This window comes from Terrisporobacter petrolearius, assembly GCF_020748185.1.
Classification (GTDB): Bacteria; Bacillota; Clostridia; order Peptostreptococcales; family Peptostreptococcaceae; genus Terrisporobacter; species Terrisporobacter petrolearius.
In genome coordinates, this window is record NZ_JAHZMO010000014.1 from 1 (window position 1) to 57,671 (window position 57,671).

Sequence of the window (57,671 nt, forward strand, 5' to 3'; positions counted from 1 at the left end):
CATAATAATTGTGAAAAGAATGCTAGTATTAGTATTTCTTAGAAATAAAAAAATATTACTGGAATTTTGAATTTCCAGTAATATAAATTACAAAACAAAATTATTACACAAATCTATAGACATTCTCTAAACCAAAAGTTATATTTAAACTATTTATATATTGAATAATTTATACTATCTAACCAAGCTGTCTAAAATCTCTTTTGCTACTAGTTTATCGTCAAATTCTACTATTTCATCTTTAATTATTTGGTAGTTTTCATGACCTTTACCTGCAATAAGTACTACATCTCCTTCTTTAGCCATGTTAATCGCTTCTTTAATAGCATCTTTTCTATCTAGTATAACAACATAATTTTCTTTTTCCCTATCTATACCTATTAATATATCTTTTATTATTTCATTTGGTTCTTCATATCTTGGATTATCTGAAGTTATTATAGCAATATCTGAATACTCTTGTGCAATTTTTCCCATAAGAGGTCTTTTTTCTTTTTCTCTATTACCTCCGCATCCAAAAACTGTGATTATTCTTTTTTTTGCAAAATCCTTTATACTATTTAATACATTATCTAAGGCATCAGGCGTGTGTGCATAATCTACAAATACGTGAATATCTTTGTTATTTTCCACTTTTTCAAATCTTCCATTTACACCTTTTAGTATACTTATTCTATTTACTATTTCATCTACATCCATATTTAATATATAACAAGCACAAATAACAGCAAGACAGTTGTAAACTGTAAATTGTCCCACCATATTTAAAGATACTTCTCTTTGAAAATCATTGGGACCATGTAAAGTAAATACTGTCTTATCTTCATAAAGTTTTACATCCTTAGCTCTAAAAGTAGCACCATAGTTTATACCATAGGTATAATAAGGTACTCCCAAAGTTTTAATATTATCCAATATTATTCTTCCATTAATATCATCTATATTAATAATATTTGCGCTTGTAGTCATATAAAATAAGGATTCCTTAGCTTTTCTATAATTCTCAAATGTTTTATGAAAATCTAGATGATCTTCTGTCAAGTTTGTAAATATGCCTATTTTGTATTTCATATTTTCTACTCTTTTCAAAGCCAAGGCATGAGAAGAAACTTCCATAGTACAATATTTACAATCATTATTTATCATATTATTCAAACTCTTTTGTATTTCAATATTATTAGGTGTTGTGTTTTTATTTAAATAATTATTTTTTCCATCAAATATGCCTATAGTTCCAATAAATCCGCATTTTTCATCTTGACTAAGTATGTCTTTCAAAAATGATGACACACTTGTCTTTCCATTAGTGCCTGTTACACCTATTAATTGAATTTTTTCACTTGGATTTTTGTAGAAATTTCTCCCTAAAGTAGATATAACTTCATTTGTACTTCTTACTTTTATATAAGTTAAATTATCATCTTTTTGTACATCTTCTTCAATTACAAAGGCTACTGCTCCCTTTGCCTTTGCACTTTCAATGAATTTATGACCATTAACATTAGCTCCATTAATACAAACTAATAAATCCCCTTCTTTTACGTTTCGTGAATCATATTCTAGCCCTTTTATTTCCACATCTTTGGGGCCTGATAACAAAATTATTTCTATATCTTTTAAAAGATCTTCTAATTTCATGATATCACCCTTCAATTTTTATTTTCTTCTTGATACAATTTAAGTTTACTTAAAACATCTTCATTACTTCTAAAAAAGTTTATTAGCTCTTCAATTTTCATCAATGTTTCAACATTTATTGTATGTTCTATGGTTTCTGTTTCTTCATGAATAGATTCGTTTATACCAAGAATAGTTAAAAATTCTTTTATGGTATTATGCCTACTTAGTAGTTTTGCTCCTACGCTTTCTCCCAAAGAAGTTAGTTCAATACTATCATATTTTTTATAAATCAACATGTTCTTGTCATTTAATTTTTTTATCATTTTTGTTACAGAGGGTGGTTTAATATTGAGTTTTTTAGAGATATCTTTAACTTGCACCTTATCATTTTCAAGATTTAATCTATAAATCATCTCAATATAATCCTCTTCACTAGGTGTCAATTTATTGTTTTTCATATATTCATTAAAAGTGTAATAATCCTCTCTTCTACTCACAAAAACCCCTCCTATAATTGTATATTTCTAATATGTTTTAAATATTACTATATTTTTTGAACACTTTTTGAACAAGGTGCATAATTTAAATTAAGAATGTTAGCTTAAGCTAAAACTTAGTGTAACAACACTTATTTTCTTGCTTATTGGCCAGGCCAGTTGTCATCGCTACCTTTGTGGCGAAAAATTGTTATGTTTTAGAATCATCTTAGGTAATGACTTTTCAAAATTATAAATAATGGAGGTGCAATATGAAAACACTTACAGACATTCAAATTAAAAACACTGTTAAAGTGGAGGGGTTACTTTCTACAGGAAATTTAAAAGAAAGAATGCTAGCTTTAGGTTTAACTGAAGGAGCTGAAATAGATGTTCTTAGAAAGGGTCCTAAAAATAATTTAACAGTTTATAACATCCGTGGCAGTAAGATTGCTTTGCGTAAAGAAGAGAGTAATTTAATTTTAGTATCTTATATTTAACAATTAATTATTTTAGGGGGATAGCATTATGGGTTTGACACAACAATCTACTAAAATAAAATCTTTAGAAGATATTTTTCATATAGAAAAAAAAGATAATGAAATTATGATTGCCCTAGCAGGCAATCCAAATACAGGCAAAAGTACTGTTTTTAATTATTTAACTGGATTAAAACAACATACAGGCAATTGGCCTGGTAAAACTGTTTGTACTGCCAGGGGGGATTTTTCTTATAAGGATGTTAACTACTCTCTTATAGATTTGCCTGGTACTTATTCCTTGTTTCCTCTATCACAAGAGGAAATAGTAGCCCGTGATTTTATTTGCTTTGGAAATCCTGACGCTGTTATTGTTGTTTGTGATAGTACTTGTATTGAAAGGAATCTAAATCTTGTTTTTCAAGTAATGGAACTTACAGACAATGTAATTTTATGTTTGAATTTATTAGATGAAGCAAAGAAAAAAGGTATCAAGATTGACAAAGACAAATTGGAAGATAAGCTTGGTATTCCTGTAGTTTTAACAGCAGCTAGAAGTGGCCTAGGTATGGATGACCTTAAGGAAACTCTCAATTCAGTGGTAAAAGGAGAATACAAATTTAAAAATAAACCAGTATATTATGATGAAGAAATCGAAAAAATAATAAGCTCTATAAAGGAAGATTTGTATAGTATTATTCCATCCATTAATCCTAGATGGTTGGGCCTTAGGTTAATTGATGGAGACCAAAGTCTTTTAACTTCTTTAAATGATTACACTGAAAATAATATTCTAGACGATTTAAATAATGTTAAAAGTAAAATTCCTGATATTTTTGATAAAAGTAAAATAAGAAGTCACTTTACAAAGACTACTTATGACTATGCAAAAGTTATAAGCGATGACGTTGTAACAATTACAGATAAAAACGCTATGGACAGAGATGAAAAAATAGATAAGATTGTATCCTCTAAGGTCTTTGGCATTCCTCTTATGTTACTTCTACTTTGTGGAGTACTTTGGATTACCATAGAAGGTTCCAATGTACCTTCCTCCATGCTTTCTGATGTCTTATTTTCCATAGAACCAAAAATTTATAATTTTTTTAATAGTATCGGTTTGCCCCTATTGTTAAACGAAATGTTGACTTATGGAATGTATAGAACCTTAGCTTGGGTTGTATCAGTAATGCTACCTCCTATGGCTATATTTTTCCCTTTGTTTACATTACTAGAAGATTTAGGGTATCTTCCTAGAGTAGCTTTTAACCTTGATCATTTATTTAAAAAAGCTTGTTGTCATGGAAAGCAATGTTTAACTATGTGTATGGGGTTTGGTTGCAATGCTGCTGGCGTTATTGGTTGTAGAATAATTGACTCTCCAAGAGAGAGGTTAATTGCTATAATTACTAATAACTTTGTTCCTTGTAATGGAAGATTTCCTACTTTAATAGCCATATCAACCATTTTCTTTAGCTCAGTTATTAGTAGCAATTTTATATCGAGTAGCATTACTGCTATATCTATTACATTGCTAATAATTGTAGGTGTTCTCACTACTTTACTTGTTTCATTTATATTGTCTAAAACTTTGTTAAAAGGAGTTCCATCAACTTTCACTCTGGAGTTACCACCTTACAGACCACCACAAATTGGAAGAGTAATTTACACTTCTATTATAGATAGAACTTTATTTGTACTAAGAAGGGCTATAGTAGTGGCAATTCCAGCAGGAATTATTACATGGATTTTTGCCAATATATATATTGGAGATATAAGTATATTATCTCATGTTGCTAATCTTTTAGATCCCCTTGGAAAACTAATAGGACTTGACGGCTTTATTTTATTGGCATTTATCTTAGGCTTTCCTGCCAACGAAATCGTGGTGCCTATTTTAATTATGAGTTATATGGCTACTGGTAAAATGATCGAGTTTGATCAACTATCAGCATTAGGTGAGTTACTAAAAAATAATGGTTGGACTTATTTAACAGCATTAAATATGATGTTGTTTAGTTTGCTCCACTGGCCATGTGCTACTACACTTCTAACTATAAAAAAAGAAACAAATAGCATTAAATGGACTGCTTTAGGATTTTTAATTCCTACAGCCATAGCTTTTATTGTATGTTTTATTACTACAACTATTTATAATATTATTGTTTAAAAAAAGGATAGATAAATTTACTCCTATACAAATTTATCTATCCTTCTTATTTAAAATTCATTAACTATACTTGAACAATTATTATAATATTTATTATTAACTTTTCTTTCTTCTGTTAAATATAGCAAATCCTAATATACAAACTGCTACAATAAAAATTCCGCTGTATAACCATATTGATGATTGATCTCCTGTTTTCACCGAAGAATTTGAATCATTATTATTGTTAGTATTTTGATTAGTATTATTATCTTGATTATCTAATTTATTGTCATCTTTATCATCACTTGGTTGATTATTGTTGTCATCTTTGTCATTATCACTTGATTGATTATTATTGTCATCTTTGTCATTGTTATCTGATGGATCATTATCATCTGTATTGTCATTGTCTAATTTTTCTTTTTCAAAGACTGCTATAAATTTTGTATCCTCACTTATATTTACAACATACTCTACATCTTCACTTAAAATAGTGTCTTCATCTCCTGATTTCACCCATTTTACAAACTTATATCCTTTATTTGTAGTGACTTTTAGTTTCCACTTAGATGTTAAGTCATCTTCGTTTTTACTCAATAGTTCAAAACTTACTTCTCCACCTTTTTCTTCATTTGTATCTACGCTTACTTGTGGGTATTCTCCTACATATTTGAATTTTGCTACATATTGTGTATCTTTATCTATTGTTACCTCATATGTTGCATTTGTTGACACTACCTCCTCTGAGCCTTTTACTATCCATCCTACAAATTCATAATGTGTATTAGCTTTTGCTGTTAAAATCCATGTTGCTGTTTCTTCTTTTTTATCACTTGATTTCATTTTAGCTTCTGCACTTCCACCTTTTTCATCATTAACTGATACTGTTGCTTCTGACATTTTTACATCTAAGTCTACAAATGTATAGTTGTATTTTTTCGCAAATTCTTCTGCATATGTTCCTTTGTATCCTTTTACTATTTTTAGTGCTTGGCAATATCTAAATACCATTTCAGGATATTCTATATTTGTCAAACTCTTTGGTAGTGTTATTTCTTTCAAGCTTACACAATTTGTAAATACTGAATCTTTTAATACTGCTATTCCTTCTGGTATTTCTATACTCTCTAATGACTTACAACCATTAAACAATGATTTTGGTATCATTTTTAATGATTTACTTGGTAGTTTTGCTGACTTCATTTTTTCGCAACCAGCAAACACTGATTGACCTATTACTTCTACTGTTTCTGGTATTTTTATACGCTCTAATAATATGCAAGTCATAAATGCTCTTGCTTTTATCTCCTTTAATCCTTCGGATAATTCTACTTTAGTTAGTTTTTGACAAGAATAAAATGCTCTATCTCCTATTTCTACTACTTTTCTTCCTTCTACTTCTTCTGGAATTATAACTTCTGTAACATTTTCATCAAGGGGCTCTTTTACTGATAATGTTCCATCTTCTAATACTGTGTATCTTAATGTTTTATCTTGTATATATGCTAACTTAAAGTTTGCCACATACTCTGTATTTTTATCTATTTCTACTTCGTACTGTGCATCTGTTGATACTATTTTATTTGACCCTTTAAGGCTCCATCCTTCAAATTCATAGTTTTCATTTGCTACTGCTGCTAATTTATATTTTGCTGTTTTCTTTTCTGCATCTTCACTTACCTTTTCTACAGTAGCTTTTCCACATTTTTCATCATTAACTGATGCTTTAACTCTTGGTATTGATGTATCTTTATCATCTACACTTATTTCTATATCAGGCATAATATTAAAATAAATATCATTATCTCCATATCCTGCATTAAAGTTTGGTGATAGACCCTCTTGTGGTATTTTGCAATGAGTATCTAGAGGACTTCCCATATGCTGTGCATGTACTTTTCCTTTAGATAATTTGTAAGTACCCTTTTTGTCTATTGTAAATGTTAATGGGCTATTTACAGAATATTGCTTATGAGGACCTTCTATAGTTTCTCCATTTAAGTCATACACTAAGAATGTTCTATCAGGGAAACCTGGATTATATATAGAAGCCATTTTATAAACTGGTAGCTCTAAATTTGTAAAGCTTACACTTGCTTTATTTCCTACTTTAAGCTCCTTACCTTTATTGCTATCATTAGATATGCTTATATCACTTTCCATAGCATCTAATACATAATATAATACATTATCACCAGATGTCATTCTTATTATATTTCTACCAGTCTTTACTTTAATAGTATAGGAACCATTTTTATCTGCTTCGTACTTTGTCCAATTATTGGCAAAATCACTATCTATATGTATTGGATCATGTGTTTCTACTGTAACACCTTTAGTTGGTGTAAAAGTATATTCTCCATATCCCTTACCTTTTACAACTGTTCCATCTGGATATGTTGTATCTCCAGTAAAATATACTGTATCGTATTTTGTCCATTTTCTATCTCTTACTTTAAAATTAGGATCTATATCTCCTCTGCTACCACCTACATTTACTATAACTATTCCTGTTTGTTCTTTATCTATTGCATTAAATCCATATATTCTTTTCTTGTCAAACCCAGGATCACTAGTTGCTTCTTGACCTTCAATTAAAGGATCGTATGTAATTTTAATAACTGCTATTCCTTCTTTTTTACCAGTCATATTTACATATTTTCTACCTTCCTTACCTTTTTCTTCTATAGATAGATTGTCTTTTCCATATATAACTTCATAATGTTTATCTGGTTCAACAAATTTATTTGAAACGGGACTTGTCATTCCCTGCCAAACACGAAATGTTTCTAACTTTTGGGTGTCTCCCACATTCATATTTACATGACTACCTTCATCAGTAATATTTGTATAGATATCATCCCACTTATTACGATAGTATGGATTTTCTTCATAGTCTTCTTTTTTTACTAAATCTAGGGTAATGGCTTCTTTTACTTTCTCTGTATCTAAATAAAAATATGGTTTAGTTGTCTTAACGTATTGCGTATCTCCTCCACCTGCTACTAACTTATAGTGATCTGAGGGCACTTGGAATTTATAACTATCGTATTCTTTGTTTGATGTATCTACAGACAGTGGCTTAACTTCAAAAAGCTCTCTGTATGCTTCTCCATATATATTGTATAGATGAAGACCGGCCCCTTTATTTACTCTATATTCTATTGGATCTTCAGATTTAGATTGTAAATATACTTTTATCGTTCTAGTACTTGTACAATTTGATCCATCAAGTTCAGCACTTACATATGTATATATTTGATCGTTTGAGTCACAATTTTGAGTAGTAAATTTGTAATTTACATTTTTATCTACTGGAGTAACTTTTATTTTATATTTCTTATCTTCTCCTTTAGCTTCTAACACATAATAATAACTCTGATTTATATTTTTCTCATTATCTGTGTATCCTGGCTTTATATCAAGTACATTTCCATCTGGATCTGTTATTTCTATATTTACTTCATTACTATCTTTTTTATTTAATTTATTCTCGTCTATATATATTTCAAACGGGAAAAAAGTTTTTGATTGTTCTTCCTTAGTTTTTTCTACTTGGAACGTTCCTTTTCTACCTATATTTTTTTCATATCCAAAGAAAGTGTATTTATATTCACCTGCTGTCAGATGGTAATATCCTTTCTCAAATTCTTTACCATCTTCTCCCCAATCTGTTTCTACAATTTTTTTTGGCTTTACTATTTCACCGTATCTATTGTATACCTCTAAGGAGGACATATTAGGCCAATCATGACCTTCAATACTATATGTATATGCCTTATCAAAAGTGGCCTTTATCTTCACATCTGAAGAAGGTATTTCAAATGTATATATATAATTAATACCATCAGATTTATCTTGATCTATTTGTCTTTTTATGTCATTTCCGTCTTTGTCTTTTATTTCCAATGTATCCATTGCAAAATTTTCATCTGGTTTTACAGTTAAAGTAACTTTTGTATTTAATTTACCTTCTTTTACATCTACTGATATTTGTCCATTTTCTGTGTCCAAAGTCTTTATTTCATAGGCTTTTTCATCACCTACTGATAAATTTAATGTATAAGGTTTTGATGTCTTTTTTCCATCATTTGCTATGAATTTTAGTTTATAATTCCCTGATTTTTCTGGTTTAAATGAATAATTTGAATCCGCATCTACTTCTTTCTTATTATCAACTGATACTGTATATGTTAATTTGTCATTTTCCTCATCCCTAAATATTTTAGATAAATCTAGGGAATAAGTTTCTCCTAGCTTAATACTAGCACTGTCACTTTCTTTGCTAGGTACTGGAGCCGTGTTTGATTTAATATTTGATTTTATTTTAAATGTATATGTACTAGATTCTATATTTTGGCCTGATCCTGGCCAAGACTTATCACCACATATAACCTTTATAGTTTCTCCATCTAATACTTTTATTTCTTCACTTCTTTTATATCCTTCTTTTGATGTATCTACATCTTCTCCTTTATATACTCTTACTTGGTAGTTTTTATTAGCAGCTGTTGGTTTTACAGTTATTTTATTAGTATCTCCAAGTTCTAGTGTATACTCTTTAGTTTCACTGCTAAATTTAGGTGATAAACTTCCTTTACTAAAATCAATAGCTTTTAATGATGTATCATTTTTACTATAATTCCCACCTATATCTGCTCCAAAATTAGTAGTATACATTACTCTAATTTCATCATTAGTCTTTACCTTAAATGCCCCAAATCCTAGATTAACAAACCAATCATTTTTAGTTCCCATCCATCCTGAACTAGATCCACCGTCAAATGCTTCCAGTCCATTGATTTCACTTATGTAATTATTTTCTGCACCTGTTTGTGTAGCTTTTACCTTATCTAGTGCTTTAACTATTGCATCCATCATAGTCATATTGTCTTCAATTTTTACCCAATCATCTACTAAAGTTCCATCCCATGCTGCTCCATCTTTTTTAGAGTACGTAGTATTTTCTACTATTACATGTACTTTTTGTGTTAATACTTCTTGTGCAAAAGATTTTATTGATGATACTGTAGATAAGGTAAACACCATAATAAATGCAAGAAAAGAGCTAATAATTTTTTGACTTAATCTCTTAGTGTTTTTATTCCTCATATCTTTCCCCCCAAATTAAAATATTATAAATCTATAAAAAATTCGCTTCGCTTTAAGCCACTGCGTGGGCGCTATGAAATTTTAGGCAACGACCTTGCTCAAAAATACATTTTTTACATTTCCTAAATGACTTGATATAACTTGATTCCAGAGTTTATCAACAGCGTAAACTTAACTATAATTTCCTTAAATGTAAAAGGGTGCTCTGAAAGCACCCCTTTTATAACAAATTACCAATTATGTAATAAATTTATCATTTTTCTTATTGTAATAATAAATATATTTATTAACACAAATGATTTAATTGTTTACTATTTAGTAGGTAACTCTGACAAGTTTTCTGGGAATTGTACGCTATAGCCTCCATATGCCCAAACAACAGTTTGTCCTAACTCCACATCAAATGTTTCTCCACCAACTTTTTCAGAAACATCTACCATTTTTTGTTCAGAAGTTGCATTTCCTTCGCAATCATATACTCTATACATCCAACCAAGTTCATTTTCCATATATGGATAATCTTTATTATTTATATTTACATTTTTTAAGAATTTACTTCCCCATTGTAAATCATCAACAAAATTATCAGCTACCACAGCTATTGCATCCATTGCAGATGGATAATTTATATTAGATGATACAGCACTTGTTGATACACTTTTTAAAAATTTAAAACTACCGCTTGAAGCATCGTATGCTCTTACATTTACACCAGAAACATCTTGTTGTACATCCCTTGGATTTAATACTACAGTAAAGTCCATGTATCCATTTGTTTTATTTGTTGCTTCTACAACTGCCACCCCTGCATTCTTTGACTTATCAATCTTAGCTTTTCCCTTAGCTGCAAATTGATTTCCTACTGATTCTGGGGCTTGTTTGCTAACACTTACAGCATCTGTACTTCCTTGTACAATATCCCAATTGATAGAATTTGCATCTGCTAAACTATTAAAAAGACTTGTACCATACCAATTGCTTTTTGCGCCTTGAACCATTAAAGGTTGATACGCAGTTACACTTCCTTTTTGAATAGTATAATTATAATCAGTATTATAATTAGTTAAATTAGGATACTCTGTAAAAAAATCAGTTGCAAATGATGTTGCCCCCATAAATAACATTATAGCTGTAGCCATTCCTGTAGTCGCAAATTTTCTAAATCTTTTGTTCATAAAAACATCCCCTTCTTTATTAAAAATATTATTTTTTATAAGGAGGATTAATTTCCATTTCATTATCAAAAATCACAGGAAAAATAAACCTCCGATTATGCCTTCGGACATCTTTCATCATAAGCATATATGCCTGTATTCTGACTAAAGCTCAAACCTACTCTTTACTCCTTCCCAGAGATAACTCCAGTGGTAATAGCAAATTTCGTAACTTATTACAGCAGGGATAATCTGTGGCGGAATCTCACCGCACTTCCAAAATAAAAAATATTTTTCATTTTTTACATATATTAATTATTTATATATTTACATTACTATTTTTTATTATCTATAATATTCAATAAGTTTACAAATTATTACCTCATATTTATTATACAGTATATTTATTCAGACTTTAGTATAGTCTTTTTTCTAACAAAAGTAGTACCATCATAGTACTACTTTTTACACCCTTCATAATATTGTACTTATGTTTTTAGGCAACGACCTTGCTCAAAAATATATTTTTTACACTTACTAAATGAGTTGGTATAACTTCATTACAGAGTTTATCAACAGCGTAAATTCAACTATAATTTTCTAATATGTAAAAAATGCCAGGTATGAAAATTCATACCTGGCATCAATAAATCTTTTTGATTAAAATTCTATACTTCTCTTGGAAGTATAATTTCAAATTCTGTTTTATAGTTTTTTCTAGCATCCACAATTTTTATACTTCCACCATGAGCTTTTACTATTTTTTTACTTATGGCAAGTCCCAGCCCTGAACCTTTTTTGGTACGAGATTTTTCCCCAACCACAAAAGGATTAAAAATATTTTTTCGCATTTCCTTTGAAATTCCATAGCCGTTATCTGCAATATTTATTTTCACCTTGTCAAAATATTCTTCAATTTCAAATAATATGGATAAATCTTTTTTATTATGTTTTAATGAGTTTGATATAATATTTTCAAAAACACGTTTTAACTGAATCCTATCTAACTTGCAATAAATAGGATCATCTGGAATATCAGCTTCCAACTCCACTCCATTTATATCTAGTTCTTCATATTTTCCTGCTAGATAAACTCTACCATATTCACATAAATCTATTTTTTCAAAAACAAATTTGTAATCTGGATGTTCTAATTTGCTATATTCATAAAAAGTATTAATCAATTCATCTAAGTGATCTGCTTTTTTATATATTGTCATAAGATATTGATCTTTTTCTTCTTCTGAAACTAGATTATCACAAACAGCTTTTGAATATCCTTTTATAACTGTTATTGGTGTTTTTAAATCGTGAGATATATCCGCAAGCATTTTTTGTTTTTCTTCTTCCAAGCTTTCACGCTTTTTCTCACTATCATACAACTGCCTTGACATATCATTAAAACTACTACAAATATCACAAAATTCCTGTGGTCCATCATAATCTAAATAATTTTCACGCTCACCGTTTTTAAACTTTACAATTGCTTCATTTAAAATATTAATAGGTCTTTTTACTTTATGATTTAGCCAAGTTATAAATATTATAATTAAGATAATATATATTAGTATAAATAATATAAATGCGCATATGCCAATAGTTAAAATCTTACTACATATTTCCTTAGTAAGAGAAGGCGTATTTATTAAAAGTGTTAACTTTTCATTGTCTTTATCTTTAAAAGAATATTTTCTAATATCATATCCTTTTAGATAAGTTCCTGTTAAATATTTAAACTCATTTTTAGTAAAAGACTTTCTAGTATCTCTCGTATTTGTATATATTAAATTTAATTTATCATCTACCACGTAAATTCTATTATGAATATTGTCATCTTCATCATAATAAGTTATGGATACTGATACATTTTCTTTATTTTTATCATTTTTATATTTTTGAATATCAATATATGGATCGTCATAATAATCATGTATACAGCTTAACTCTCCCTTTGTAAATTCTTTGTTGAATTTTCCAGGCACACTCTCATATATAACCTTATTATTTTCATCTAATAATTGAATGAAAGTATCTTTTCCGGCTAATTTTTTTATACGTGATTTATTAATTTCATTATTTCCATTTTCAGTAATTAAGCTTGCATAATCTACTAATTCATTAATTCTAGGTTCACTAGCAATATCTTTTATTTTATGATTTATACCATGTAATATACATATAATAGAAACTATAATAATTCCTGTAAAAACAATGTAATTTCCAACTAAAATGGTAAAAAATTTACTTTTCTTTTTTCGCAATTTTATATCCTATCCCTCTCACAGTTTTTATATACTTAGGATTTTTAGAATCATCTTCAACCTTTTCACGCAGTCGAGAAATATGAACCATCATAGTATTATTGTCACTTTCAATATACTCTCCATTAATTGCTTCGCATATTTGCAGCTTTGTATATACTTTTCCTGGTGTTTTCATAAGAAGAGCCAAAATTTTATATTCTGTAGGTGTTACTACAACTTCTTTTCCTTTTTTGTAAAGAGCTAACTTTTGTGTATCTAAAATTAAGTCACCTACTATTAATTGTACTTCTTCATCTTTTGGCGCTACTATTTTATTAAAATCATAAAATCTTCTTAAGTTAGAATTAATTCTTGCCACTATTTCCAATGGATTAAATGGCTTTGTCATATAATCATCTGCACCTAAATTCAATCCCATTATCTTATCACTATCTTCGTTTTTAGCAGATAAAATTATTATTGGAATAGTATATTTTGATCTTATTCTCATGGTTAATTCATAACCATCCATTTTTGGCATCATAATATCCATTACTACTAAATCAACTTTTATATTTTCTATTATCTGTAATGCATCTAATCCGTTTTGAGCAGAAATTACTCTATGCCCATCATTTTCAAGATAAATCTTTAGTAGCTTTATTATGTCTATATCGTCTTCTACAACAAGTATATTATATGTCAAAATTTTCACCTCTTCTTTTTCTAGTAACTTTAATGTAATGATTTCCTCTGATGTTTAAAAGATAAGTGGTAGCAAGAACAATGCCACTTAATAGTACTAATAAATAAAAACTTATTCCTCTACTTACAAGCATAGACGAGCTTAAAAGTTGAACTGGGAACAAAGTTTTGTAAATAAGCATAAATCCACTTTCACTAGCTCCTACAGCTCCAGGTAGTGGTAATGCAGATACACTAATGTATAAAACTGATTGTAACATAACTACTGTCACAAAAGAATATCCACTTAAACTAGATGCCTTGTATATCCAAAATGAAATACTATGAAGGGCTATTATTTGTATTGTTGTAGTTAATACAATTTTTAAAACTGTTAATTTATTTTCTTTGAAATATTTAGCGCTGTCTTTATATTCTTTCACTTGACATAATGCCATTTCTTTAAATTTATCTACTTTTTTATATTTGATTTTTACTAGAATAAAACAAATAAAATCAATAAACTTTCCTATAAATCTTCTTGAAAAAATTGCTGTTAATATAAATATCATTACTAATGTATTTAAAAAAATTCCTAGTGCAACAAAGTATTTAATATTACCCAAAGTATTAACTAATAATTCATGTTGGGCTATATAGCCTATTATGGCCATAGTAACTGTTACAAACTGAAAACTGGCAAGGTCCATAAGAAGAGCTAAAGATGAATGTGATACTTGAATTCCATCTTTGTGCATATAATAAACTTGCATTGGTTGACCTCCTGTTGCAGATGGTGTTACAGAACTAAAAAATAGGCCTACAATTGCATATTTTATTGAAGTTATAAAATTAATTTCATACTCCATAAGTTTTAGATTTCTACCTATATTTATGCCTTCACAAATAACAAAAGTAAAGCTACAAATTATGCTTATTATTATATAATTTATATTTAAAGTAGAAATTGCATTTATAATCTCTTCTATATTATTATTTTTAAAAATCATATAAAAAGTTAATAAAATTAACCCAATAAATAAACCACCGTTTTTTAATATACTCTTTGGAGAAACTTTTTTACTCATAATAATCCTCCATAGTCAAAAATTTATAGCCTTCTTTCTCCCATGCTGGAATTGCTTTTTCTAAGGCTTTTATTGTCCTCGATGGAGCTTCATCTTTTCCACGTCCATCATGCAAACAGATTATGCTTCCATTTTTACTTCTTCTTAATAATTTATCACATATAACTTGAGATGTTGTATTTTTTTCCCAATCTTGTGCCATTACATCCCATAGTACTTTTATTAAATTATGTTTCTTTGCTTCATGATTTGTGAATATATTGCAATGTCCCCAAGGCGGTCTATAAAATTTCACGTTAATATCTAGTTTTTCCATGGCTTTTACACTTTGTTCAAAATCATATGAAGTATAAGATTTACTCTGATATAAGGCATTTTTATGTTCATAAGAATGAAGACCTATGCAATGACCTTCCTCTTTCATCCTATTCACTATCATAGGATTTTCATCGGCAAAAGTTGCTACCATAAAGAAAGTAGCCTTTATATTATGTTTTTTTAACAAATCTAAAAGACAAGGCGTATACTTTTCATCTGGTCCATCATCAAAAGTTAAGTATAGCACTTTATCATTTGAATTGTTTTTCTTCGTTGGTTTATATTGAAGTTTATATAAATAAGTTGGCACAGTACTATAACACAACAATATTATAACCAAAATTATTATAATTTTTAATAACAAGCTGTTATACCTCCATGATAATAATTAAGTGGTGATGTACTTTGTAATTTTTCTTTTTCAATTACTATATTTTCTTCCATGCTTTTTAAAAGTAATTCATTATTTAGTAAAGATGTTACATCTTCATAAATATCCGTTCCATTTGTCCATATTACCTTACCAATACAACTGTCTTGTATATATAAGGCATTTCCTATTTCTTGATATAAAAATGGTCTAATAACATATAATGGTGTTCCACTAAAAATAGCTTCAAATAATGTTATTCCTCCAGATTTTGAAATTATTAAGTCTGCTTTTTTCATATATTTGTCAACTTTAACTGTATATCCAATTGATTCCACATTAGGATACTTTTCTCTTACACATTCTAGTAGTTTTTTATTTTTTCCTGCTATAAATGTTATTTTTATATTATCATCTTTTGAAAGTTTTTCTAAAAAGTCCATTGCACAAGGCATAAGACCTAATCCTCCACCCATTATTAATACTTCTTTTTTATCCTTTGACTTTTCTATTTTCTTTTCTTCCTTAAAATTTTGTTTAACAGGTATACCACTGATTACTATTTTATCACTATCTACATTTTTACTCAAAAGTGATTTTTTTGTTATGTCGCTGCCTACGAAATATAAATCAGTTTGTTCACTAATCCATTCCTCATTTACAGATATATCTGTAACATAAGTATAAAGAGGAATATTACAATTTCTCATTTTTTTATATGCTGAAAAATATTGAGAGCAAGCTGGAAAAGTAGAAATTACCAAATCAACATCACTATTTTTTAATAATAAATCTACTTTTTTTATAACTGATTTTTTTAGTGGTACACTAGTTCTTTTTGCTACAATTTTATTAAAAAAATTATAAATTAAAGAGAATTTATTAACCATAAAGTTGAAAACTAAATATATTAATTCACTAAGTTTTGGAAATATATACTCTATCATATCTATTATAATAACTGTTGCCTCTGGTTCTTCTCTTAATATTTCTTCTTTCACAGCCTCTGCTGCTGAATAATGGCCCATTCCAAATGCGCCTGTAAATATTACTGCTTTCATATTAATTACCTCACAATCTATTAACTAATTTAAAGTATACATTAATTATTTTCATATTGCCTTTACATTTTCGTAAGATTACGTAAGATTACTGGTATTTTGGCTTACATTTTTGTCACATTTGCTTTTTATTCATTTTTCTTATGATAATAAGCAATATTAATTCTTAAAATATATAAATTAAATAATTTAAATCAAACATATTTTTATGAAGATAAAATGGTTTTAACATTACCATACAATAGTGATATAAAAGAAGATAATTTTACTTTGGATAAATTAAAAAAATATAATTGGATTGGTAGAGAAAAGGGATCTGGTACAAGAGAATATTTAGATATGTTTTTGAATAATTCCAAAATCCAACCTAAAATATTATGGTGTTTGGAAGTACTTACGCTGTGAAAGAAGCTGTAAAAAATAATTCTGGTGTTACTATTATGTCTAGTTTAATAGCTTATCCAAATAACTTATTTATTAGAGAATTAAAAGACTTCGTTTTAACTTTGTAGATTAAATATAATTAAACGAATAATTTTTTTCATAGTATAAATATAATTTTTTACAAGCTTCTCATGTAGAATTTTATATTTTCTTGTTTTATTTTTAAATATATTATGTTTTTTTTTAATAATTGCAAAATTAATGTAGTTTTTTTTATAGTGAAAGTAAGGAATAAGTATAGTACAATTTTCTTAATAAAAGATTTCATGGGAGGTTTTATTATGAGTTCTACTGTTATTGTTATTTTTTCCTTACTATCCTTAAGTCTTGTTTATTTTTTATTAAAAGTTTGTATCCAATTTAATCGTATAAATAATTTAAATTTATTACTTGGCATGGATGTTACAAAACTTTATAATATTGATGATGATCATGAGGATGATTATTATTTCAATTACTTAATAAAAAAATCTGCTATGCAGCTATATATTTTATCAAATAAAAAGGTCTAACCTTTACTATATAATATGCGTATATTATTGTGAAAAGTAATTCTTTACATAAAAATAGGTGATTACAAATTTATAATCACCCATTTATCATTGATCAAATTTAATAGAAATTTTTTAGTTGCTTAAGTCTACTAGGATGTCTCAATTTCCTAATAGCCTTAGCTTCAATTTGTCTAATTCTTTCTCTTGTTACCCCAAATACTTTTCCTATTTCTTCAAGAGTTTTTGGATCATCATCATCTAATCCAAATCTCATTCTTAATACTCTTTGTTCTTGATCATTAAGTCCTGTAAGAAGTTCATCTATCTTTTCTCTAAGATTCTTTTGCTCCACTTCATGAATTACAACATCGTCTAAGTTTGCATCTGATGGTATAAATTCAACTAAAGAACTATCTTCATCCTCCTTAATAGGAGTATCTAAAGATACTACATTTTTATCTCTTTTTAATATCTCAAGAATTTTATCAGGTTCCATATCGCATGCTTCTGCTAGCTCATCTAATAACGGCTCTCTTTGTAACTCATTAGACAATTCTTGCTTTTTTCTTTTAATGTAGTTTATTCTTTGATGAAGATGTACTGGGATTCTTATAGTGTTTTCGCAATCATCAATATATCTAGTGATGCTTTGTTTTATCCACCAAGTAGCATAGGTACTAAACTTAAATCCTTTTTTGTAGTCATATTTTTCAACTGCTTTTATCAAGCCTATATTTCCAGCTTGAATTAAGTCTAGCATATCTACATTTTCTTTTCTGTATTTTTTTGCAATACTGACAACTAGTCTATAATTGGCATTTATAAATTTTTCTTTTGCATCAGGAATAGAATCATCTATATCTTTTGCCAATTCTATTTCTTCATTCGGTGTTAGCATTTTGTATTCTTCAATTTCTTTTAAATACATTTTCATAGCATTTGATGCAGATGATGAATCTGCAAAAACATAATTTTCGTAAGTATGCTCCTTGTTAGCCCCCATATAATCTAACCCCTTCTTTATACATATTGTTCATTAAAAAATTGGTAAAAACATATTTCGTCTATATCAACTATAGTATGTTTTACTCCATGAAAAAATGCATGTTCTTTGTATATTTTCTAATTCATTAAACATTCAACAAAATAACCTAAAAACCTTTATTTAAGTTATTACATTTTACAAATTATTAAAATATATCCTATTTTATAATTAATAAAAAATATTTACAAATCTATTTTTTATTACGAATAATTATATTATTATATCTAATTTTTTATTTATTTTGAACAACCACAATCATGGTCATCGTTACAACCACAATCATCTTTGCATCCACAATTATGTCCTTCTTCATTATGGTCATGACCACATCCGCATCCGTCATGGTGATGGTGTTCTAATTCTATGCTTTCTTCTGCTTCGAAGAACTCTTTTTCCATTTGTTCGTATGTAGGTAGAGATGCTTCTGTATCGTATTCTTCTCCTGTCCAATCTGCATACATCATTTGATCTCCATTTGTAAGTATCATTCTTCCAGCAGTTGTTATATTATCAACATACTCTAAAAACTCAATTTCCTTTTGTAGTACATCTCCTTCTAATTCTACATCATCGTCTGTGCATCTTACTATTAGTACTGGTGCAAAATATCCTTCTTTATCTTTTACATTTACAACTATGTCTAATGTACCCTCAGCGCCTTCTTCAAACTCACTTAATAATACATTTGTCTCTATCATATCTTGAGGCACTAATAAATCCTCTATTAGGTATTTTAATACTCTTTCTTTAACTAATTCTTGTGACATTACTATTCTCCTTTCAATGCTTAAGTTTGCATTGTAAAACATTATTATATTTTATTTCCTTTATATAGTATAATACATTTCATCATTTTTCAATCATCTTCCTACTTTAATAATGAACAAACGTATTATATTATATTTTATAAATACCCAATTTCTTCTTTCCTTGTCATAAATAAAAGTATTTCTTTGTCTTCATTTAAATTTTTAGCTTTGAACCATTAACAATAGTTTCTTCTTTTAACACATTTTTAAGGTATTTTATAAAAGGTTGTTCCACTGAAAATTTAACTTTCCAAACAATCCTCCCCCTAATAATATATTACTTCCTTATTTAATTTATAATTATTTTTCGCATTAAAAATATTATCTTACTAATATATTATTCTTAATGTAATTAAAACCCTTTTTTCCCATAATAAATAAATATTCTACATTTTTATTTATTTTCACCTCTTATGCAAATCTTACAATTTTCTTAAAATAGCCACAAATATTTTTTTTTATAATATAATTAATAGATATCTAATAATAATTAGTAAAGATTTAAGTATAAATTGTAATGACAGTTACAATGTTGTAATCGCATTAAGTTGATAAATATTATACTATATTCACAGGGTATTTTTACTCTATATTAAATCTTTACATAAAACTACTTAAAAAAGTAATATAATTATTTAGGTAGGAATTTTAGGAGGAAATATTATGAAATTTAAAAAGAAAGTTAGCTCTCTGTTAGTAGCAATGACAATAATAGCAAGTAGCATTGTGCCTTCTTTTGCTGATGGTACTAGAGTAGTGACTATAGGTGTTAACAATACAACTGAGCAAAGGCAAAAGATATTTAGTTATTTTGGTGTAAAAGAAAATGAAGTTCAAGTATTAGAGGTAAATAACAAAGAAGAAAGAGAATACTTAGGAGGAGTTGCCACAGAAGCACAACTTGGAACTAAAACATACTCTTGTTCTTATGTAGAACCAACTAATAGTGGTGGAATAAATGTAAAAACAGCAAATATAACTTGGGTTACTTCTTCAATGGTAGCATCTACCCTATCAACTTCCGGTATGACTAATGCCAACGCTGTAATAGCTGCAGTATTTCCTGTAAGTGGTACTGGTGCTTTGACAGGTGTTATGAAGGCTTTTGAAGATGCTTCTGGTAAAAAATTAGATGAAGATAAAAAAGAATTAGCTTCTGAAGAATTAATAACTACAGGAGATCTTGGTGATAAAATAGGTCAAGGTAAAATAGGTCAAGATAAAGCAACTGGTGTTGTTAATGATATAAAAAAAGAAGTTATTAAAAACGGTACAAGTGATGCTACTCAAATAGCTGATATAATTAATAATGTAACTAATAATTACAATGTTACATTAACAGATGCTCAAATTAAACAAATAACTGATTTAATGGAAAAAATAGCTGCTCAAAAATATGACTATAATTCAATGAAACAAACATTAAACAATGTTTCTGATGTTGTTCAAGACAACTTAAAAGAAGCTGGTGAAAAAGTTGGAGATTCTGGAATAATGGATTCTGTAGGAGGTTTATTCTCTTCAATAGGAGATTGGTTCTCTAACTTATTTGGTGGAAGCAAGGATTTAGGTATACTTGGTGAAACTAAAGATAATATGTTAGGAAGCAATGCAGTTATAAATGCTACAGACAAAGCTGCTGAAAACTTACCTTCTAGTGAAGAAGTTGAAGGTTTCTTCCAAAAGGTAATTAACTGGTTCTCAAATTTATTTAATAATGACTCTGATAAAAATAATAACAGTGAAGATGTAAATAAGGATAATACTCAAACACCATCAAAAAAAGAGTCTACTAATAACAATGTAGAAAATAATACAGATAGTGCTGATAATAAACAAGATAGCCAAAATACTGATGATAATTCTTTAAATGTTCAAACTGAAACTGAAGAACATTTTGATTCACAAAATACAAATCAATAAATTTCCATAAGAAAAACTCCCATTTTATAATGGGAGTTTTTTATATTATTTACTCATTTCTATACTTTTCTTAACACAAGAATCAATAGCTTTTAATACAGCACCTCTAAACTTTTCTTCTTCAAGTACTTTTACAGCCTCTATTGTTGTTCCTCCTGGCGAACAAACCATATCCTTCAATTCTCCAGGATGTTTGCCTGTATCTAAAACCATTTTTGCAGCTCCTAATACTCCTTGCGAAGCAAATGTATATGCCTTGTCTCTTGCCATACCAGCACGAACTGCACCATCAGCTATTGCCTCTATAAACATAAAAGCATAAGCCGTTGATGATCCACTAGCTCCTATTACTGCATGAATTAAATCTTCTTTTACTACTTCACTCTTTCCTAAAGAATCAAATATTGATTTTACAAAACTTAATTCTTCTTCACTTATATTTTTATTTGGAGATAAAGAAGTCATACCTTCTCCAACAAGGGAAGGAGTATTTGGCATTGTTCTTACTATTTTTTTATCATCTCCAATGATTTTTTCCATTGCTTCAATAGTCTTTCCTGCTGCTATTGTAATTATTATTTTATCATTTATCAAATCTTTTATTTCTTCTAATATTTCATCGTATATATCTGGCTTTACACCTATTACAATAAGATCTGAAAATTCTACCACTTCTTTAGAATCTTTAGTCACATTAACATTATAATCATTTTTTATTTTTTCAATAGTTCGATCACTTTTTGCAGAAGCAATAATATGATTGTTATCAATCATTTTAGAATTTAATATTCCTCCTAAAATTGCCCCTCCCATATTTCCTGCACCTATAAAGCCTATTTTTTTCATAATCTGTCCTCCTCTTTCATAATACTACTAAATTATATCATTGCTTTTTTATAACAGAAACATTTTTATTATTTTTAATGTAAAATCTCCATAGTTTGTCTTTATCTTCTTGTGCATAATCAATATTAATTCTTTTATCTTCCACAATTTCAAAATCATCGTCTGTATTATCTTCAATATAAAGTTCACTTCCAAATATATGTTTTCCACTTAGACTTCTGTCAATATTTAACCCCTTACAAAGTTTGCCTGGACCATTTGTCAAATTCTTTTTTTGATAATTAGTCAATTCACTATAAGGTTTCAAAAATCTATTATAAGATATTTCATCAAAATCACTTATAGGCTCTACTGCTCTAATCAAAACACATTCTGGTATGTGTTCTTTATTTGCTGAAAGGTTTAAGCAATTATACATACCATAAATTAAATAAACATAAATGTGACCTCCACTTAAGTATAGAGGATCAGTTCTAGTACTTTTTCTATTTTTGTAAGCATGGGCAGCTTTATCAATAGTTCCCATGTAAGCTTCGGTCTCCACTATTTTAGTCACAATTTTTTTATTATCATACTCTCTAATCAAAAATTTATTTAAAAGATTTTTAGCTAAAGTTATTCCATTTTCATTGTAAAATTTTTTATCCAAATTGTATCCTCCTTACTTAGAATTTTCTCTTTATTAATATTAGTATAACTCTATTTTTTTCAATTATTGATGAAGTAATTGTATTAAACTATAATTTATTTATAGACATATATAGGGGGGATTAAATTGAAAACTTTAGGAATAATTGATATTGGTTCTAATTCAATAAAATTAATAATTGTAGAGATAAATAATAATATACATAATGAAATCTTTCATAAGAAGTTCCAAACTAGATTATCTGATTTCGTAGGAAGAGAAAATAATGAATTATCCTCTGAAGGTATGAAGAACTTCTTTGGAATTATATTTACTTTTAAAAAATTCTGTGACGACTTTAATTGTGATGAAATAATTGCTGTGGCTACAGAATCCCTTAGACAAATTAAAAACTCTATAGAGATTATAAACAATATTTCTAATTCTTTAGACGTACGCATAAGAATATTATCTCCAAGCGAAGAATGTTACTATGGTTATGTTTCTTCTATTCCACAAGATTTAAATAATTATGTTCACTTGGATATAGGAGGAGGTAGCGTAGAGATAGGATTAGTAAAAGATAAAATTCTTATAAAAAGTATTAGTATACCTATGGGAGCTTTAATAATTACAAATAACTTTCATATTAAAGATGGTATTTCAAATGAAGAAATAAGCCATATTAAAGAGTACATTTTTAATAAACTAAGAAATATTTTATGGATTAATGAGTGTAAAAATTTGCCTACAGTTATAATTGGTGGGTCAATAAAAACCATCGGTAGAATTCATCAAAAAGAGTATAACGTTATGTCAAATATTCATGGTTACGAGTTAAATTATAATGATATAGAAATTCTTTTGGAAAAAATCAGCCCTATGTCTTTAGAAGAAATCGTCAGTACTACAGGCATATCCAAAAGTAGAGGAGATATTCTTTTAGGTGCCTTAATTATTTTAAGTAGCCTTACATCATATTTACAATCATCCAAAATAATTATTAGCAAGTTTACAATCAGAGAAGGTATTATTAATGACTATGTAAAAAATAATTATTTATTTTAAACTAAAAAAGAAGGATATTAATCCTTCCTTTTTGTTGAGATTCATATATTATAAATTAAAATGTTGGAACTATACTCCCTTTATATTTTTCATCTATAAACGACTTAACTTCATCACTTGTTAATGCTTTGGTTAATGCTTTTACTTTTTCACTATCTTTATTGTCTTCTCTACAAGCTAATATGTTAGCATATGGTGAATCATTAGATTCTATTGCTAAAGCATCTTTAGTTGGATTTAAGTTAACATTTATAGCAAAGTTAGTATTTATTACAGCAAAATCCACATCTTGTAGCGTTGATGGTACTTGAGCAGCCTCAACTTCTACTATTTTCACATTTTTAGGATTTTTAGTTATATCTTTTGCTGTTATTAACTCTTTATCAGCAACCTCAATAATACCGTTATCAGCTAATAATTGTAATGCTCTTGCTTCATTTGTTGCATCATTTGGTACAGATATTTTTGCCCCATTTTTTATGTTATCTAATTTATTGTGTTTCTTAGAATATATTCCCATTGGCTCTATATGAACCTTAGCTGTATAAGTTAATTTCAGATCTTTTTCTTTATTCATTTGTTCTAAATAAGGAACGTGTTGGAAGTAATTTGCATCTAGCTCGCCCTCTGATAAAGATGTATTTGGAAGCACATAATCATCAAACTCTACTACCTCTAGCTCATATCCTTTTTCTTTTAATAGTGGTTTTACAACCTCTAAAATTTCTGCATGTGGTGTTGGTGACGCTCCTACTTTTATAGTTTTATCTTCCTCTTTACTAGACTTTGAGCATCCTACAAATGACGATGCACATATAACTCCTACTAATGTTAATCCTAATAATTTTTTTAATTTCATTTTGAAATCCCCCTTGTATTTATTTTTTATGTTATAAATCTATAACTCATTGGCTTTATTTATAAATAAAATGTTGATACATTTCATTTCATTTTATTTTAGTTTTTTATATGCATAGTCTCCTGCGCTTTGTATTAGCTGTACCATTATAATAAGTGTAATTACAACATATACCATAACTGAAGTGTCAAATCTTTGATGCCCATATACTATTGCAACTTTTCCAAGTCCTCCTGCTCCTACAGTTCCTGCCATGGCTGTACATCCTAATATGGAAATTATTGATAAAGTAATTCCAGATACTATTGACGGCATTGCCTCTTTTATCATAACTTTGAATATTATTTGTAAACTTGTAGCTCCAAAAGATTTTGCAGCTTCTATTAATCCTTCATCTACCTCGTTTAATGCATTCTCAATTACTCTTGCAATAAATGGAGCGGCACCTATAGTAATAGGAACTATGGCTGCTGTTTCTCCAATAGACGTTCCCACAATAAATCTTGTGAAAGGAATTAATGCTATTAGTAAAATAATAAATGGAAAACTTCTAACCATGTTTACTATAAATCCGAGAATACTGTATACTACTTTATTTGGCTTAAGTCCTTTTGGCTTTGTAACCACTAATATTATTGCCATTATAAATCCTAAGATTGTAGCTACTACAGTAGGCACAATTATCATGTATAATGTTTGAAGCAAAGCATCTCCAAGTATTTCAGTTAAGTAAGTATATAAGCTAGTTTTATTCATTTATGATTTCCTCCCATCTAACTTTTTTCCAATTTAGATAATCTTTTATCTTTTCTCTATTATCATTATCCACATTTATAATTAATGACCCAAGTATATCTTCTCTGTATTTTTCTAACTTTCCACATATAATGGAGAAATTTATATCCAAATCTCTTGCCATGGAAGTTATTATGGAATCGTTGGAAATTTCTTTTGGGAATATTATTCTTATATTAGTTCCCTTTGGCAGTACAATATTGTCTTCTCCAACTAGTTTTTGTAAATTTTTAGAGTTTTGTAAAAATAATTCTTCTGTATCTCCTATTTCTAACACTTCTCCATTTTCCATAATAGCCACTCTAGAGCAAATTTGTTTTATTACTTCCATTTGGTGAGTAACCATAATTATTGTTATATTAAGTTTTTTGTTTATATCTTGTAATAAACTTAATATGGATTTTGTTGTGTTTGGATCTAGAGCTGAAGTGGCTTCGTCGCATAATAGTACTTTTGGGTTTAGTGCTAAAGCTCTTGCTATGGCAACTCTTTGCTTTTGACCTCCACTTAGGTTTCTAGGTTTCATATTTTTCTTATCCTGAATTCCTACCAATGACAAAAGTTCATCTACTCTTTTATTTATTTCATTTTTTGAATATTTAAAGCATTCTAGTGGTAGGGCCACGTTTTCAAATACTGTTTTTCTTTCCAATAATGAAAAGTGTTGAAATATCATTCCCAAATCTTTTCTTAAAAATCTAAGTTCTCTTTCGTCTAAATTTTTTACTTCTCTGTCTTGTACTGTTATACTTCCATCCTCATAAGTTTCTAGTCTATTTATGCATCTTAGTAATGTGGATTTTCCTGCTCCACTATGACCTATTATGCCAAATATCTCGCCTTCTTTTATATGCATATTAATATCATTTAAAACTTTTGTTTTTCCATAATATTTATTCACTTCACATATTTGTATCATATTATTCCCCCTTAAAAGCCTCTTAATTTTGTCTTAAAAATGGTATTAAAAAAAGCCTAAGTATAAACTTAGGCTAAATAACTAATTTATACTCATCTTTCAACTAAAAATAGTTGCAGGATTTAGCACCATGTACAAACGTACTGGTTGCCGGGTTTCATAGGGCCAGTCCCTCCACCTCTCTTGATAAGAGTCTTTTTAATTTTTATTATGTTATAAATATTAATCTTTTTCTTTTCAAATGTCAATCATTTTTTTATTTTCATTAATAATTTTTTATTATTTAGTATTTCTAGTTATTCCTAATTTTGTATCCATATCTTTTAACATTTTTACGAAATCATTAGTAACATTTTCTCCAGCTCTTACTGTATCATCAACTAATTTAATAAATTCATCTTGTGTTTTATTATAATCATCTTTAGATATTTTATCTAATTTTGCTATTTTTGCATCTATATCTTTTATTGACTTTTCACCCTCAGCAATTAAACTTTCATTCATTTTCTTTAATTCTGCATCTTCAGTTTTCCCATCATTTTTTAATCCATCTACAAATGCTTGAATTTTTTCTTTGCTATCTTTGTAAGCAGCTTTTACATCATTTAAATATTTTTCATTACCAGGGTATTCCTTTTCTTTATAAGTGTTAGTTACTGTATTAACATCTGTGTACATGTTATAGTCAGATAATGTTCCAAGATTTTTGTCATATAATCCTGTATAAGTATTTAAATATGTCTTGTCTGCTACCTCATCATTAGTTTCATTTTTAGTGTCAGTATTAGTCTTGTTACTACAAGCCACTGCAGAACAAAGTAGAAGTAAAGATAAAGCTACGGTTACAATTTTTTTCATTATTTATTACCCTCCATTTTGAATTATGTCTTTAATTATTATTATCTCAATTTTTATTTTTTTTATTTGCAAATAAGTATTTTCAAAAAATAACCACTAAAAAATTAGGTAGCATTTGTAATATTTATTTTTATCAAAAAGCTTTATAATTGTATTATTTTTTATAATTAAGGCTATTATTGCTTTTTCATCTAAATTTAATAGATGATTTTTGAAATAATTATGGCTTTTTATTTATTTTCATATTATACTTTTTGTATACTTGTTTTTAATCATTGTATTTAGAGATTTTCTTTAGATATAATTTAATAAAAATTTACTACCTACCAGAAAAGTATTTACTGATCTGTAAGGAAATTAGTTTATATCAATACATAACTTTATTTACAAAAATACTAACTTTTCTTTCATTAGTTTAATTACTTTTGAGAAAAGTTTTTTTATTTTAAAGTTGTATTTTCTTAAATTATAAGTGGACCTTATTAGATTAAAATTGACTTTATTTTGCTTAAAATAATAGTTAGTTACGTACTTTTGTTGTCTCTTTTTTAATTAGAAACTCAGCATTATTTGTTGAGTTCATATGAAAATATTAGGAGGAAAATATGGATATAATAAAGTTGATTGACAAACTATATAATGAAAATTCACTAAATAAAAGTGAGATCCTCTATATACTTGATAATATTAAGAGTGATGAAATTGATTATTTATGTAAAAAAGCCTTAGCCACTAGAAAAAAGTTTTATGATAATAAGGTATATATGAGGGGTTTAATCGAATTTACAAACTATTGTAAAAATGATTGCTACTACTGCGGTATCAGATGTTCAAACAAGAATATTTCTAGGTATCGACTAGATTTAAAGCAAATTATAGAATGCGCAGATTTAGGGTATAAATTAGGATATAGAACTTTTGTATTACAAGGCGGGGAAGATAATTATTTTACTGATGACAAAATTGTTGAAATTATAAAATTAATAAAAAATAAATATGATGATTGTGCTATAACCTTATCTATAGGTGAAAAATCATATGAGTCTTATAAAAAGTATTTTTTAGCTGGAGCTGATAGATATTTGTTACGACATGAAACTGCCACAGAAGAACATTACAAAAAGTTGCATCCAAAAAATTTAAAATTATCAAATAGAATTAATTGCCTAAGAAATTTAAAAAAAATTGGATATCAAGTTGGTGCAGGATTAATGGTTGATTCACCATACCAAACTAATGAAAATATAGCCGAAGATTTAATTTTTTTAAAAGATTTAAATCCAGAAATGGTTGGTATCGGACCTTTTATTCCTCATCACGATACTATTTTTAAAAATAAACCTACAGGCTCTCTTGAAAAATCTATTATTGTTTTAGCTCTTACAAGACTTTTGCTTCCATCTGTTCTTTTACCTGCAACTACAGCCCTTGGAACTATTAATCCAAAAGGACGTGAAGCAGGTTTAAATGCTGGATGTAATGTGGTCATGCCAAATCTTTCACCTACAGATGTTCGTTCAAAATATACTTTATATGATAATAAAATTTGCATAGGCGATGAGGCCGCTGAATGTAGAAATTGCATAGAGAAAAGAATAAATAGGGCTGGATTTGTATTAGACACATCTAGAGGAGATAATATAAACTGTATTAGTCCCTTATAAGTTTAAAATACTTTAAACTTTTTATTTTGAATAAATAAGAAAAAACAGTTGTTATACAAGTAACAACTGTTTTTTCTTTAGTTACATTTACTATAACCACATTGAAGGCATATTGTACAACCACCTGTTGGGATAATAGATTCATTTCCGCACTCTGGGCAAATAAATTTTTCATCATTCTCTTCAGTATGATGTTCATCAAGCTTTTCTATTTTTTCTTCTTTTTTCTTTTTATCCTTTTCAGCTTTTTTATCATTTAATAATACACCACTTCTTTCACAACCATCTCTGTATATTGTTATTCCTTTAAGCTTACTTTCCCAAGCATACATATAAATATTATAAACGTCTTCTACTGTAGCTTCATAAGGTAAATTTATAGTTGAGGATATGGATGCATCAATATGATTTTGCCAAACTCCTTGCATAGCTATTCTTTCTTCTGGCTTAAGACTCATAGCTGTTACAAATATATCTGGTAATTCACTTTCTTCAGTAATATCTTTTAAGTTCATATATTCTTTTACTATTGGAGTATATACTTTGTAATAAACATCTTGTGAATGAAGTGTTTCTGTTTTTCTTGTGTATGAAATATTAAACATAGGCTCTATTCCTCCACTTATACCAAGCATTGTAGATATGGATCCTGTTGGTGGTATTGTTAATATTTGTGAATTTCTAAGTCCATATTTCTTTACAAGTTCTTTAATATCTTCGTTTATGTTGTTTATAAAGAAAGGTGATTTAAACACTGCTTCTTCATTGTATTTTTCAAAAGGCCCTCTTTCTTTTGATAATAGAGCTGATTTTTTTACTGCACTATTTAACATATTTTTGGAAATTTCATTACATAAATTAATTGATTCTTGTGAACCATATCTAATATTTAATTTTATAAGCATATCAGCTATTCCCATAACACCAAGGCCTATTTGTCTATATTCAGAAACGCTCTTTTGTTGTTGTTTTAGAGGATGTAGAGAAAGCCCTTCTTCTAAAACCTCATTTAATCCTAGTATACAATCTTCTACACAGGCTTTAAATTTTTCCATATCAAATATAGCGTTATCTGTAAACGGCTCTACAACGAATTCCGATAAGTTTATGGAACCAAGTAGACAACTTCCTCCCGCAGGAAGAGGCTCTTCTGCACAAGGATTCACACCATCATGTTTAAATTCTTTATCTTCGCTTAATAAGTGGTATTTACTTATGTTGTCCCAAAATAACATTCCTGGTTCTGCATAGTCCCAATTATTTTTCACTAATTTCATAAATAAATCATAAGCATTAACTTCTTTTATTATTTCTTCTTTTGTTGATTTCACTATAAATTTACAAGTATATGTTTCTTTGTTTTTAACAGCTTCCATGAATTCATCGCTTATTCTTACGGATATATTAGCCTTAGTAACTTTTTGTAAATCAGTTTTCACATCTATAAACTCTTCAATATCAGGATGACTTATATCCATAGAAATCATAAGTGCTCCACGTCTCCCTTTTTGCCCAATAAGACCTGTTGTCATTGAGTACAAATCCATAAATGATACGGCACCTGATGTGGTTTTTGCTGCATTGTGAACTGCTGCCCCATTTGGTCTAAGGTTTGAAATATCTATTCCCACACCTCCACCATAAGAGAAAGTTCTTGCCAAATTTTTTGCTGTATCAAATATGCTTTCTATATTATCTTCTGGTGGTTGTAATACATAGCAGTTTGAATAAGTAACTTTTATATTATCTCTATACAGACCTCTATTGGCTAAAATTCTCCCTGCAAATAAAAATTTTCTTTCTCTTATTAATTTTGCAATTTTAGGATTTCCACCGCTAATTCTAGCTACCCATTCATTAAAACTTTCATCTTTATACTGATATTTATTTTTCCAAATGGATTTTTGTAACTCATCCATATTCCACTTTGAATTTCTAATTTCTGTTCTTCTATCTCTATAAATAATATATTTTTTTGCAATATCTTTTCTGTTTGACGACATTAGTAAGTCTTCTACTTCATCTTGTATATTTTCTACAGTTGCTTCTATTTCTTTATTTTGTATTTTTTCTTCTATCATCCTTGCTATATCATTAGCCAATTTTCTATCTGTTCCAAACTTACTATTAATTGATGATTTATATACAGCATTAAAAATTTTTCTTTTGTCAAATTTTTCTATTGTTCCATCTCTTTTAGATACTTTAATCATAATTTTGACTCCTAAATATTTTATTAAAATCCCTTTGCTATATTTAATTTTATTACATATATACTATGTACTTTATTATTAATTTCATATTAATATATTTTGTACTCATTGATTTATTATACAAAGAATTATTTATTTTTTTGTTCATTATAAAAACCCTTCTAAGATATAACTTAAAAGGGTAATTTATAATTATTCTTTTATTAAATTTTTTTCTACTAAATAATCATGAGCTACTTTTTCTGGAGTTTGTCCTTCTTCATCAACCTTATAGTTTAATTCAATCATTTCCTCTTCATTTATTACACCACTTAGTTTATTTAGAACTTCCTCTGTTTCAGGGTATTTCGCTATTAAATCATCCCTAACTAATGGTATAGCATAATAAGGCGGGAAAAAGTCCTTATCATCTTCTAATACTTTTAGGTTAAATTTCTTTAATAAACCATCAGTAGAAAATGCATCTACTACTTGAGCATCTCCTCTTTTTAAGGCTTGATATCTTAACCCTCCATCCATACTTTTAACTTCTTTAAATTTCATATTATAATATTTCTGTAATCCTGGTAACCCATCTTCTCTATTTTGGAATGCTAATGTTGGTGAAAATACAAGTTCTTGTGAATGTTTAACTAAATCAGAATAAGTTTCTATATTGTATTTTTTAGCAACTTTAGGTTCCATTGCTAAAGTATAAGTATTATTAAAACCAATAGGATCTAATACTTTAATATCATATTCTTTGTCAAGATGATCTTTTACACGATTATATACATCATCAGCATCACCTGTTGCTTCTTCTTTCATAATATTCATTAAAATAGTTCCTGTATAATCAGCACACATATCAATATCACCATTTGCTATGGAATTCCAAAGAACTGTTGTACCCATATTTAATTTTTTCTCAACATTGTAATCAGTATACTCTTCTAATAAATCAGCATACATATTCCCAAGTATAAGACCCTCCGTGTAGTCCTTTGAACCTACTACTATAGTATCTTTTTTCCCAAAACTAGACACTATGGATGTTATTAATATAACCGCTACAAGTATAGCCGTACATACTTTTAGGCCAGTATGAGTACTTTTTCTTTTTTCAGTAGATGATTTTTGACATGAATATTTGCTCATAACTACTTTTTCTACTCTTGAGAATATATAATCTACTAAAAGAGCTAAGATACAAGCGGGAATAGCACCTGCTAAAATCATTGTATTATTTACAGTTTGAACACCAGAAAATACTAAATAACCAAGCCCCCCTGCTCCTATAAATGCTGCTAAAGTCATAAGTCCAACAGCAGTTACTGCTGAAATTCTGATCCCTGCCATAATTATTGGAAGAGCTAATGGCAACTGTATTTTATATAAAATTTGCTTTGAAGTAAGACCAATTCCTGTAGCAGATTCAATTATATTTTTATCTATACCAAGAATTCCTGTGGTAGTATTTTTTACTATAGGTAACAAGGAATACAATACAACCATCATTATGGCAGGTTTACTTCCAATTCCCAGTACCGGAACTAATAATCCAAGTAGTGCCATAGATGGTATTGCTTGAAATATATTGATTATACCTATAATATACTTTCTAAGTTTTTCATTTTTAGAAACTAATATTCCAAGAGGTATACCAATAATTATAGCTGCAACAATTGCTACAACTGTTAATTGGATATGTTGCATTAATAAAGATATGATTTGACTTTTTTGTTGTACTAAATAATTTATAAAATTAGTCAAGTATACTCACCTCCATTTCAAGGAATTGCTCACTTAAAACAGAAAGTAAACTACTTCTTGTTATTAGACCTACCAATTTATTGTAACGCGTAACTACAGGTACATGACCAATTCCTTCTCTGTTCATAACTTCCAATATTTCAACTAAATTATTGTCATCATATACAAATACAGGGTGATTATTCATAATTTCACTTAAATAATGGTTTTGAATTCCATTTCTTCTAAGCTCTTTTATTGTTATAATACCTAGGAAATTTTCATCTTTATCAACTACTAATAAACTATCAACTTTGTTTGTTCTCATAATTTCCATACCTTGTATAACAGTTCTTGATTTTTTTACACTTATAGGCTCTTTAATCATTATGTCTTTAGCCTTTATATATTCTGGTACATTCCATAATCTGTCGCTACCTATAAAGTTTTTAACAAATTCATTAGCAGGATTTCTAAGTAGATTTTCTACTGTGTCATATTGCTGAACTTTCCCATCTTTCATGATACATATTTTATCTGCAAGTTTTAATGCCTCGTCCATATCATGAGTAACAAATATAATAGTTTTCTTTAACTCTTCTTGAAGTGAGTATAACCACTCTTGTAGTTGAGTTCTAGTTATTGGGTCTAGAGCACTAAAAGGTTCATCCATTAAGATAATTTCTGCATCAGTTGCAATAGCTCTTACAAGTCCTATCCTTTGTTGCTGACCGCCACTAAGTTCACTTGGATATTTATCCAAAAATTCTTTAGGATTAAGACCTACCATATTCATCAATTCTATTGTTTTTTCCTCAATTTCTTTTTCAGTTTTTTCCTTCTTTAACTTTGGTATTAGTTCTATATTTTCTCTTATTGTCATATGAGGAAATAATCCTACACTTTGTATAACATAGCCAATATTTCTTCTTAAGCTTATAGAACTTTCCTTAGATATGGGTTTATTGTTTATAAAAACTTCTCCCTTTGTTGGTTGGATTAACTTATTTATTAATTTTAAAGTAGTAGTTTTTCCACAACCACTAGGTCCTATTAAAACAACAAAACTACCATCTTCTATTTTTAAGGAAACATCATCTAGTATTGTCTTTTTTCCTACTATCTTAGAAATGTTTTTAACTTCTATCATAACTTCCCCCTTTGCTAACAACTTATATTTCTCTCAAAGTTGTTAGTTTATATTATAACACTCTTATTATATTCATTCAACACTTTATTAAATTTCTATTAATATGTTACTAAATGTATGAAAAAAAGACGAACTAATTAAAGTTCGTCTTTTACAAATTCTATTTATCAAATTTATTTATTTCTTCTAATAACTCTTCTACTAATGAATCACCTTTTATTTTTCTAACAATTTCACCTTTTTTAAATAAAAGACCTTCTCCTTTTCCACCAGCTATGCCTATATCAGCTTCTCTAGCTTCACCAGGACCATTGACAGCACATCCCATAATAGCTACTGTCATATTTTTATTTATATCTTTTATTTTTTCTTCTACTTCATTTGCCACACTTATTAAATCAATATTACATCTTCCACAAGTTGGACAAGATACTATTTTTATTTTATCATTTAATAAGTTTAAACTTCTAAGTATATCTTTACCTACATGAACTTCTTCTACAGGATCTCCTGTTAATGAAATTCTAATAGTATCACCAATTCCATTCATTAAAAGTGAACCAACACCTATAGATGACTTAATAGTTCCTTTTTTAATTCCACCAGCTTCAGTTATACCTAAGTGAAGAGGGTAATCGACTTTTTCGCTCATAAGGGTATAAGCTTCTACTGCAGTGTATATATCTGAAGATTTTAAAGATATTACTATGTTATAAAAATCTAAGTCTTCTAGAATTTTAATATGTGCTAAAGCACTTTCAACAAGAGCTTCTGGTGTGGCATGACCATATTTTTCTAATAAATGTTTTTCTAAAGAACCACCATTTACCCCAATTCTTATTTTCAAATTTTTCTCCCTACATTTTTCAACTACAGCTTTTACTCTATCAATACTTCCAATATTTCCTGGATTTATTCTAATACCGTCTACGCCTTCTTCTATAGCCTTTAAAGCCAACTTATAGTCAAAATGTATATCTGCAATTAAAGGTATATGTATTCCTGCTTTTATTTTACCTAAATTTTCAGCAGCTTCCATATCAGGAACAGCAACTCTTACTGCATCACATCCTGCTTCTTCTAATCTTTTTATTTGTTCTATTGTTTTCACAGCATCTCTAGTATCTGTTGTTGTCATAGACTGCACTGCAATTGGATTATCTCCTCCAATTTTTATATTACCTAAAGATACTTCTCTTGTTTTTTTTCTATTATAACTCAAAACTTCACCTTCTACTTATCTATTTAGAATTTAATTACGCCTTTAAATAATTTAGTTACATCATTATAAGTGATGAAAACCATAAATGCCATTAATGCACAAAAACCTATCATATTGATCATAGCTTCTTTGTCTGGATTTATTTTCTTTCCACCTCTTATCCATTCAATAAAAAGTAATAATAATCTTCCTCCATCTAGGGCAGGGAATGGTACTAAGTTTATTATTGCAAGGTTTAAACTTATTATTGAACCTAGATATAGTAAGTTCATTATACCTGTTTTAGCTGCTCCTGATACTATGCTAATTACTCCAACTGGTCCTGCAACAGAATTTGTAAACCCACCTGGCACAGTTCCTGTTATCATTTGCTTTAGGAAATTTATCATTTGTATTGTTATTTGTCCAGTCTGTATAAATGATTGTTTTATTGCACTGATTATACTTTTATCTTTTTTATAGGTTACACCTATTTTGTATGTTCCATCTTTATTTTTTTCTGGCATAACATTTACTTTTACTGTTTTATTATTTCTATCAACAGCTATGCTTAATTCTTCTCCCTTAGAAGAAGATATTATTTTAGTAAACTCATTCCATGAATTTATATCTTTTCCATTTACACTTTTTACTATATCTCCAGTTTGCAAATTGACCTTAGACGCTGGACTATTATCCAATATTTCTAAAGTAGTAGTTGGAGATCCCATGTAAATAAACACTGGAATTAAAAAAATTACAGCTAAAACTAAGTTGAAAAATGGCCCTGCAAATATAACACTGGCTCTTTGAAGTATGGATTTTGTTCCAAAAGAACCTGGTTTATTTGATTCTTCATCTTCGCCTTCCATAGATACATATCCACCTATTGGTAAAATTCTAATGGAATACATAGTTCCATTTTTTTCTTTTCCAAATAATTTTGGTCCCATACCTATTGAAAATTCATGAACTGTAATTCCATTTTTCTTTGCAAAAATAAAATGGCCAAATTCATGTATTAATATTATTACTCCAAAAAGTAATAAAGCTGCTATTATAGTCATACATTCACCTTCCTAATTCTAATACTATTATTTAAGTAAGTTAGATAAAAATTCTCTAGTTTCTTTGTCAACTTCTAAAATATCTTCTAAAGTTGGATTACTTCTATTATTATGCTGCTCTAAACCTCTTTCTATGTAATATGGTATGTCATAAAATCCAATTTTATCCTCTAAAAATTCATTTACTAAAACTTCATTGGCAGCATTTAATACTGTTGGGTATGTTCCACCTAATTTCAATACCCTAAATGCCAACTGTAAGCAAGGGAATGTTTCCATATCTGGCTTTTCAAAAGTTAAAGTAGCTATTTTAGCTAAATCCAATCTTTCAAAATCTGTTTCAGATCTTCCTGGATAAGTTAGAGCATATTCTATTGGCAACCTCATATCTGGGCATCCTAGTTGGGCCATTACTGAACTATCTTTAAAAGATACCATGGAATGAATTATGCTTTGGGGATGAACTACTATATCAATATTCTCCACATCCACATCAAATAACCATTTGGCTTCTATTACTTCTAAACCTTTATTCATAAGCGTTGACGAATCTATACTTATTTTTCTTCCCATATCCCAGTTTGGATGTTTAAGTGCTTGATTCTTTGTAACATTCATTAACTCTTCTTTACTTTTACCCCTAAAAGGACCTCCTGAAGCTGTTAATATTATCTTCTCTACATCTTTTTTTCTTTCACCATTTAAACATTGGAATATAGCGCTATGCTCACTATCAACTGGTAAAATATCTACATTATTTTTCTTCGCTTCTTCCATGACAATCTCACCAGCTGTAACTAATGTTTCTTTATTGGCAAGTGCTATTGTTTTTTTTGCTTTTATTGCAGCCATAGTTGGCACAAGTCCTATCATTCCAACAACGGCAGTTAATACAATGTCTACTTCTTTTAGTTGGCATATCTTAACTAATCCTTCCTTAGAGCTTAACACTTCTATATCTATATTATTGGGAATCATATTCTTTAATTTATTTGCACTTTCTTCATTATAAACTGCAACATATTTAGGATTAAATTCTAATATTTGTTCTAATAATAAATCTACACTGCTATTTGCAGAAATAGCAACTACTTCAAACTTATCTTTATTTTTTCTAACCACATCTAAAGTTTGAGTACCTATAGATCCTGTAGAACCTAGTATAGTAATTCTTTTCATAAAAAATTCCTTTCTCAGTGATATATTATAATTTGTCTTTACTTATGTATTATATCATTATTACTATTATTATTTGTAATATTCATCAAAATTTCAAATAAAAAATTGCTTCACTTGAGAGAAGTATAGGCGAAACACTTCATATAGTAGCCAGATCTCTTGGGTCAACGTATGAGTCAATCATTTTGCTATCACTTTAAGCTACTTGGTGGGCCTATGAAACTTCAGACAAAGACCATTATCAAAATTTATAAGTATTATTAAAAACAAAAAAGCTCCAGTCTAACTGAAGCTAAATCATTTTATAAATAAGGTTATTACACTATACACGAATGGTGCAACTAGTATCACACTATCAAATCTATCTAGTATTCCACCATGTCCTGGTATCAATTTCCCATAATCTTTAATTCCAACATATCTTTTTATTGATGATGCAAATAAATCCCCAAATTGAGCAACAATACTTCCAAAGAAACCTAAAAATACTATTACTTTTAAATCAATATTAAAGAAATACCCAAATGTTAAACATATTAATGTAGAGCCTAATATTCCTCCAACACTTCCTTCTACAGTCTTTTTGGGACTTACTTTAGGAATTAGTTTATGCTTTCCAAACAAATAACCTGCAAAGTAAGCAAATGTATCTGTCATAAATGCAATTATAAATATTAACCAAACATAAATATCTCCTTTTGAGAAATTATCCATAGTTAATACTATAAAGTCTATTAATACTGCCACATAAAAAACTCCAAAGAAAGTAACTACTATATCTATAATATTTCTTTTTACAGTTAATATTGGTATTATGGATATTAAGAATAATATAAATATTAATGTATAAGTATAAGATATTGGTAGTTGAAGATAGTTTTTAATTAGTAAATAAATAGAAAAAATATAACCTATATAATATAATGGCTTAATATCCTTTTGTTCAAATGCCTTATAAAATTCATTTAAGGCAATTGAGATTATTATAGCTTCTCCTATATATAAAGGTGTTCCTCCAAATATTATAAGGATAAATAATGGAACTAATAATAATCCTGCTATAACTCTTGTTCTCATAGGTATTCTCCTTATTTTATTCCACCAAATCGTCTATCTCGATTTTGATATGTAAAAATGGCTTTTTGAAGTTCTTTTTCATCAAAATCAGGCCAATGAACATTTGTGAAGTAAAACTCTGCGTATGCAACTTCCCATAATAAAAAATTGCTAAGTCTTTCTTCTCCACTAGTTCTTATTACTAAATCTGGATCTGGAATACTTTTTGTGCTTAAATGATTGCTTATAGTATTTTCGTCAATTTCATCTAAATTTATTTTACCAACTTTAACATCTTTTATAATATCAACTAGTGCATTTTTTATATCTAATCTTCCACCATAGTTTAAAGCTAAGTTTAAATTACACCCTGTATTATTTTTAGTTAATTCTATGGCCTTATTTAATTCTTTTACACATTGGCTTGGTAAATTATTTATGTCTCCTATGGCTGTTAACTTAACGTTTTCTTTATGTAATGTAGCTACTTCATTTTTTAAATAAGTAGACAATAAATTCATCAATGTATCCACTTCTAATTTAGGTCTTTTCCAGTTTTCTGTTGAAAATGCATATAAAGTAACATGCTTAACACTTAATTTTTTACATTCCCTAAGTACTGTTCTTATAGTTTCCACACCAGCTTTATGTCCTGCAGTTCTAGGTAAAAACTTACTTTTAGCCCATCTTCCGTTACCATCCATTATGATGGCAATGTGCTTAGGTACTCTGTTTAAATCTATATCATAAAACAAATTGTTTTTCATATTCATACTCCAAATATTATTTCTGACTCCTTATATTAAGGAGCCAGAAAAGTAAGTTACAAATAACTCTACGTTATTTTCTTTTTGTGTAATTTTGATTACTCTAGGATAAATTAACTTATCCTTATCTTTCTTACCTTGAAGAATTGTTGTAGTATATTTTATTTCTTTATTATCAAAATATTCTTTAACTTCATCTAAAGGAAGGCCTAATAGCTCATAGTACTTTTTCAAAGTTATTATACCGCCATTATATCTTTTTCTTTAGCATCTAATAATACATCTATTTCTTTAATATATTTATCAGTCATTTTTTGCACATTGTCTTGTGCTTTTTTTAATTCATCCTCAGTTATTTCGCCTTCTTTTTCTAACTTCTTAAGTTTGTCGTTAGCGTCTCTTCTTTCATTTCTTAATCTTACTTTAAATTCTTCCGAAGCTTTTTTAGCTTGCTTGCAAAGCTCTTTTCTTCTTTCTTCAGTTAATGCTGGAACGTTTATTCTTATAACTTCTCCATCATTAGTTGGATTTAAACCTAAATCTGAGTTTCTTATAGCTTTTTCTATTTCTTTCATTGCGCTTTTGTCCCAAGCACTTATCATTAAAGTTCTTGGTTCTGGTACTGAGATAGATCCAACTTGATTAATAGGAGTTGGAGTGCCATAATAATCTACTCTTATTTTGTCTAACATTTGTGCATTAGCTCTACCAGCTCTTATCGTTGAAAATTCAAATTTTAAAGCTTCAATTGTTTTATCCATTTGTTGTTGTAATTTGTTTTGTACTTCTTTCATTTTTACTCCTCCTTCGTTTAATTAGTTTTTTATTAATGTACAGTTGTTCCTATATTTTCTCCGTACACTGCTTTTAATATATTCTCTGTTGTTAACTCAAATACCTTTATTGGAATACTATTATCCATACATAAAGACGTTGCAGTTGAGTCCATAACTTTTAATTCTTTTTGTAGTACTTCTATATATGATAATTCATTAAACTTTTTAGCATCAGCATGTAAAACTGGATCTTTGTCATACACACCATCAACTTTTTTAGCTAATAATATTATTTCCGCTTCCATCTCCGCTGCTCTTAGGGCTGCAGCTGTATCAGTTGAAAAATATGGATTTCCAGTTCCCGAACCAAATATTACAACTCTTTCTTTTTCTAAGTGTCTTACAGCTTTTCTTCTTATATATGGTTCTGCAATTTCTTTCATTTCTATTGCAGTTTGTACTCTAGTTTGTACATCTATATTTTCTAAGGCATCTTGAAGAGCCATAGCATTCATAACTGTAGCAAGCATTCCTATGTAGTCAGCTGTTGTTCTATCCATACCTTCCGAAGTTCTTCCTCTCCAAAAGTTTCCTCCACCTACTACAACAGCAACTTCAACGCCAATTTCTTGTACTTCTTTAATAGCCACTGCTATTTCATTAACAACTTCATTGTTTATTCCAAATCCTTTGTTACCAGCTAGCGCTTCACCACTTAGCTTAAGTAATACTCTTTTGTACTTAGGTTCCATAGAAATCCTCCCGTCTGCATTTCATATATATTTTATATTATTTGTTTCATTTTCCAAAAAAGAGAACACATAAGTGTTCTCTTTTGGTTAACTATTACTTAAGTTGCTTAGCAACTTCTTCAGCAAAGTTTTCTTCTTTCTTTTCTATACCTTCACCAACTTCGAATCTTACAACTCTACCAACTTGTATGTCTGAACCAACTTCTTTAGCAGTGTTTGCTACTAATTTTTTTATAGTTAAATCAGAATCTTTTACGAATGTTTGTTCTAATAAACAAACTTCTTTTAATTCTTTTTCTAATCTACCTTTAACCATCTTCTCAACTATGTTAGCAGGTTTTCCTTCGTTTAACGCTTGAGCAGTTAAAACTTCTGTTTCATGAGCTATATAAGTTTGATCAACATCATCTCTTGAAACGTATTTTGGGTTCATAGCAGCAACTTGCATAGCTATATCTTTCCCCATAGCTAGTACTTTTTCATCTCTTGATTCAGTTAATAATTCAACTAAAACACCTATTTTACCAGCTCCATGTATGTATCCAGCTATTTGACCTTCAGTAGTTAATTTTTCGAATCTTCTGAAGTCTAATTTTTCACCTATTTTAGCTATTCTATCGTTTAATACGTCTTTTAACGCTTTTCCTTCTTTGTGGCTTTCAGCTAATAATGCTTCTATTTCAGTAGCTTCAGTAGCTAATGCCATTTCTGCAGCATCCTTAACGAATACTTTGAAATCTTCGTTTTTAGCAACGAAGTCAGTTTCTGAGTTTACTTCTACTATTGAAGCAACAGTATTTTCAGCATTTACTTCTATAGTTACTAAACCTTCAGCAGCAACTCTATCAGCTTTTTTAGCAGCTTTTGATAAACCTTTTTCTCTTAATAAATCTATTGCTTTTTCCATGTTAGCTTCAGCTTCTTGTAAAGCTTTTTTACAATCAAGCATTCCAGCTCCAGTAGTTTCTCTTAATTCTTTAACCATTTGTGCAGTTATGTTAGCCATTATTATTCCTCCTATATATTCTAAATGGTAAGGGAACCCCCCTTACCATTTATTTTTTTTATTGTTCTTGAGCTTCTTCCTCAACAACTTCTTCTTCAGCACCTTGTCTACCTTCTATTACAGCAGTAGCCATTGCACCAGTTATTAATTTAACAGCTCTTATAGCGTCATCATTTCCTGGTATTGGGAAATCTAATTCATCTGGATCACAGTTTGTATCAACTATACCAACTACTGGTATACCTAATCTATGAGCTTCTTGTATAGCTATATTTTCTTTTCTTGGGTCAACTACGAATATAGCTCCTGGTAATTCAGGCATGTCTTTTATTCCGCCTAAGTATTTTTCTAATTTTTCTTTTTCAGCGTTTAATTTTATAACTTCTTTTTTAGGAAGAACGTTGAATACACCTTCAGCTTCCATTTTTTCTAATTCTCTTAATTTTTTAATTCTTGTTTGAATTGTTTGGTGGTTAGTTAACATTCCACCTAACCATCTTTCGTTTACGAAGAACATTCCACATCTTTCAGCTTCTTCTTTTATAGCTTCTTGAGCTTGTTTCTTTGTTCCTACGAATAAGATTGGCTTTCCAGTTTCAGCTACTTCTTTAACGAATTTATAAGCTTCTTCAACTTTTTTAACTGTTTTTTGTAAATCTATTATATAGATTCCGTTTCTTTCTGTGAAGATGAATCTTGACATTTTAGGATTCCATCTTCTTGTTTGATGTCCGAAGTGAACACCAGCTTCTAATAATTGTTTCATTGATATTACTGACATTTTGTACCTCCTTGGTTTTGTACCTCCGGCATAATCAACTCCCTAAAAAACCATTTTTGGCACCTTTTAAGGATCCCATGGCCGTGTGTGATGTTTATATTTTATTTTTTCACCTCTGATAGTATACCATAGGAAAAAATAAATTTCAATATAATTTAACATAACCTTACATTATAATTATTAACCAATTTTTAGATATTAATCGGCAAACAAAATTTTCATTCTTGTTTTTAATGAAATATTAGATAAATCTTCTCTACTCACAATTTTACTAGCACCTAAAATTTCTCCATCATCATTATAGTACTTAATTACACCTAATACATCGCCTTTTTTAATAGGCAATTTAAGTTCTTTAAAAGTAAGTTGTGTGTTTATATTTTCATCGTTTTTTTTCACTATTATTAAATCTTCCTTACTTTCTAAAGTTATTTCTAGTTCTTCTAGACCCTTTAAATATTTTTTACCAATTAAATCTTCTTTACTCATAACTTTTTGTGTGGTGAAATTTTCCTTGCCATACTTAAGCATTGCAAGACACGCTTGAATTCTTTTATTTTTATGATTGGCTCCAAGAGATACTCCTATTAGTCTATTTTCTATATTTTTAGTATCTTCATTGATTTTCATTGAAAAAGCTAAACAATATCCTGCATTACCTGTATATCCTGTTTTTATTCCATCTACTTCAGGTATTATAGAAAGAAGTCCATTGGTGTTATTTTTGCAAAAACCTCTCTTTGAATAAGTGTAAGTTTGCATATCTGTTATGGCTGTTACTTCTTTTTCATAGTTATCCATCATAAATTTACCTAATTTAGCAATATCTCTTGCTGTAGAAATATTTTCTTTTGGTGGTTTTTTAGGATCTGACAAACTATATATGGGAAGACCATTACAATTTACAAATGAGGTATTTTCCATTCCTATTTCTTTTGCTCTTTTATTCATTCTCTCTACAAATTTTTCTTCACTTTTTCCAATGTGTTTTGATATTGCCACCGCTGCATCATTTCCTGATACTATCATTAAGCCCTTCATGAGTTCTATTAGTGGTACCTCTTCTCCTTCTTTTAATTTATAAGAAGAACCTCTTACCTTTGCTATATCTTTGTCTACTACAATAATATCTTGAGGATTTACCTCCTTATTATTAATTGCTTCAATAGCAATCAAAAATGTCATCATTTTACTAAGACTAGCTAAAGGTCTTTTTTCATCAGGATTTTTCCCATATAGCACTCTACCAGTGTCTTGATCAATTAGTATGGATGATTTGGAAAACTTGTCAACATTTTTATTCTCACCATAAGAAAAATTAGGAGTAACAATACTTATAATGATTAGAAAAACTAGTAATACTTGTAATCCCTTTTTCAAAATTCTCACCTTCTTGGTAACTTTAGTCTAAATTATTTTTCCCCTTTAATTGCGTAATAATCTTGAATTATTTTCTAAAATTATTTTATCATTCTTGAGAATAATACAGATGTCCATGTGGCATGTATTGTTATTCCTAAAAAAACTTCTATACATACTAAAATTTTACTTAATAAACCAAATGCAATAAAATCACCGTATCCTACAGTGCTAAATGTCATCATAGAAAAATACCAGGATTCCATATAAAAAGTAACAAGTTCATAAAGTGAGCATGTATTATTTAATAAATTTATCTTTATTAATCCCTGATAAAGACTGTTTATTCCTGTAAACAAATATATAAAAGCAAATAAGCTTATAATTAAAAAGCTTATTAATAGCAACCTTATAGGTTTTTCACCATATCCTATAAAATGTTTTGATAAAAAGTCAAAAAAGTCATTAACTAAATAATCCATGTATCCCTTGTATTTATTTACTTTCAAGAAATTGCTAGCATAATTTCTTTCATTATAATAATAATAGCCAATATTTTCGTTATCTTCTATTATTTTTGCTTGTATTCTAGCTATTTTATAATTATTTTTCCCACATAAGTAGTTTTTTTCATTATAATATGTATCTTTTAAAATAAATTTTGTATATGGTGAAAATACAATTCCATCTAAGCGAGGAAAATTAACACATCTTTTTACTATAAGTTTTTGGCCATTAAAATATGATTTTTCAAAGACTTCTTCATTTATGTATTTAGAATTAAAAATAGTTTTATTGAATATACAATTTCCTAAAAAAGCTGACTGATTAAAATTAACACAAGATTCAAATTTTACATTTGTAAAATCTACAGTACTATTAAATCTAAAACCACTAAAGTTGGCTTCTTCTTTAAATACAGCCTCACAAAATATTAATTTTTCGTAGTCAAAGTTTACTAATTTATTAATATCAAATTTATCTTCAAAGCAAAAACCTGTAAAATCGCTAACTTTACCTTTTTTTATATAGGCCTGAAATAAAGCTCTTTGTCTTTTATTTTTATTCTCCTTATGAAAAATACAATATCCAGATGAGTCCGCACCCCTGCAGCATTTTAAATTTCTATCTTCATTAGAAACCCACTTACAATTCATTTTTGCCTCCTGTCAATAAAGTCTGTTATTAGTTTTTATAAATTAGGTTTTTATATGCATTATTAATTATATCAATTATTGTATTTTGTTGTACTTAGATATATTTTTTAAATATTTAAAATTTCATAATTTTCTAACTTGTAATTAACTTTATCAACTTCCCCTCATACAATATATATTATAAGAATAGAAGGTGAATGAGAATTCAACTTATAAAAATTTAGCTTTAACTGAAAAGGGATATGAAGAGATGACTTACTCTTGTACAGATTCTAGTTTAGCAACGAGACTTCTTATACAGACTCTATCCTTAATTTTTTTTGAGTAAGTAGTGGAATTATATATACTAATTTAGATACTACTAATTTTTAAAATTATTAATTATGAAGTTCTCCAAAAGTAAATCTATCGCTAACTAGCCATAGGTTTATTTATGCGTATTTTATAAATCTTACATACACCATGCAAAGTATGATAGAATATAAGTATAGCGCAAAATTTTGATAAGTTAATCCCATTTATCAAAATGATTATTATAAGGGGTGATTCTTACATGTTTAGCAAAAATGATTATGTAATTTATGGTTCAATGAGTGTTTGTAAAATATTAGATATTGTAGAAGAAGAAAACATCTACATAGGCCGTAAATCCTATTATGTAATACAACCAGTTTATTCTGATAAAAATACTATCATCAAAGTTCCTACCGACAGTAAAAAATTACTTATGAGACACCTTCTATCAGAAAAAGAAGTCCTATCAATAATAAAAAGTATACCTTATTTAGATATACTTAAAATTGAAAACGATAGACAAAGAAGTGAGCACTTCAAATCATTAATAAAAAATAACGAATGCGAAGGATTGGCTCAGTTAGTAAAAAGTATTAACCTTATCGAACAAGAAAAATTATCTATTGGGAAAAAAATATCTAAAACAGATGAAGATTTTAAAAAGACTGCTGAAAAATTAATAGATGAGGAATTTGCCACAGTTCTAAATATACCTGTCCAAGACGTACCTTCATTTATCTTAAACAATATTCCACAGTAGAGTAGGATTTTTTAACCTTATCTTTTTTAAAATTACGGATTTTTACAAATAATTCCATTTACTTTTCTAAGTGGATAACTTATAATTATATTCATAAGTGGGAACTTATACATCTAGTATAAGTATGACGCTAGCCCAAATAAAAGAGCCGTATTTTATACGGCTTTTTTTCATATTTAAATCATATTAAAATAGTCAAATAAAGTAAATGAGTTTTCTGGAATAAAACTTTCCAACCTGTCTTTTGCCAGCTTAATATACCATGACTTGTCTAACTTGTGTGGTATTTCTTTATTAATCACCTGACTATTATCAATAAAAACTCTATCAGGAGTATAACTTATCTTTTCTAATTTTCCATCACTTTTCATTTTCATTATGGCCTTATCACTACTTAATTTACTTGCAAATACTCTAAGAACTTTAAGATTTATATTTTCTTTACCATAAACTGCATGGCTATACTTACCTGTAATTTTGATACATTTTTGAAAGTCTATTAGATTATTGCTATCATTAACCGTTTTTTCTATTTCTATATTATTAATCAACTTTTGTTTAATAGCTTTATTAACAATAGGTAAATCATTATCTATTAAACTTAGTTTTTTTACATAAGCCCCCTTACTTTTTATGCTATTGTCTTCTTTAACGTAAACATAATTATTTACATCTTTTTGAATTATTTTTTTTATAAAATCATGATCTAAGTTCATTTTTGTTCTTTTACTCCACTCTTTACATATCTCTAAATATTTATCTACATCTTCCTTAGAGTTAAATTTAAACATAACACCATCTGTGTTTCCTTGTATAAATTCTGCTCTATGACCAAAAGTTAATTCAACTTTTTCTATTAAATCAAGAAGTAATAATTGCCCATTGACACAAATAGCTATTCCCTGCCTTTGATCATATAAATCATTATTTATATCTAAACATGCGCCATACGTGGAGTTAAGTACAAGTTTAAGTGATTTTTCTATAGGATTTTTTTCTTTTTTAAATTTAAATCTTGTATCTCTTATTTCTTTAAATTTACTTGGATTTTGTACATTTCTACTAAGAAGACCATATTCTATCATAATAGATGGATAAAAGGAACTAACATCAGAGTTTACAATAAATTTTTCACCTTCATATTTTTTTCTTGCAGAATGAAGGCCTCCCCATCCAAAATCTGTGACAACTCCATATACATTTGTTCTTAGATATTTTTTGAAATCTCTATTATTATAATCTTCATACCATTGCTTTATATTATTATACTTACTAAGTTTTATAATATTAACTATTTCAAACTCTACTATATCTTCTCTAGGATAATTAGGCTTTTTAGCACCCAGAATATATGCACTTAACTGAGCCTCTGTTTTGTTTATCATACTTTCATCTAATTTAAAATATTCTATTAATCCCAGTTGTGCCTCGTACTTGTAATACACTTCTCGGAACACTTTAAAAGTCATTCTAACATCATGAAAACAATAAGTAGTAAGCTCTTCAATTTCTTCTTTTGTAGGATATCTATTTAAATCAAAAGGAACAGTACTTTCTCTTATATCTTCTCCCATAAATAATTCTAATTCTTTTAAACTTCTATAACTGTCATTTAATTCAAAAATGTTTATGGCAATTTTATTTAAACTTCTGTCTACTGCATAAGGAGAAATATTTTGTTCAATTATCTTTTCTGATATAATACAAGGATCTATTCCAGCAATTATTGCCTTCATTATCCATTGATCATACCCCTTTATATTATATCCAACCCAAATAGAATCTTTGTTTTTGTTAAAAACTCTAAGAAACTCTTCCCTATCATTAACAATAACATGCTCCTTTTCTGTTTTATAATCTTTCATGCAGCACATCCAAAATCCACCTTTGGACAATACTTCAAAATCAATAATTATACGTCTTCTCTCTTTTTTCATATGATTATTCCTTTATTTTTTATAATAATTTATATTATATATTTTACCTTATATACTTTTTTTAAAACTATTAGTTTTATACTAAAAATAAAAACCTTAGACTGAATTTCCTTCAATCTAAGGTTTCTTATTAACATTATTTATATTTTACCACTAAAAATTATTTTTTATTAATCATTATCTTTTTCAAATTCTGTTATTTTCCCAGTTATAGCGTTAACTGTTATTTCATATTCATAGTTACCTTTTCTTAATTTACCTTCATATTCTGGTGTTTTATCATTGTCTAACTCAAATTTAACTATTTTTGCTCCTGGAACTTTTTTTAACATTATCTCTTTTGCTTTAGTCTCTCCTATTAATTTTTTAGAAGATGTTTTTATTTTTTCTTTTTCAAATTCTGTTATTTTTCCAGTTTTAGCATTTACTGTTATTTCATATTCATAGTTACCTTTTCTTAATTCACCTTCATACTCAGCAGTATCATCTTTATCTAATTTGAATTTTACTATTTTTGCTCCTGGAACTTTCTTTAACATTATTTCTTTTGCTTTAGCTTCTCCTATGTATTTTGAAGAAGATGTTTTTATTTTTTCTTTTTCGTAATCTGTTATTTTTCCGCTCTTTGCATTTACATCTATTTCGTACTTATAACTTCCTTTTGTCAATTCTCCTTCGTACTCTGGAGTCTTATCATTATCTAGTCTAAATTTAACTATCTTCGCTCCCGGAACTTTCTTTAACATTATTTCCTTTGCTTTTGTACTTCCTATAAGTTTAGATGCTGCATCCGCCGCTCCTACTTGTGATAATGCTGTTGATGACGTAAGAATTACACCTAAAGCTACTGCTACCATTTTGTTTAATTTCATTGAAATCTCTCCTTTTTTATTTTTTACACTATATATACAAAGGTTAAGTTCTGTTTTGGGTACCTTTTTTATAAAAAAGTAAAAGTTTTTTTAAAAGTTTTTTAAAATTTCAATAAAACATTCAAAACTTAATATTTTAGCTTATTTTTTCTCCATCTGATTTATTTTTTTCATCTAAATAATCTAAGTACAATTTAGTTTCAGATATAATTATTGGCGATAAGGCAAGTAAAGCGATTAAATTTGGTAGTGCCATAAGACCATTTACAATATCAGCTATAATCCAAACCATTTCTAATTTTAAAAATGCTCCAAGTAGCACCATAAGTACAAATAAACCTCTAAACAAATTTATTTTTTTTACCCCAAATAGAAATTCAAAGCATCTTTCTCCATAATAGCTCCATCCAAGGATAGTTGTAAATGCAAATAAACTTAAACTTATTGTTAAAAATATTGGTCCTGAATTTGGAAGTATTGATGCAAAAGCTGATTGAGTCATCAGTGCTCCATTTAAATCACTTTGCCAAACACCTGAAATAATTAAAGATACTCCTGTTAAAGTACAAATTATTATACTATCTATAAATGTACCAGTCATTGATATTAGTCCTTGTTCTGCTGGCCACTTAGTTTTTGCTGCTGCAGCTGCAATAGGAGCACTACCAAGACCTGACTCATTTGAAAATACTCCACGAGCTATACCATTTCTAATAGCCATAGATACAGTTGCTCCAATAAAACCTCCCGTAGCCGCTTGACCAGTAAAGGCACTTTTAAATATTAATGTAAATGTTTCTGGTATTAATGTATAAAATTTCCCCAAAATAGTAAGACATATTAATATATATGCTACTGTCATAAAAGGAACTATTTTAGTTGCTACCTTTGATATACTTTGTAGCCCTCCAAATACAACTAACGCAACACAAATTGCTAATATAACTCCTGTTATTTTAGGGTCTATATTAAAAGACCCTTGTACTGCATCTGTGATTGAGTTTACTTGTGAAAATGTACCTATCCCTAAAAGGGCTACTAGTATACCACTTATAGCAAAAAATAGTGCTAAAGGTCTCCATTTTTCACCCATACCATTTACTATATAGTACATGGGACCACCAGATACCTGACCATTTTTGTCTTTAGTTCTAAATTTTATAGCAAGTAAACCTTCTGAATATTTGGTTGCCATTCCAAAGAATGCAGCAAGCCACATCCAAAATAATGCTCCTGGTCCACCAGCTTTGATTGCCGTAGCAACTCCAACTATATTACCTGTTCCTATTGTTGCTGCAAGAGCTGTGCATAAAGCTCCAAAACTTGAAATATCACCATTACCTTCATTCTCAGCTTTAAAAATTAATTTTAATGCTTTAGGTAATTTGATAATTTGTATTAGTCCCAATCTTACTGTAAGGTAAATACCCGTACCTACTAGTAACACTAATAATGGTGGCCCCCATATAAAACTGTCCACCTTATTTAATAAGTTAAGAAAATCCATAAAAAACACTCCTTTTGTAATTAAATAATTTAAGTACAAAATCATATAATCCTTTATGAATAAAGACAAGAATAAATTGCATCCTGCATACAATTACAATATGCACTTTGCTAAAAATATAATAATTTGGAATATGTATGAAATTTTAGGCAACTACCTTGCTTAAGATTCACTTTTTTACTCTCCTAGGAACGTATTGATAATACAAGAATATATAAAAAGTATTATAGTATCTTAGTAAGTAAAAAAATACTAAATCATAAAGATGATTTAGTATAGGATTTCATACATATTAAAGAAAAGCATAAATATGCTTTACGTATATTCTCTGTCCTTTTGCCTGAGAGATTGAGCAGTTAAGCCTTGCCCCTTCGGCTCCCTTTATGGGTATCTCCAGAGTTTCCTATTCTTTACAGTCCCACTTTTATAAAAAGTACCTGAGAGTATAACTCCTTCGGCGTGTTCTAAAACAACTCTTCTGTAAAGCTTCATCAGATTATTGACTTGTTAACTTGTAACAATAATAGTATATTATCTTCTAACACTTGTCAAATAGATTAATTTAAATTCCTATAGAAAATTATTTCATTAAAAAATATGGGTTAAAATAACCCATATTTCTTATTAGTATGTTTCTATTCTTTTTTCTTTATATTTTATTGATTGAACAAATGAATATACTATTAAACCTTGTGCTATCATTCCACTTACTACCCATACAAAACCGCCAACTATTGGTAAAAGACTTAGCAATCTTACAACTAATACACCAACCAAAATCTGTAAGTATGGATTTTTATTCTTAAGTATTAGTCTGCCAAGTACTATTCCCATAATCACCGGAGATAAATAAACTACTATAAAGTACATAATCAGTGAAATTACCCCCACAGGTAAGGCTATTATCGTTAGAAATAACAATAAACTAACTATAGGCGTTAATATAAATGATGCCATACCTCCTAAAACAACTGGAAGCGGTTCTTTCACTAATAAATCATCACTTTTGATAAAGAATTTTTTAAATATGGAGTATAAAAGAGCTCCGAATATTAAAGATCCTAAAATGGATAAAATAGTTCCAAAACCTAAAAAAGCTTTTATTTTACTCTCATCAGTAGAATTTTCCATCTTAGTGTATTGTATGTCGTTCATAGATACATTGGAGTTTACAATAGGCTCTTTAGGAGAGTATACCTTTATATTACCTGTGATTTCACCATTATCTGCAATAATTAACTCATGGCAGTTTACGTTAACATCTCCATTAATTTTACCATTAATTATTATTGTATCACCTGTAGCATAAAATCCTTCACAACTGCCTTTAAAGTTAATATTCTCACCTGTAAGGTAAATAGCTTTTGCAGTAGTTTTTTTTCCTATATTAATATTTTGGCCAAAAGAAGTTATATTTTTTACATTTTTGCTATTAATACTTAAAGTTTGTGCTCCACATCTTATATTACCCTTTACCTCATTACTTGTTATGTTGATGGTCTCACCAAGGCATATAACATCACCATTTACATTATCTTTTATGGTAATCTTTTTACCTGCAGAATAAATATCACCTAAAACTTCTTTTGAGATATTTATATCTTCATTTAATGCGAAATAATTAGATGCACTATCTACATTATCTGCAAATGCATTAACTGTTAATAAGAGCATCATCAACAGTGTTAGAATAAAAACCCCTTTTTTCTTCATAATAACATCTCCCCTTGATTATTTTATTGCTACATTCTATCCATATAATCCTTGGTCTCTGTTGGTAATTCTTTATTCTTAAGTTTATATTCAACATCTTCTTTTATAATTGAATAAACAACGGCAAATAAAGGTACACCTATTATCATTCCCACTATCCCTAAGAATTTACCTGCCACAAGTATGGCAAACAATATCCAAAATGCTGATATACCAATTGAATCTCCTAGTATTTTAGGTCCTATAATGTTTCCGTCAATTTGTTGTATTATAAATACTAGTAACAAGAATATTAAGGCTTTAGTTGGAGAAACAAATAAAATTATAATAAATGATGGTATCGCTCCAATAAATGGCCCAAAGAATGGAATTATATTAGTTACACCTATTATTACAGATATTAATAATGTATATGGCATCTTAAATACTGAGAATACCACAAAACTTAATACTCCTATAATAGCAGAGTCAATTATTTTACCACTTAGGAATTTACCAAAAGTTTCATTACTTCTGTAAGTTAATTCAAATATTCTATTTGAAGTTTTAGTTGAAAACAGTGCACATATAATTTTTCTATTTATAGCAAAGAAGTTTTCTTTATCTATTAATAAATATACAGAAATAATAATTCCAAGAACTATATTCCATATACTTGATGCAATTATTTTCAACATATTTCCTACAATAGGAATTATTTCCTTCGCAAAATCCATAACAAATTGTATGTATTTATCCATTTGTTCTTGTATTAGTGTGGCATATTCTGGGCTTACATTTGTTTCATTTATTAAATTATTAAATAATCTAGTAACATTATCTACATATTGAGGAACCTCATTGACAAATCCCATTATGCTCTCTATTAATTGAGGAACTATAAAGTGTATAAACAAATAGCATATACCTACAGCTGTTAAATATGTTAATAATAACCCTATACTTCTTTTATGTCCTCTTTTTAAATTACCGAACCACTGAGTTTTACCTAACATTTTCACTTCATAAAAGTCTAAAATAAAATTAAGCAAATACGCAATAGCAAATCCTATTATAAAGGGATATAATATCCCAATTGCAATACTTATTTTTTCACTAAAAGATCCTATTTGAGATGCTACAAAATAAAAAATTATACTACAGCAGATCACAATTAATGAATATACTGATATAGTGTTGTACTTTGAATTCCAATTTACTTTCATATTCTTTCTCCTGATAAATGATTATTTTCATGCTACTGAAACTGAATAATAACAGTGATTAAGATTGTTAGTGTTAAAACAAGCAACAATGCTTTTTGAAAAAACTTTCCTTGAAATTTCTTATGACCATTATCCTCTTCATATTTTTGCAAACTGCTTATATTATTTTCTTCAATATCAGCTTTAACATACATAAACTTGCTTAAATCAATTAATACTTCTTTCACATTAGTATATTTTTCAGTTCTTCTAATAAGTTTTTTAACCATATTTACTAAGGCAATATTTTCAGTATTAATAGCCACAGCATTCCAGTCAATTCCTCTATCAATTAATTTTAACATTTCCTCCTCATTTTTACCAATACCAAAGGGCATTTTTTTAAAAATTGCATCAAATAAAATTACACCTAAAGAAAAAAAATCACTCTCCATATCTGTATAATTAATATTAATTTGATGAGGACATAAAAATCCTATACTATTATCTTTTCTAATATTAACGCCTTTATTGGCTTGAGTTATACCAAAATCATATATTTTCACATTATAATTTTCATCTACAAAAATATTATCTTCTGTTAATGACCCATGATATAGTTTATTATTATAAGATGTGTCTAAGGCTCTTAGAATTTTTCTAGATATTTTAACTATACTATTTAAGTCCATATAATTACCTTTTATAACTTTTCTAAGCTCAATTCCAGCAAAAAATTCACTTACTATATAATAGCACCTTTCATTTTCAGTATAATGAGTACCTAAATCTAGTATTTTAGCAATATTAACAGAATTAATTTGTAACAAAGTCATCGACTCATCTATTAAATTAGGTAAAAATTTTTCATTAATATACTGGTCATCCCTTATAAATTGAATAAAAACTAAAATATCCTCTTGTAAATCTCTAGCCTTGTAAAATTCACCAAATTCAATTTCTTCATAATTATCCAATACCACATATCTATTCGAAATATACCTCAACATATCCCCCCCTTTGTTGCATGTCATATGTAAATTATACCAATATATTACATTTTTTTCTATGTTTACCAAATGCCTTTATAAAAAAGTTTAACAAAACAGTTGAAAGGTACAAATATAGTTTTTATATACAAAAGGTAGGTCCTAAAAATAATAAGATAATTTTACGAAAAAAAGATGAACTCTTCTAGAGTTCATCTTTTTTATTATTCTCTATACACACTTGTATAAATATATGATGTCTTACTTTTTCCATTTTCAGTTATAGTTCTATATGTTTTTGCAGCTGGTCTACCATTGTAAGTAAAGTTATCAACTTTTATATTTACACCAACTTTATCTTGCGATGCACCATATATTACTGCAGAAATACTACTTCCACTTCTATAACATTGAACATATACTGCATGATCGAAGTTATTAGTAAATCTCAAATCACTATCTCCATCGTTAACCATGGCATCTCTACCTCTAGGAACATATGGTGATGTTTTAGAATGATTTCTAACTTGATCTATATTTAATCCTGACAATAAGACTGCATTAAATAAAGTAGTAGATGTTTGACATACTCCTCCTCCTGGTGCATCTTCATACTGATCACCTATTATAACAGAAGCTTTTTTGTATCCATTACTAAGAACTCTCATTCCTGTATGTTCATTGTATGAAAATGTTTCTCCCGGTTTTAGTATAACATTATTACATCTTTGAGCTGATAGCCCTATATTGTACGATCTCTCTATTAATGCAGAATTAAAAGTAGTTGAAAATGAAGCTAGACATGTGTTTATGCTAGATACATCTTCAGTAGATATTTTCGGTTTTGTAACACTTACTTTTAAGTCTATAGTCTCATATTTCTTGTTATTTAAAGCTTCCTTAACTAATTCTTTATTCTCTTTTGTTTCAAATTTCAAACCAGTTTTTGAAGGATTAACACTTATACCACTACCTATATATACTGATGCATTTTTAAAGTCTTGATTAATTTCATTGGCAAACTTATTTAAGCACTCATCTAGTTTTTCTTCATCATAAGTAACTTTTATAGTATACTTTTCTCCTTCTGATTTCATACTCATGCTTATGTAAGAAGTAATGTCATTAAAGTAAGAACCTGTTCTTGTGGTATTGTAAGCTTTTTCTACTAATTCTTCACTATTATACTTTAAATCAATATCCTCAAAATCAATTTCATAATTATTATTATCATAACTTAAATTTAAATTTTGTGGCTTGTATTTTTTATTTATAGCTTCAATAGCCTCTTTCTTACTCATATTAGATACTTCTACCCCTTGTATAAAAATATTATCAGCTATTTTACCATTATATAAAGACTTTTTAGTAAAAGAATTTATTGAGATACAAATAATTACTATTATAATACCTACTGCTATTCCCAATCTTTTATACAATTTATTTTTATCTTTTTGGGCTGATTTTCTTTCTATATCGTCACCCATAACATCACCTCATCCCTACAAAGGATTATATTTTATAATTAACTTATAAACAACAAATTTTGTCAAGATGTAACTATATTGTTACACATTTTCCCACTAGTATATGATATTTTCCACATAAAAAACCTATACTTAGTATTTACCCAAGTATAGATTTATTTTAAATACTTTATATATAAATAATTTATTTTATTAATGCATTCTTTCTTTTTTTATTCCAGTAAATCTACCAGAATCAGCTACAAACACAAATCCCATTTTATTATAGATTTCATTTAATTGCATTAATGTAACTTCACCCTTTTTTATATTGTCTAAAGTTATATCTTCTATTCTTTTTTCATTAGTTATTAATGTTCCCATAATTTATCACTCCTAAAAATTAATAATTTTAATTCATTATATTAATATGCTTGTACTAATATGATAAGATTTAAAAATAATTCTATTCAAACGTCCGTTCCAAATGTTCGTTCTATGTAATAATTATATACGAACACTTATTCGTTATCAAGTATATTTTTGTTTTTTGTAGAAATTTTTACTTAATAGTAATAAAATACTACCTTTTGTAGATTTATCACTATTATACTGTTAAAATGAAATCGAAAGCTTTTTATTTTAATTTAATAAATACTTTTTAAAGGGGTGAATTCATATGAGTCGTGTAGCTGTAATAAGTGCTGTTTTAGATGAACCAGAAAAATGTCAACAAGAGTTTAACAAAATTTTAGGTGGATTTAAAGGAATTATTAAAGGAAGAATGGGTATTCCTTTTGATGATGAAGGAGTGTCCGTTATAGCTGTTACTGTTGTAGGTGATATGGATACAATTAATAATTTAACAGGTAAATTAGGAAAAATACCATCTGTATCTGTTAAAACAAGTGTTTCTAAAAAAGAAATAAGAGACTAATTTTTAGTTTAAAATCCTATAAAAAATCATTTACACAACATATGTCACTGTAATAAATATCCAAACATTTTTTCGTATTATTTTTTTATTATAGATATACTTTTTTTTACATAATAATTAGCCATGTTCCTTGTTTTTTTCAATTATCATATAGTATTATTATGTTAAAGGGAATATAAAAAGGGGGAGGGGCAATGAAACAAGCTAATGTGGATAATACAATAAAATTCATTGAAAAAAAGACTGAATATGAAGGCAAAAACAAGATCTCTAAACTGCATATTAGTAAGCTTAGTAAAAATCACAAAGTAATTGGATATCAAGAACACAAGAAATTGAAAGCCCTTGAATCTAAAAAGCGAAAAGTCTTTAATTCTAAAATATTTAAATTTAGAAAAAAATCCTTGGAATTTTCATAATAGCATCAAGTGTATTAGTTGGTATGTATTTATGGCAAAAATTCTATAATCCTTCCTATATTCAATCAGATGGTCATAATTTTAAGGTTGAAACTCAAAACTTATCAAATTCTGATGTATCAACATACTCTTCTATTGTAAAAGAGTCCATACAAAGCACTCTAGGAGTCAAATATAAGGTTAATGTTGATCAACTTCATAAAAATGGCAACTTAGTCTTTGCTAGAGGATATTTTAATGTTCCAGACAAAGGTGATATAAATTTCGATATGATACTAAAAAACTATTC

The 57,671-nt window shown here is 28.2% G+C and carries 51 protein-coding genes and 3 riboswitches (1 of these 54 running past the window's edge); of the genes, 11 read left to right on the forward strand and 40 right to left on the reverse strand.

Features of this window, described 5'->3' with window-relative positions:
• Positions 1-174 precede the first annotated feature (174 nt).
• Both K0040_RS10175 and K0040_RS10180 read right to left on the reverse strand, forming a co-directional pair.
• Positions 175-1,638, reverse strand: coding sequence for a UDP-N-acetylmuramoyl-L-alanyl-D-glutamate--2,6-diaminopimelate ligase (locus K0040_RS10175; protein ID WP_228108713.1), 1,464 nt, complete (start codon positions 1,636-1,638; stop codon positions 175-177).
• Between the two features lie 11 nt (positions 1,639-1,649).
• On the reverse strand, positions 1,650-2,117 hold the full coding sequence (locus K0040_RS10180) for a metal-dependent transcriptional regulator (RefSeq protein ID WP_228108714.1): 468 nt from the start codon (positions 2,115-2,117) through the stop codon (positions 1,650-1,652).
• A 251-nt stretch (positions 2,118-2,368) separates the two neighbouring features.
• Here K0040_RS10180 and K0040_RS10185 point away from each other — a divergent pair, with 251 nt between their 5' ends.
• Together K0040_RS10185 and feoB are read left to right on the forward strand one after the other, a co-directional pair.
• Entirely contained in the window at positions 2,369-2,596 is a 228-nt protein-coding gene (locus K0040_RS10185) for a FeoA family protein (RefSeq protein WP_228108715.1), read from the forward strand.
• Between the two features lie 28 nt (positions 2,597-2,624).
• The gene (gene feoB / locus K0040_RS10190; RefSeq protein ID WP_228108716.1) at positions 2,625-4,745 is read left to right on the forward strand and encodes a ferrous iron transport protein B; all 2,121 of its coding nucleotides are present in this window, start codon (positions 2,625-2,627) and stop codon (positions 4,743-4,745) included.
• 96 nt (positions 4,746-4,841) lie between these two features.
• Here feoB and K0040_RS10195 read toward each other — a convergent pair whose 3' ends face one another.
• From K0040_RS10195 to K0040_RS10225, 7 genes are all read right to left on the reverse strand, one after another.
• Positions 4,842-9,839 (reverse strand): leucine-rich repeat protein, encoded by a 4,998-nt coding sequence (locus K0040_RS10195; RefSeq protein ID WP_228108717.1) that lies wholly within the window; start codon positions 9,837-9,839, stop codon positions 4,842-4,844.
• A gap of 311 nt (positions 9,840-10,150) precedes the next feature.
• Complete coding sequence (locus K0040_RS10200) at positions 10,151-11,014, reverse strand: hypothetical protein (protein WP_228108718.1); 864 nt, start codon at positions 11,012-11,014, stop codon at positions 10,151-10,153.
• A gap of 113 nt (positions 11,015-11,127) precedes the next feature.
• A riboswitch (cobalamin riboswitch) is annotated at positions 11,128-11,318 on the reverse strand.
• 343 nt (positions 11,319-11,661) lie between these two features.
• Positions 11,662-13,254 (reverse strand): HAMP domain-containing sensor histidine kinase, encoded by a 1,593-nt coding sequence (locus K0040_RS10205; RefSeq protein WP_228108719.1) that lies wholly within the window; start codon positions 13,252-13,254, stop codon positions 11,662-11,664.
• Entirely contained in the window at positions 13,235-13,942 is a 708-nt protein-coding gene (locus K0040_RS10210) for a response regulator transcription factor (protein WP_228108720.1), read from the reverse strand. The genes K0040_RS10205 and K0040_RS10210 overlap by 20 nt, the downstream gene beginning before the upstream one ends.
• Positions 13,932-15,008: a lysylphosphatidylglycerol synthase transmembrane domain-containing protein gene (locus K0040_RS10215; RefSeq protein WP_228108721.1), complete on the reverse strand. Its 1,077-nt coding sequence runs from the start codon at positions 15,006-15,008 to the stop codon at positions 13,932-13,934. The genes K0040_RS10210 and K0040_RS10215 overlap by 11 nt, the downstream gene beginning before the upstream one ends.
• On the reverse strand, positions 15,001-15,690 hold the full coding sequence (locus K0040_RS10220; protein WP_228108722.1) for a polysaccharide deacetylase family protein: 690 nt from the start codon (positions 15,688-15,690) through the stop codon (positions 15,001-15,003). The genes K0040_RS10215 and K0040_RS10220 overlap by 8 nt, the downstream gene beginning before the upstream one ends.
• Positions 15,681-16,757 (reverse strand): MGDG synthase family glycosyltransferase, encoded by a 1,077-nt coding sequence (locus tag K0040_RS10225; protein ID WP_228108723.1) that lies wholly within the window; start codon positions 16,755-16,757, stop codon positions 15,681-15,683. Before K0040_RS10225 ends, K0040_RS10220 begins: the two co-directional genes overlap by 10 nt.
• A 219-nt stretch (positions 16,758-16,976) precedes the next feature.
• Between K0040_RS10225 and K0040_RS10230 the strand changes: the two genes are divergently transcribed.
• Both K0040_RS10230 and K0040_RS10235 read left to right on the forward strand, forming a co-directional pair.
• On the forward strand, positions 16,977-17,162 hold the full coding sequence (locus tag K0040_RS10230) for a type 2 periplasmic-binding domain-containing protein (protein WP_228108724.1): 186 nt from the start codon (positions 16,977-16,979) through the stop codon (positions 17,160-17,162).
• A gap of 320 nt (positions 17,163-17,482) precedes the next feature.
• Complete coding sequence (locus K0040_RS10235) at positions 17,483-17,713, forward strand: hypothetical protein (protein WP_206924799.1); 231 nt, start codon at positions 17,483-17,485, stop codon at positions 17,711-17,713.
• A 100-nt stretch (positions 17,714-17,813) separates the two neighbouring features.
• On the opposite strand, the gene K0040_RS10240 is transcribed toward K0040_RS10235, so the two are convergent.
• Together K0040_RS10240 and K0040_RS10245 are read right to left on the reverse strand one after the other, a co-directional pair.
• The gene (locus K0040_RS10240; protein WP_074918063.1) at positions 17,814-18,698 is read right to left on the reverse strand and encodes a sigma-70 family RNA polymerase sigma factor; all 885 of its coding nucleotides are present in this window, start codon (positions 18,696-18,698) and stop codon (positions 17,814-17,816) included.
• A 278-nt stretch (positions 18,699-18,976) separates the two neighbouring features.
• Positions 18,977-19,507, reverse strand: a complete 531-nt coding sequence (locus K0040_RS10245; protein WP_228108725.1) for a type I restriction enzyme HsdR N-terminal domain-containing protein — start codon at positions 19,505-19,507, stop codon at positions 18,977-18,979.
• Between the two features lie 705 nt (positions 19,508-20,212).
• Here K0040_RS10245 and K0040_RS10250 point away from each other — a divergent pair.
• Positions 20,213-21,472: a DUF1002 domain-containing protein gene (locus tag K0040_RS10250; protein ID WP_228108726.1), complete on the forward strand. Its 1,260-nt coding sequence runs from the start codon at positions 20,213-20,215 to the stop codon at positions 21,470-21,472.
• A gap of 45 nt (positions 21,473-21,517) precedes the next feature.
• Here K0040_RS10250 and proC read toward each other — a convergent pair whose 3' ends face one another.
• Together proC and K0040_RS10260 are read right to left on the reverse strand one after the other, a co-directional pair.
• A complete protein-coding gene (gene proC, locus K0040_RS10255; RefSeq protein WP_228108727.1) occupies positions 21,518-22,318 on the reverse strand; it encodes a pyrroline-5-carboxylate reductase in 801 nt (266 codons plus the stop codon).
• Between the two features lie 37 nt (positions 22,319-22,355).
• Positions 22,356-22,967 (reverse strand): DNA-3-methyladenine glycosylase, encoded by a 612-nt coding sequence (locus K0040_RS10260; RefSeq protein WP_228108728.1) that lies wholly within the window; start codon positions 22,965-22,967, stop codon positions 22,356-22,358.
• 126 nt (positions 22,968-23,093) lie between these two features.
• On the opposite strand from K0040_RS10260, the gene K0040_RS10265 reads away from it, so the two are divergent.
• The gene (locus K0040_RS10265) at positions 23,094-24,014 is read left to right on the forward strand and encodes a Ppx/GppA phosphatase family protein (protein ID WP_228108729.1); all 921 of its coding nucleotides are present in this window, start codon (positions 23,094-23,096) and stop codon (positions 24,012-24,014) included.
• A 55-nt stretch (positions 24,015-24,069) separates the two neighbouring features.
• Here the strand turns inward: K0040_RS10265 and K0040_RS10270 are convergent, their stop codons facing one another.
• The 4 genes from K0040_RS10270 to K0040_RS10285 all read right to left on the reverse strand — a co-directional run bounded on the left by K0040_RS10270 (position 24,070) and on the right by K0040_RS10285 (position 27,445).
• Complete coding sequence (locus K0040_RS10270; RefSeq protein WP_228108730.1) at positions 24,070-24,873, reverse strand: MetQ/NlpA family ABC transporter substrate-binding protein; 804 nt, start codon at positions 24,871-24,873, stop codon at positions 24,070-24,072.
• A 93-nt stretch (positions 24,874-24,966) separates the two neighbouring features.
• Positions 24,967-25,629, reverse strand: coding sequence for a methionine ABC transporter permease (locus tag K0040_RS10275; RefSeq protein WP_228108731.1), 663 nt, complete (start codon positions 25,627-25,629; stop codon positions 24,967-24,969).
• Positions 25,622-26,587: a methionine ABC transporter ATP-binding protein gene (locus K0040_RS10280; RefSeq protein WP_228108732.1), complete on the reverse strand. Its 966-nt coding sequence runs from the start codon at positions 26,585-26,587 to the stop codon at positions 25,622-25,624. The genes K0040_RS10275 and K0040_RS10280 overlap by 8 nt, the downstream gene beginning before the upstream one ends.
• A gap of 89 nt (positions 26,588-26,676) precedes the next feature.
• A riboswitch (SAM riboswitch) is annotated at positions 26,677-26,780 on the reverse strand.
• 86 nt (positions 26,781-26,866) lie between these two features.
• Positions 26,867-27,445: a hypothetical protein gene (locus tag K0040_RS10285; protein WP_228108733.1), complete on the reverse strand. Its 579-nt coding sequence runs from the start codon at positions 27,443-27,445 to the stop codon at positions 26,867-26,869.
• A 605-nt stretch (positions 27,446-28,050) separates the two neighbouring features.
• On the opposite strand from K0040_RS10285, the gene hydE reads away from it, so the two are divergent.
• Positions 28,051-29,109 carry a [FeFe] hydrogenase H-cluster radical SAM maturase HydE gene (gene hydE / locus K0040_RS10290; RefSeq protein ID WP_265588861.1) on the forward strand — a complete coding sequence of 353 codons (1,059 nt, stop codon included), beginning with the start codon at positions 28,051-28,053 and terminating at the stop codon, positions 29,107-29,109.
• A 77-nt stretch (positions 29,110-29,186) separates the two neighbouring features.
• Here hydE and K0040_RS10295 read toward each other — a convergent pair whose 3' ends face one another.
• The 15 genes from K0040_RS10295 to K0040_RS10365 all read right to left on the reverse strand — a co-directional run bounded on the left by K0040_RS10295 (position 29,187) and on the right by K0040_RS10365 (position 45,304).
• A complete protein-coding gene (locus K0040_RS10295) occupies positions 29,187-31,322 on the reverse strand; it encodes an adenosylcobalamin-dependent ribonucleoside-diphosphate reductase (protein WP_228108734.1) in 2,136 nt (711 codons plus the stop codon).
• Positions 31,323-31,514: 192 nt separating this feature from the next.
• On the reverse strand, positions 31,515-33,074 hold the full coding sequence (locus K0040_RS10300) for an ABC transporter permease/substrate-binding protein (RefSeq protein ID WP_228108735.1): 1,560 nt from the start codon (positions 33,072-33,074) through the stop codon (positions 31,515-31,517).
• Complete coding sequence (locus K0040_RS10305; RefSeq protein ID WP_331476294.1) at positions 33,067-34,224, reverse strand: ABC transporter ATP-binding protein; 1,158 nt, start codon at positions 34,222-34,224, stop codon at positions 33,067-33,069. The genes K0040_RS10300 and K0040_RS10305 overlap by 8 nt, the downstream gene beginning before the upstream one ends.
• A gap of 139 nt (positions 34,225-34,363) precedes the next feature.
• A complete protein-coding gene (gene ispG, locus K0040_RS10310) occupies positions 34,364-35,425 on the reverse strand; it encodes a flavodoxin-dependent (E)-4-hydroxy-3-methylbut-2-enyl-diphosphate synthase (RefSeq protein ID WP_228108737.1) in 1,062 nt (353 codons plus the stop codon).
• Positions 35,426-35,448: 23 nt separating this feature from the next.
• Complete coding sequence (rseP, locus tag K0040_RS10315) at positions 35,449-36,471, reverse strand: RIP metalloprotease RseP (protein WP_228108738.1); 1,023 nt, start codon at positions 36,469-36,471, stop codon at positions 35,449-35,451.
• A gap of 27 nt (positions 36,472-36,498) precedes the next feature.
• Positions 36,499-37,650: a 1-deoxy-D-xylulose-5-phosphate reductoisomerase gene (locus K0040_RS10320; protein WP_228108739.1), complete on the reverse strand. Its 1,152-nt coding sequence runs from the start codon at positions 37,648-37,650 to the stop codon at positions 36,499-36,501.
• A gap of 297 nt (positions 37,651-37,947) precedes the next feature.
• A complete protein-coding gene (locus K0040_RS10325; protein ID WP_228108740.1) occupies positions 37,948-38,727 on the reverse strand; it encodes a phosphatidate cytidylyltransferase in 780 nt (259 codons plus the stop codon).
• Between the two features lie 11 nt (positions 38,728-38,738).
• Positions 38,739-39,473 (reverse strand): undecaprenyl pyrophosphate synthase, encoded by a 735-nt coding sequence (gene uppS, locus K0040_RS10330; RefSeq protein ID WP_228108741.1) that lies wholly within the window; start codon positions 39,471-39,473, stop codon positions 38,739-38,741.
• Positions 39,474-39,503: 30 nt separating this feature from the next.
• A complete protein-coding gene (locus tag K0040_RS10335) occupies positions 39,504-39,707 on the reverse strand; it encodes a hypothetical protein (protein ID WP_228108742.1) in 204 nt (67 codons plus the stop codon).
• A 5-nt stretch (positions 39,708-39,712) separates the two neighbouring features.
• On the reverse strand, positions 39,713-40,267 hold the full coding sequence (frr, locus tag K0040_RS10340; protein ID WP_228108743.1) for a ribosome recycling factor: 555 nt from the start codon (positions 40,265-40,267) through the stop codon (positions 39,713-39,715).
• A 32-nt stretch (positions 40,268-40,299) separates the two neighbouring features.
• The gene (gene pyrH / locus K0040_RS10345) at positions 40,300-41,001 is read right to left on the reverse strand and encodes a UMP kinase (RefSeq protein WP_228108744.1); all 702 of its coding nucleotides are present in this window, start codon (positions 40,999-41,001) and stop codon (positions 40,300-40,302) included.
• A 94-nt stretch (positions 41,002-41,095) separates the two neighbouring features.
• Positions 41,096-42,007, reverse strand: coding sequence for a translation elongation factor Ts (gene tsf, locus K0040_RS10350; protein WP_228108745.1), 912 nt, complete (start codon positions 42,005-42,007; stop codon positions 41,096-41,098).
• Between the two features lie 58 nt (positions 42,008-42,065).
• Positions 42,066-42,788, reverse strand: a complete 723-nt coding sequence (gene rpsB, locus K0040_RS10355) for a 30S ribosomal protein S2 (protein ID WP_228108746.1) — start codon at positions 42,786-42,788, stop codon at positions 42,066-42,068.
• A 198-nt stretch (positions 42,789-42,986) separates the two neighbouring features.
• Complete coding sequence (locus K0040_RS10360; RefSeq protein WP_228108747.1) at positions 42,987-44,168, reverse strand: D-alanyl-D-alanine carboxypeptidase family protein; 1,182 nt, start codon at positions 44,166-44,168, stop codon at positions 42,987-42,989.
• An 80-nt stretch (positions 44,169-44,248) separates the two neighbouring features.
• A complete protein-coding gene (locus tag K0040_RS10365) occupies positions 44,249-45,304 on the reverse strand; it encodes a potassium channel family protein (RefSeq protein WP_228108748.1) in 1,056 nt (351 codons plus the stop codon).
• Between the two features lie 553 nt (positions 45,305-45,857).
• On the opposite strand from K0040_RS10365, the gene K0040_RS10370 reads away from it, so the two are divergent.
• Entirely contained in the window at positions 45,858-46,358 is a 501-nt protein-coding gene (locus K0040_RS10370) for a CarD family transcriptional regulator (protein ID WP_228108749.1), read from the forward strand.
• 176 nt (positions 46,359-46,534) lie between these two features.
• Here K0040_RS10370 and K0040_RS10375 read toward each other — a convergent pair whose 3' ends face one another.
• From K0040_RS10375 to K0040_RS10410, 8 genes are all read right to left on the reverse strand, one after another.
• The gene (locus tag K0040_RS10375; protein ID WP_228108750.1) at positions 46,535-48,295 is read right to left on the reverse strand and encodes a hypothetical protein; all 1,761 of its coding nucleotides are present in this window, start codon (positions 48,293-48,295) and stop codon (positions 46,535-46,537) included.
• A 170-nt stretch (positions 48,296-48,465) separates the two neighbouring features.
• The gene (locus tag K0040_RS10380; RefSeq protein ID WP_228108751.1) at positions 48,466-49,167 is read right to left on the reverse strand and encodes a PepSY domain-containing protein; all 702 of its coding nucleotides are present in this window, start codon (positions 49,165-49,167) and stop codon (positions 48,466-48,468) included.
• Positions 49,168-49,303: 136 nt separating this feature from the next.
• Entirely contained in the window at positions 49,304-50,674 is a 1,371-nt protein-coding gene (locus K0040_RS10385) for an alanine/glycine:cation symporter family protein (RefSeq protein ID WP_228108752.1), read from the reverse strand.
• A gap of 318 nt (positions 50,675-50,992) precedes the next feature.
• Positions 50,993-51,081: riboswitch (glycine riboswitch) on the reverse strand.
• Between the two features lie 217 nt (positions 51,082-51,298).
• The gene (locus K0040_RS10390; RefSeq protein WP_228108753.1) at positions 51,299-52,387 is read right to left on the reverse strand and encodes a DUF8173 domain-containing protein; all 1,089 of its coding nucleotides are present in this window, start codon (positions 52,385-52,387) and stop codon (positions 51,299-51,301) included.
• 29 nt (positions 52,388-52,416) lie between these two features.
• Positions 52,417-53,592: an AI-2E family transporter gene (locus K0040_RS10395; RefSeq protein ID WP_228108754.1), complete on the reverse strand. Its 1,176-nt coding sequence runs from the start codon at positions 53,590-53,592 to the stop codon at positions 52,417-52,419.
• Between the two features lie 32 nt (positions 53,593-53,624).
• Positions 53,625-54,581, reverse strand: a complete 957-nt coding sequence (locus K0040_RS10400; protein ID WP_228108755.1) for a protein kinase domain-containing protein — start codon at positions 54,579-54,581, stop codon at positions 53,625-53,627.
• 203 nt (positions 54,582-54,784) lie between these two features.
• Positions 54,785-56,047, reverse strand: a complete 1,263-nt coding sequence (locus K0040_RS10405; protein WP_228108756.1) for a VanW family protein — start codon at positions 56,045-56,047, stop codon at positions 54,785-54,787.
• 192 nt (positions 56,048-56,239) lie between these two features.
• Positions 56,240-56,410: a hypothetical protein gene (locus K0040_RS10410; RefSeq protein WP_228108757.1), complete on the reverse strand. Its 171-nt coding sequence runs from the start codon at positions 56,408-56,410 to the stop codon at positions 56,240-56,242.
• A 295-nt stretch (positions 56,411-56,705) separates the two neighbouring features.
• On the opposite strand from K0040_RS10410, the gene K0040_RS10415 reads away from it, so the two are divergent.
• The 3 genes from K0040_RS10415 to K0040_RS10425 all read left to right on the forward strand — a co-directional run.
• Positions 56,706-56,963 carry a TM1266 family iron-only hydrogenase system putative regulator gene (locus tag K0040_RS10415; RefSeq protein ID WP_018589437.1) on the forward strand — a complete coding sequence of 86 codons (258 nt, stop codon included), beginning with the start codon at positions 56,706-56,708 and terminating at the stop codon, positions 56,961-56,963.
• 194 nt (positions 56,964-57,157) lie between these two features.
• A complete protein-coding gene (locus K0040_RS10420; protein WP_228108758.1) occupies positions 57,158-57,382 on the forward strand; it encodes a hypothetical protein in 225 nt (74 codons plus the stop codon).
• 23 nt (positions 57,383-57,405) lie between these two features.
• On the forward strand, positions 57,406-57,671 hold the 5' portion of the coding sequence (locus K0040_RS10425; protein WP_228108759.1) for a hypothetical protein. 46 nt of this gene lie beyond the right edge of the window; the window shows 266 of its 312 coding nt (coding positions 1-266); it begins with the start codon at positions 57,406-57,408; its stop codon lies off the right edge, out of view.

What these genes read in the sequence shown, in the direction of transcription:
- hydE (WP_265588861.1), top strand. Translation starts at nt 28,051, where the DNA reads ATGGATATAATAAAGTTGATTGACAAACTATATAATGAAAATTCACTA.
- pyrH (WP_228108744.1), bottom strand. Translation starts at nt 41,001, where the DNA reads ATGGAACCTAAGTACAAAAGAGTATTACTTAAGCTAAGTGGTGAAGCG.
- K0040_RS10200 (WP_228108718.1), bottom strand. Translation starts at nt 11,014, where the DNA reads ATGAACAAAAGATTTAGAAAATTTGCGACTACAGGAATGGCTACAGCT.
- K0040_RS10230 (WP_228108724.1), top strand. Translation starts at nt 16,977, where the DNA reads ATGGTTTTAACATTACCATACAATAGTGATATAAAAGAAGATAATTTT.
- K0040_RS10185 (WP_228108715.1), top strand. Translation starts at nt 2,369, where the DNA reads ATGAAAACACTTACAGACATTCAAATTAAAAACACTGTTAAAGTGGAG.
- K0040_RS10280 (WP_228108732.1), bottom strand. Translation starts at nt 26,587, where the DNA reads ATGATACAAATATGTGAAGTGAATAAATATTATGGAAAAACAAAAGTT.
- K0040_RS10410 (WP_228108757.1), bottom strand. Translation starts at nt 56,410, where the DNA reads ATGGGAACATTAATAACTAATGAAAAAAGAATAGAAGATATAACTTTA.
- K0040_RS10195 (WP_228108717.1), bottom strand. Translation starts at nt 9,839, where the DNA reads ATGAGGAATAAAAACACTAAGAGATTAAGTCAAAAAATTATTAGCTCT.
- uppS (WP_228108741.1), bottom strand. Translation starts at nt 39,473, where the DNA reads ATGAAAAACAATTTGTTTTATGATATAGATTTAAACAGAGTACCTAAG.
- rpsB (WP_228108746.1), bottom strand. Translation starts at nt 42,788, where the DNA reads ATGTCAGTAATATCAATGAAACAATTATTAGAAGCTGGTGTTCACTTC.
- K0040_RS10390 (WP_228108753.1), bottom strand. Translation starts at nt 52,387, where the DNA reads ATGAAGAAAAAAGGGGTTTTTATTCTAACACTGTTGATGATGCTCTTA.
- K0040_RS10175 (WP_228108713.1), bottom strand. Translation starts at nt 1,638, where the DNA reads ATGAAATTAGAAGATCTTTTAAAAGATATAGAAATAATTTTGTTATCA.
- frr (WP_228108743.1), bottom strand. Translation starts at nt 40,267, where the DNA reads ATGAAAGAAGTACAAAACAAATTACAACAACAAATGGATAAAACAATT.
- K0040_RS10385 (WP_228108752.1), bottom strand. Translation starts at nt 50,674, where the DNA reads ATGGATTTTCTTAACTTATTAAATAAGGTGGACAGTTTTATATGGGGG.
- K0040_RS10375 (WP_228108750.1), bottom strand. Translation starts at nt 48,295, where the DNA reads ATGAAAAAAGAGAGAAGACGTATAATTATTGATTTTGAAGTATTGTCC.
- K0040_RS10295 (WP_228108734.1), bottom strand. Translation starts at nt 31,322, where the DNA reads ATGATTAAAGTATCTAAAAGAGATGGAACAATAGAAAAATTTGACAAA.
- K0040_RS10395 (WP_228108754.1), bottom strand. Translation starts at nt 53,592, where the DNA reads ATGAAAGTAAATTGGAATTCAAAGTACAACACTATATCAGTATATTCA.
- K0040_RS10365 (WP_228108748.1), bottom strand. Translation starts at nt 45,304, where the DNA reads ATGAATTGTAAGTGGGTTTCTAATGAAGATAGAAATTTAAAATGCTGC.
- K0040_RS10420 (WP_228108758.1), top strand. Translation starts at nt 57,158, where the DNA reads ATGAAACAAGCTAATGTGGATAATACAATAAAATTCATTGAAAAAAAG.
- K0040_RS10405 (WP_228108756.1), bottom strand. Translation starts at nt 56,047, where the DNA reads ATGGGTGACGATATAGAAAGAAAATCAGCCCAAAAAGATAAAAATAAA.
- K0040_RS10415 (WP_018589437.1), top strand. Translation starts at nt 56,706, where the DNA reads ATGAGTCGTGTAGCTGTAATAAGTGCTGTTTTAGATGAACCAGAAAAA.
- tsf (WP_228108745.1), bottom strand. Translation starts at nt 42,007, where the DNA reads ATGGCTAACATAACTGCACAAATGGTTAAAGAATTAAGAGAAACTACT.
- K0040_RS10215 (WP_228108721.1), bottom strand. Translation starts at nt 15,008, where the DNA reads ATGAGTAAAAAAGTTTCTCCAAAGAGTATATTAAAAAACGGTGGTTTA.
- K0040_RS10325 (WP_228108740.1), bottom strand. Translation starts at nt 38,727, where the DNA reads ATGAGAACAAGAGTTATAGCAGGATTATTATTAGTTCCATTATTTATC.
- K0040_RS10235 (WP_206924799.1), top strand. Translation starts at nt 17,483, where the DNA reads ATGAGTTCTACTGTTATTGTTATTTTTTCCTTACTATCCTTAAGTCTT.
- K0040_RS10225 (WP_228108723.1), bottom strand. Translation starts at nt 16,757, where the DNA reads ATGAAAGCAGTAATATTTACAGGCGCATTTGGAATGGGCCATTATTCA.
- K0040_RS10245 (WP_228108725.1), bottom strand. Translation starts at nt 19,507, where the DNA reads ATGTCACAAGAATTAGTTAAAGAAAGAGTATTAAAATACCTAATAGAG.
- K0040_RS10400 (WP_228108755.1), bottom strand. Translation starts at nt 54,581, where the DNA reads ATGTTGAGGTATATTTCGAATAGATATGTGGTATTGGATAATTATGAA.
- K0040_RS10370 (WP_228108749.1), top strand. Translation starts at nt 45,858, where the DNA reads ATGTTTAGCAAAAATGATTATGTAATTTATGGTTCAATGAGTGTTTGT.
- K0040_RS10380 (WP_228108751.1), bottom strand. Translation starts at nt 49,167, where the DNA reads ATGAAATTAAACAAAATGGTAGCAGTAGCTTTAGGTGTAATTCTTACG.
- rseP (WP_228108738.1), bottom strand. Translation starts at nt 36,471, where the DNA reads ATGACTATAATAGCAGCTTTATTACTTTTTGGAGTAATAATATTAATA.
- K0040_RS10270 (WP_228108730.1), bottom strand. Translation starts at nt 24,873, where the DNA reads ATGAAATTAAAAAAATTATTAGGATTAACATTAGTAGGAGTTATATGT.
- K0040_RS10275 (WP_228108731.1), bottom strand. Translation starts at nt 25,629, where the DNA reads ATGAATAAAACTAGCTTATATACTTACTTAACTGAAATACTTGGAGAT.
- feoB (WP_228108716.1), top strand. Translation starts at nt 2,625, where the DNA reads ATGGGTTTGACACAACAATCTACTAAAATAAAATCTTTAGAAGATATT.
- K0040_RS10320 (WP_228108739.1), bottom strand. Translation starts at nt 37,650, where the DNA reads ATGAAAAGAATTACTATACTAGGTTCTACAGGATCTATAGGTACTCAA.
- K0040_RS10240 (WP_074918063.1), bottom strand. Translation starts at nt 18,698, where the DNA reads ATGGGGGCTAACAAGGAGCATACTTACGAAAATTATGTTTTTGCAGAT.
- K0040_RS10285 (WP_228108733.1), bottom strand. Translation starts at nt 27,445, where the DNA reads ATGAAAAAAATTGTAACCGTAGCTTTATCTTTACTTCTACTTTGTTCT.
- proC (WP_228108727.1), bottom strand. Translation starts at nt 22,318, where the DNA reads ATGAAAAAAATAGGCTTTATAGGTGCAGGAAATATGGGAGGGGCAATT.
- K0040_RS10250 (WP_228108726.1), top strand. Translation starts at nt 20,213, where the DNA reads ATGAAATTTAAAAAGAAAGTTAGCTCTCTGTTAGTAGCAATGACAATA.